This is a genomic window from Massilia sp. LMS1-1-1.1, from assembly GCF_040815535.1.
GTDB lineage: Bacteria > Pseudomonadota > Gammaproteobacteria > Burkholderiales > Burkholderiaceae_D > Janthinobacterium > Janthinobacterium aestuarii.
Map to the genome: position 1 here is coordinate 167,809 of NZ_JBFPNG010000065.1, position 54,473 is coordinate 222,281.

The 54,473-nt window shown below is 61.8% G+C and carries 59 protein-coding genes and 1 other RNA gene (2 of these 60 only partly in view); 40 read left to right on the top strand and 20 right to left on the bottom strand.

The features are described 5' to 3' along the window. The 3 genes in view from MRBLMS1_RS27730 to MRBLMS1_RS27740 are tightly spaced (at most 33 nt apart) and all read left to right on the top strand, a layout consistent with a single transcriptional unit that may run on beyond the window. Positions 1-116 carry the end of a tubulin-like doman-containing protein gene (locus MRBLMS1_RS27730; RefSeq protein WP_485883540.1) on the top strand. Its footprint begins 3,583 nt before the window's first position, so only the last 116 of its 3,699 coding nucleotides appear in the window; its start codon lies off the left edge, out of view; its stop codon occupies positions 114-116. A gap of 33 nt (positions 117-149) precedes the next feature. Next, positions 150-1,355: a hypothetical protein gene (locus tag MRBLMS1_RS27735; RefSeq protein WP_485883542.1), complete on the top strand. Its 1,206-nt coding sequence runs from the start codon at positions 150-152 to the stop codon at positions 1,353-1,355. Between the two features lie 17 nt (positions 1,356-1,372). Next, positions 1,373-2,122, top strand: coding sequence for a hypothetical protein (locus tag MRBLMS1_RS27740; RefSeq protein WP_139091698.1), 750 nt, complete (start codon positions 1,373-1,375; stop codon positions 2,120-2,122). Positions 2,123-2,234: 112 nt separating this feature from the next. On the opposite strand, the gene trmL is transcribed toward MRBLMS1_RS27740, so the two are convergent. Both trmL and MRBLMS1_RS27750 read right to left on the bottom strand, forming a co-directional pair. Beyond that, complete coding sequence (gene trmL, locus MRBLMS1_RS27745; protein ID WP_034749018.1) at positions 2,235-2,705, bottom strand: tRNA (uridine(34)/cytosine(34)/5-carboxymethylaminomethyluridine(34)-2'-O)-methyltransferase TrmL; 471 nt, start codon at positions 2,703-2,705, stop codon at positions 2,235-2,237. A gap of 24 nt (positions 2,706-2,729) precedes the next feature. Next, positions 2,730-3,479, bottom strand: coding sequence for a phosphoribosyltransferase family protein (locus MRBLMS1_RS27750; protein ID WP_485883545.1), 750 nt, complete (start codon positions 3,477-3,479; stop codon positions 2,730-2,732). 57 nt (positions 3,480-3,536) lie between these two features. Between MRBLMS1_RS27750 and MRBLMS1_RS27755 the strand changes: the two genes are divergently transcribed. Further along, on the top strand, positions 3,537-4,460 hold the full coding sequence (locus MRBLMS1_RS27755; protein WP_254798662.1) for a methyltransferase domain-containing protein: 924 nt from the start codon (positions 3,537-3,539) through the stop codon (positions 4,458-4,460). A gap of 159 nt (positions 4,461-4,619) precedes the next feature. Here MRBLMS1_RS27755 and MRBLMS1_RS27760 read toward each other — a convergent pair whose 3' ends face one another. Then, positions 4,620-4,847, bottom strand: coding sequence for a hypothetical protein (locus MRBLMS1_RS27760; RefSeq protein ID WP_128141319.1), 228 nt, complete (start codon positions 4,845-4,847; stop codon positions 4,620-4,622). 79 nt (positions 4,848-4,926) lie between these two features. Between MRBLMS1_RS27760 and coxB the strand changes: the two genes are divergently transcribed. The 6 genes from coxB to MRBLMS1_RS27790 are packed head-to-tail and all read left to right on the top strand — an operon-like array spanning position 4,927 to position 9,597. Next, positions 4,927-6,135 carry a cytochrome c oxidase subunit II gene (coxB, locus tag MRBLMS1_RS27765; RefSeq protein ID WP_139091695.1) on the top strand — a complete coding sequence of 403 codons (1,209 nt, stop codon included), beginning with the start codon at positions 4,927-4,929 and terminating at the stop codon, positions 6,133-6,135. 13 nt (positions 6,136-6,148) lie between these two features. After that, the gene (gene ctaD / locus MRBLMS1_RS27770) at positions 6,149-7,747 is read left to right on the top strand and encodes a cytochrome c oxidase subunit I (protein ID WP_139091694.1); all 1,599 of its coding nucleotides are present in this window, start codon (positions 6,149-6,151) and stop codon (positions 7,745-7,747) included. Between the two features lie 54 nt (positions 7,748-7,801). Then, positions 7,802-7,906 carry a cytochrome oxidase small assembly protein gene (locus MRBLMS1_RS27775; protein ID WP_223278996.1) on the top strand — a complete coding sequence of 35 codons (105 nt, stop codon included), beginning with the start codon at positions 7,802-7,804 and terminating at the stop codon, positions 7,904-7,906. Position 7,907: 1 nt separating this feature from the next. Beyond that, positions 7,908-8,480 (top strand): cytochrome c oxidase assembly protein, encoded by a 573-nt coding sequence (locus MRBLMS1_RS27780; RefSeq protein ID WP_128141322.1) that lies wholly within the window; start codon positions 7,908-7,910, stop codon positions 8,478-8,480. Positions 8,481-8,489: 9 nt separating this feature from the next. Further along, positions 8,490-8,696, top strand: a complete 207-nt coding sequence (locus tag MRBLMS1_RS27785; protein WP_034749002.1) for a DUF2970 domain-containing protein — start codon at positions 8,490-8,492, stop codon at positions 8,694-8,696. A 40-nt stretch (positions 8,697-8,736) separates the two neighbouring features. Next, positions 8,737-9,597: a cytochrome c oxidase subunit 3 gene (locus MRBLMS1_RS27790; RefSeq protein WP_070305721.1), complete on the top strand. Its 861-nt coding sequence runs from the start codon at positions 8,737-8,739 to the stop codon at positions 9,595-9,597. A 199-nt stretch (positions 9,598-9,796) separates the two neighbouring features. Here the strand turns inward: MRBLMS1_RS27790 and MRBLMS1_RS27795 are convergent, their stop codons facing one another. Continuing rightward, positions 9,797-9,997: a twin transmembrane helix small protein gene (locus MRBLMS1_RS27795; protein ID WP_034748996.1), complete on the bottom strand. Its 201-nt coding sequence runs from the start codon at positions 9,995-9,997 to the stop codon at positions 9,797-9,799. Positions 9,998-10,033: 36 nt separating this feature from the next. On the opposite strand from MRBLMS1_RS27795, the gene MRBLMS1_RS27800 reads away from it, so the two are divergent. The 6 genes from MRBLMS1_RS27800 to MRBLMS1_RS27825 are packed head-to-tail and all read left to right on the top strand — an operon-like array spanning position 10,034 to position 15,190. Next, the gene (locus MRBLMS1_RS27800) at positions 10,034-10,783 is read left to right on the top strand and encodes an SURF1 family protein (protein WP_485883551.1); all 750 of its coding nucleotides are present in this window, start codon (positions 10,034-10,036) and stop codon (positions 10,781-10,783) included. After that, entirely contained in the window at positions 10,764-11,393 is a 630-nt protein-coding gene (locus MRBLMS1_RS27805; protein ID WP_485883553.1) for an SCO family protein, read from the top strand. Before MRBLMS1_RS27800 ends, MRBLMS1_RS27805 begins: the two co-directional genes overlap by 20 nt. Before the next feature lie 18 nt (positions 11,394-11,411). Further along, the gene (locus MRBLMS1_RS27810) at positions 11,412-12,581 is read left to right on the top strand and encodes a COX15/CtaA family protein (RefSeq protein WP_485883612.1); all 1,170 of its coding nucleotides are present in this window, start codon (positions 11,412-11,414) and stop codon (positions 12,579-12,581) included. After that, complete coding sequence (cyoE, locus tag MRBLMS1_RS27815; RefSeq protein WP_128141325.1) at positions 12,582-13,481, top strand: heme o synthase; 900 nt, start codon at positions 12,582-12,584, stop codon at positions 13,479-13,481. Continuing rightward, positions 13,478-14,071 carry an SCO family protein gene (locus MRBLMS1_RS27820; RefSeq protein ID WP_485883555.1) on the top strand — a complete coding sequence of 198 codons (594 nt, stop codon included), beginning with the start codon at positions 13,478-13,480 and terminating at the stop codon, positions 14,069-14,071. The genes cyoE and MRBLMS1_RS27820 overlap by 4 nt, the downstream gene beginning before the upstream one ends. A 42-nt stretch (positions 14,072-14,113) precedes the next feature. Beyond that, the gene (locus tag MRBLMS1_RS27825; RefSeq protein WP_485883557.1) at positions 14,114-15,190 is read left to right on the top strand and encodes an AI-2E family transporter; all 1,077 of its coding nucleotides are present in this window, start codon (positions 14,114-14,116) and stop codon (positions 15,188-15,190) included. Here MRBLMS1_RS27825 and MRBLMS1_RS27830 read toward each other — a convergent pair whose 3' ends face one another. From MRBLMS1_RS27830 to nhaR, 4 genes are all read right to left on the bottom strand, one after another. Next, complete coding sequence (locus tag MRBLMS1_RS27830; protein WP_331778613.1) at positions 15,191-16,531, bottom strand: hemolysin family protein; 1,341 nt, start codon at positions 16,529-16,531, stop codon at positions 15,191-15,193. Between the two features lie 87 nt (positions 16,532-16,618). Further along, positions 16,619-17,296, bottom strand: coding sequence for a suppressor of fused domain protein (locus MRBLMS1_RS27835; protein ID WP_485883559.1), 678 nt, complete (start codon positions 17,294-17,296; stop codon positions 16,619-16,621). Between the two features lie 86 nt (positions 17,297-17,382). Further along, positions 17,383-18,726, bottom strand: coding sequence for an MFS transporter (locus tag MRBLMS1_RS27840; RefSeq protein ID WP_485883560.1), 1,344 nt, complete (start codon positions 18,724-18,726; stop codon positions 17,383-17,385). A 123-nt stretch (positions 18,727-18,849) separates the two neighbouring features. Next, positions 18,850-19,764 (bottom strand): transcriptional activator NhaR, encoded by a 915-nt coding sequence (nhaR, locus tag MRBLMS1_RS27845; RefSeq protein ID WP_128141330.1) that lies wholly within the window; start codon positions 19,762-19,764, stop codon positions 18,850-18,852. 117 nt (positions 19,765-19,881) lie between these two features. Here nhaR and MRBLMS1_RS27850 point away from each other — a divergent pair, with 117 nt between their 5' ends. The 6 genes from MRBLMS1_RS27850 (at position 19,882) to MRBLMS1_RS27875 (ending at position 24,431) form a co-directional block, all read left to right on the top strand. After that, positions 19,882-20,964, top strand: a complete 1,083-nt coding sequence (locus MRBLMS1_RS27850; RefSeq protein ID WP_034748969.1) for a DUF475 domain-containing protein — start codon at positions 19,882-19,884, stop codon at positions 20,962-20,964. 147 nt (positions 20,965-21,111) lie between these two features. Continuing rightward, on the top strand, positions 21,112-21,687 hold the full coding sequence (locus MRBLMS1_RS27855) for a TerD family protein (RefSeq protein ID WP_034748966.1): 576 nt from the start codon (positions 21,112-21,114) through the stop codon (positions 21,685-21,687). 72 nt (positions 21,688-21,759) lie between these two features. After that, positions 21,760-22,455, top strand: a complete 696-nt coding sequence (locus tag MRBLMS1_RS27860; RefSeq protein ID WP_070305705.1) for a TIGR00266 family protein — start codon at positions 21,760-21,762, stop codon at positions 22,453-22,455. A 34-nt stretch (positions 22,456-22,489) separates the two neighbouring features. Further along, on the top strand, positions 22,490-23,071 hold the full coding sequence (locus tag MRBLMS1_RS27865; protein WP_034748960.1) for a TerD family protein: 582 nt from the start codon (positions 22,490-22,492) through the stop codon (positions 23,069-23,071). Positions 23,072-23,150: 79 nt separating this feature from the next. After that, entirely contained in the window at positions 23,151-23,369 is a 219-nt protein-coding gene (locus MRBLMS1_RS27870; RefSeq protein WP_034748958.1) for a hypothetical protein, read from the top strand. Positions 23,370-23,543: 174 nt separating this feature from the next. Further along, complete coding sequence (locus tag MRBLMS1_RS27875; RefSeq protein ID WP_485883564.1) at positions 23,544-24,431, top strand: hypothetical protein; 888 nt, start codon at positions 23,544-23,546, stop codon at positions 24,429-24,431. A gap of 39 nt (positions 24,432-24,470) precedes the next feature. Here MRBLMS1_RS27875 and MRBLMS1_RS27880 read toward each other — a convergent pair whose 3' ends face one another. The 4 genes from MRBLMS1_RS27880 to MRBLMS1_RS27895 form a co-directional block, all read right to left on the bottom strand. Then, positions 24,471-26,123 carry a patatin-like phospholipase family protein gene (locus MRBLMS1_RS27880; protein WP_181877969.1) on the bottom strand — a complete coding sequence of 551 codons (1,653 nt, stop codon included), beginning with the start codon at positions 26,121-26,123 and terminating at the stop codon, positions 24,471-24,473. Positions 26,124-26,202: 79 nt separating this feature from the next. Then, positions 26,203-28,479: a CPBP family intramembrane glutamic endopeptidase gene (locus MRBLMS1_RS27885; protein ID WP_485883566.1), complete on the bottom strand. Its 2,277-nt coding sequence runs from the start codon at positions 28,477-28,479 to the stop codon at positions 26,203-26,205. Further along, positions 28,476-29,207: an ABC transporter ATP-binding protein gene (locus MRBLMS1_RS27890; RefSeq protein ID WP_485883568.1), complete on the bottom strand. Its 732-nt coding sequence runs from the start codon at positions 29,205-29,207 to the stop codon at positions 28,476-28,478. Before MRBLMS1_RS27890 ends, MRBLMS1_RS27885 begins: the two co-directional genes overlap by 4 nt. 10 nt (positions 29,208-29,217) lie before the next feature. Beyond that, on the bottom strand, positions 29,218-29,907 hold the full coding sequence (locus tag MRBLMS1_RS27895) for an ArsR/SmtB family transcription factor (protein ID WP_485883570.1): 690 nt from the start codon (positions 29,905-29,907) through the stop codon (positions 29,218-29,220). Positions 29,908-29,983: 76 nt separating this feature from the next. Between MRBLMS1_RS27895 and MRBLMS1_RS27900 the strand changes: the two genes are divergently transcribed. Together MRBLMS1_RS27900 and MRBLMS1_RS27905 are read left to right on the top strand one after the other, a co-directional pair. Further along, a complete protein-coding gene (locus MRBLMS1_RS27900) occupies positions 29,984-31,087 on the top strand; it encodes a cytochrome P450 (RefSeq protein ID WP_485883572.1) in 1,104 nt (367 codons plus the stop codon). Then, on the top strand, positions 31,084-31,431 hold the full coding sequence (locus MRBLMS1_RS27905) for an antibiotic biosynthesis monooxygenase family protein (protein ID WP_485883574.1): 348 nt from the start codon (positions 31,084-31,086) through the stop codon (positions 31,429-31,431). Before MRBLMS1_RS27900 ends, MRBLMS1_RS27905 begins: the two co-directional genes overlap by 4 nt. Before the next feature lie 3 nt (positions 31,432-31,434). On the opposite strand, the gene MRBLMS1_RS27910 is transcribed toward MRBLMS1_RS27905, so the two are convergent. Continuing rightward, a complete protein-coding gene (locus tag MRBLMS1_RS27910; protein WP_485883576.1) occupies positions 31,435-31,887 on the bottom strand; it encodes a hypothetical protein in 453 nt (150 codons plus the stop codon). Between the two features lie 177 nt (positions 31,888-32,064). Here MRBLMS1_RS27910 and MRBLMS1_RS27915 point away from each other — a divergent pair, with 177 nt between their 5' ends. Continuing rightward, entirely contained in the window at positions 32,065-32,331 is a 267-nt protein-coding gene (locus MRBLMS1_RS27915; RefSeq protein WP_034748940.1) for a hypothetical protein, read from the top strand. A 90-nt stretch (positions 32,332-32,421) separates the two neighbouring features. Here the strand turns inward: MRBLMS1_RS27915 and rpoH are convergent, their stop codons facing one another. The 5 genes from rpoH to MRBLMS1_RS27940 all read right to left on the bottom strand — a co-directional run bounded on the left by rpoH (position 32,422) and on the right by MRBLMS1_RS27940 (position 37,542). Further along, the gene (gene rpoH / locus MRBLMS1_RS27920; protein WP_034748938.1) at positions 32,422-33,315 is read right to left on the bottom strand and encodes an RNA polymerase sigma factor RpoH; all 894 of its coding nucleotides are present in this window, start codon (positions 33,313-33,315) and stop codon (positions 32,422-32,424) included. A gap of 391 nt (positions 33,316-33,706) precedes the next feature. Then, positions 33,707-34,627, bottom strand: a complete 921-nt coding sequence (gene ftsX, locus MRBLMS1_RS27925; protein ID WP_070222518.1) for a permease-like cell division protein FtsX — start codon at positions 34,625-34,627, stop codon at positions 33,707-33,709. Continuing rightward, positions 34,624-35,367 carry a cell division ATP-binding protein FtsE gene (locus MRBLMS1_RS27930; RefSeq protein WP_139091682.1) on the bottom strand — a complete coding sequence of 248 codons (744 nt, stop codon included), beginning with the start codon at positions 35,365-35,367 and terminating at the stop codon, positions 34,624-34,626. Before MRBLMS1_RS27930 ends, ftsX begins: the two co-directional genes overlap by 4 nt. Before the next feature lie 10 nt (positions 35,368-35,377). Further along, positions 35,378-36,436, bottom strand: a complete 1,059-nt coding sequence (ftsY, locus tag MRBLMS1_RS27935) for a signal recognition particle-docking protein FtsY (protein WP_251351064.1) — start codon at positions 36,434-36,436, stop codon at positions 35,378-35,380. 164 nt (positions 36,437-36,600) lie between these two features. Beyond that, positions 36,601-37,542, bottom strand: a complete 942-nt coding sequence (locus MRBLMS1_RS27940; RefSeq protein ID WP_485883580.1) for a MerR family transcriptional regulator — start codon at positions 37,540-37,542, stop codon at positions 36,601-36,603. A 203-nt stretch (positions 37,543-37,745) separates the two neighbouring features. On the opposite strand from MRBLMS1_RS27940, the gene MRBLMS1_RS27945 reads away from it, so the two are divergent. The 10 genes from MRBLMS1_RS27945 (at position 37,746) to MRBLMS1_RS27990 (ending at position 47,448) form a co-directional block, all read left to right on the top strand. Continuing rightward, entirely contained in the window at positions 37,746-39,056 is a 1,311-nt protein-coding gene (locus MRBLMS1_RS27945) for an NAD(P)/FAD-dependent oxidoreductase (protein ID WP_485883582.1), read from the top strand. Further along, positions 39,046-39,843 carry a DUF1365 domain-containing protein gene (locus MRBLMS1_RS27950; RefSeq protein WP_485883584.1) on the top strand — a complete coding sequence of 266 codons (798 nt, stop codon included), beginning with the start codon at positions 39,046-39,048 and terminating at the stop codon, positions 39,841-39,843. Before MRBLMS1_RS27945 ends, MRBLMS1_RS27950 begins: the two co-directional genes overlap by 11 nt. Further along, positions 39,840-41,087: a class I SAM-dependent methyltransferase gene (locus tag MRBLMS1_RS27955; protein ID WP_485883586.1), complete on the top strand. Its 1,248-nt coding sequence runs from the start codon at positions 39,840-39,842 to the stop codon at positions 41,085-41,087. Before MRBLMS1_RS27950 ends, MRBLMS1_RS27955 begins: the two co-directional genes overlap by 4 nt. Before the next feature lie 2 nt (positions 41,088-41,089). Beyond that, positions 41,090-41,638: a chalcone isomerase family protein gene (locus tag MRBLMS1_RS27960; RefSeq protein WP_128141344.1), complete on the top strand. Its 549-nt coding sequence runs from the start codon at positions 41,090-41,092 to the stop codon at positions 41,636-41,638. Further along, positions 41,635-42,915, top strand: a complete 1,281-nt coding sequence (locus tag MRBLMS1_RS27965; protein WP_485883588.1) for an MFS transporter — start codon at positions 41,635-41,637, stop codon at positions 42,913-42,915. The genes MRBLMS1_RS27960 and MRBLMS1_RS27965 overlap by 4 nt, the downstream gene beginning before the upstream one ends. Continuing rightward, complete coding sequence (locus MRBLMS1_RS27970; RefSeq protein ID WP_485883590.1) at positions 42,906-43,466, top strand: DUF3833 domain-containing protein; 561 nt, start codon at positions 42,906-42,908, stop codon at positions 43,464-43,466. Before MRBLMS1_RS27965 ends, MRBLMS1_RS27970 begins: the two co-directional genes overlap by 10 nt. Continuing rightward, positions 43,463-44,230, top strand: a complete 768-nt coding sequence (locus MRBLMS1_RS27975; protein ID WP_139091675.1) for an SDR family NAD(P)-dependent oxidoreductase — start codon at positions 43,463-43,465, stop codon at positions 44,228-44,230. Before MRBLMS1_RS27970 ends, MRBLMS1_RS27975 begins: the two co-directional genes overlap by 4 nt. Further along, complete coding sequence (locus tag MRBLMS1_RS27980) at positions 44,227-44,682, top strand: nuclear transport factor 2 family protein (RefSeq protein ID WP_456148530.1); 456 nt, start codon at positions 44,227-44,229, stop codon at positions 44,680-44,682. The genes MRBLMS1_RS27975 and MRBLMS1_RS27980 overlap by 4 nt, the downstream gene beginning before the upstream one ends. A gap of 974 nt (positions 44,683-45,656) precedes the next feature. Beyond that, on the top strand, positions 45,657-46,754 hold the full coding sequence (locus MRBLMS1_RS27985; protein WP_485883592.1) for a porin: 1,098 nt from the start codon (positions 45,657-45,659) through the stop codon (positions 46,752-46,754). Positions 46,755-46,905: 151 nt separating this feature from the next. Further along, on the top strand, positions 46,906-47,448 hold the full coding sequence (locus MRBLMS1_RS27990) for a hypothetical protein (RefSeq protein ID WP_485883594.1): 543 nt from the start codon (positions 46,906-46,908) through the stop codon (positions 47,446-47,448). Positions 47,449-47,475: 27 nt separating this feature from the next. On the opposite strand, the gene MRBLMS1_RS27995 is transcribed toward MRBLMS1_RS27990, so the two are convergent. Continuing rightward, complete coding sequence (locus MRBLMS1_RS27995) at positions 47,476-48,444, bottom strand: IS1595 family transposase (RefSeq protein ID WP_485883596.1); 969 nt, start codon at positions 48,442-48,444, stop codon at positions 47,476-47,478. A gap of 145 nt (positions 48,445-48,589) precedes the next feature. Continuing rightward, the gene (locus MRBLMS1_RS28000; RefSeq protein WP_485883598.1) at positions 48,590-50,293 is read right to left on the bottom strand and encodes a thiamine pyrophosphate-binding protein; all 1,704 of its coding nucleotides are present in this window, start codon (positions 50,291-50,293) and stop codon (positions 48,590-48,592) included. A gap of 198 nt (positions 50,294-50,491) precedes the next feature. On the opposite strand from MRBLMS1_RS28000, the gene rnpB reads away from it, so the two are divergent. The 5 genes from rnpB to MRBLMS1_RS28025 form a co-directional block, all read left to right on the top strand. Further along, an RNA gene (gene rnpB, locus MRBLMS1_RS28005) (RNase P RNA component class A) lies at positions 50,492-50,846 on the top strand. Between the two features lie 661 nt (positions 50,847-51,507). After that, positions 51,508-51,936 (top strand): division/cell wall cluster transcriptional repressor MraZ, encoded by a 429-nt coding sequence (gene mraZ / locus MRBLMS1_RS28010; protein WP_034748899.1) that lies wholly within the window; start codon positions 51,508-51,510, stop codon positions 51,934-51,936. Positions 51,937-51,945: 9 nt separating this feature from the next. Then, on the top strand, positions 51,946-52,917 hold the full coding sequence (gene rsmH / locus MRBLMS1_RS28015) for a 16S rRNA (cytosine(1402)-N(4))-methyltransferase RsmH (protein ID WP_485883600.1): 972 nt from the start codon (positions 51,946-51,948) through the stop codon (positions 52,915-52,917). Further along, entirely contained in the window at positions 52,914-53,183 is a 270-nt protein-coding gene (gene ftsL / locus MRBLMS1_RS28020) for a cell division protein FtsL (RefSeq protein WP_034748894.1), read from the top strand. The genes rsmH and ftsL overlap by 4 nt, the downstream gene beginning before the upstream one ends. Next, a protein-coding gene (locus MRBLMS1_RS28025; protein WP_034748891.1) for a peptidoglycan D,D-transpeptidase FtsI family protein crosses the window boundary here: on the top strand, positions 53,183-54,473 show its 5' portion. The gene runs 488 nt beyond the window's last position; the window shows 1,291 of its 1,779 coding nt (coding positions 1-1,291); its start codon is at positions 53,183-53,185; the stop codon falls past the right edge of the window. Before ftsL ends, MRBLMS1_RS28025 begins: the two co-directional genes overlap by 1 nt.

Below are 54,473 nucleotides of genomic sequence, written 5' to 3' on the forward strand. Positions count from 1 at the left end.
GCACCACCAAGGTGTGGCGCGCGGGCTTGCCGGCCTGGGCCGACCTGGCCCAGTTCCCCGAACTGGCGCCCTTGTTCCTCAGCGCGCCGCCACCGTTGATGCCGCCGCCACTGTGAACGCTGGAATGACGTTGGAATGAAGGATTAGTTTTGGATATCTGTAACAAATGCAAGACGGGTCTGTGGACCGTTGTCAGCCATTGCCCGTACTGCGGTCATGCGGTGGCGGGCGCGGCCAAGCCAGCCGCGGCCGTGCCGCCGCCGCAGCCAGTAGCGCCCAAGCCACCGCCTGTGCCGGTGGCGCCTGCGCCCGCACCGAAAGCGCCACCGAAACCGGCTGTCGTTCCACCGCCAGCGCCAGCGAAACAGGCCCAGCCGGCCCAGCCGAAAGCCGTGCCCAAGCCCGCGCCGGCAGCGCCGCCCGCATCAACCGAACGGTCATCACCGCCACGCAAGTGGCTGCGCTGGCTGGGCGGCATCGCCGTGCTGGCGGCCGTCATCGTCTACATGAATGGCAAGCCGGGCGGCAAGAATGAATCGGCCTGCAATGACGCCATCGACAGCGGCTTGAAACTGGTAGCGAATGGCAGCCTGGACGGTGCCCGCCAGAAGCTGGCGACGGCGAAGAATGTATGCACAGGCAAGTCCAGCGCCAAGGCCGACGATTTGCAGGCAGCCATCGGCAAGGCTGGGGCTGCATCCAGCAGTTGCCAGCGCAGCGTGCGCGCCATCGAGCGCGCGATCGATGGCCATCAATTACAAAGCGCCGCCAAGGGCATTGCCGGGCTCGACATTGATTGCGCGGGCGCGTCGAGCGTCGATTCCTTGCGCAAGCAGCTGGCGCGCCAGCAGGCGGCAGCCGCGTCCGTACTGGTGGGCGTGCGCCAGGCGCTCGATGGCAAGGATGCGGTGGCGGCAGGTAATGGCATCGCCAGGCTGGAAGCGATCGACCGCGAAGCGGTGGAATTGCCGCAGTTGAAGGCTGACGTGCAGGCGCTGTCGGCGGCTGCGGCGCCGGCGCCCGTTGCAGCTCCGGCTGCAGTCCTGGCACCCGTGCCGACGCCGGCACAGCAGGAACCGGCGCCCGCGCGCGCGGTCGAACGTTCAGCGGTGGCCGAACGCCGTCCGCTGGAAACGTCGCCCGTCGATAGCGGCGCGGCCATGCGCAACGAAATGGCGCAATCGTTTCTGCGCGACGCCGAGCGTTCTTTGCTGGAAGGCAAGTTCGATGCGGCCAAGACGTATCTGGAAAGCGCGCGCCGCGTCGATCCGGGCAATGCGCGCATCGACAATCTGTCGCGCCGCATCCGCGAGCGCGAACGGCAAGTGCTGCAGACGGAAACAACGATCAATTAGCTATCTGGGGAGTCACCATGCTGAACCACACCACCTTGCGCGCGGCCGCTGCGCTGACCATCGCGGCCATGCTGGCCGGCTGCGCCACGGCGCCGATGAATCCGAACGGCGTGCGCCAGGATAGTTCCTATCCGCAAGGTGGCGCCCAGGCGGCCACGGATGAGGACCCGTGCAGCGTGGGCACGTCGGCCGCTGCCGGCGCGGCCGTGGGCGCGCTGCTGGGTGCGCTGGCGGGCGGCAAGAATGGCGCGCTGAAAGGTGCTGCCATCGGCGGCGGCCTGGCGGCAGCCGGTTGCCTGGCCATCAATGTCAATTCGCGCCAGACCAAGACGGCGGCGCAGGCGGACCGCGACTACATCCGCACACGCGGCGCGCTGCCGCGCGAGCCGCAAGTGGTGTCGTACACGCCGCAGCTGAGTGCGTCGACCGTCAAGCGCGGCCAGCCGTTCAAGGTCAATTCCGTGGTCGAGCTGGTCAATGGCAGCGCGCAAAGCGTCAACGACGTGCGCGAAGAGCTGGTCGTGCTCGACCCGCAAGGCCAGCCATTCAAGTCCGGCTCGAAAGCCCTGGCCAGCAACAACAAGTCGGGCGGGCGCTTTGAAAATTCGTTCGAGCTGACCTTGCCGGCCGGCGTGTCGCAAGGCGTGTATGGCGTCAAGACGAATCTGTACGTGAACGGCAAGCTGGCCGCCACGCGCGACCTGCGCACGCAGCTGGTGATGCTGGATGTGGATACCCGCGTTGACGCGCAGCTGGCGCTGCGCTGATCGCCGTATGCAAACGGGTAGGTCGGATTAGCGGGGTAAAGCCCCGCGTAATCCGACAACACCACTAACGCCAACAATGTTGTCGGATTACGGCCCCTTGGGCCTAATCCGACTACGCGCCGCCCTGATATCCGTGCTGGCGCCAGGCTTCATACACGACGACGGCCACCGTATTCGACAGATTCAAACTGCGGTTGTCCGGTCGCATCGGCAGGCGGATACGTTGCTCGGCCGGAAAGCCGTCACGCAGGGCCGGGTCCAGGCCTTTTGTTTCGGAACCGAACACGAACACGTCGCCCGGCAGGAAGGCCACGTCGCCGAACGGGCGCGAGCCGCGCGTCGTCATGGCGAACATGCGGGATGGGTCGGGCTGGGTGTCGGCCAGGAACGCTTCCCAATTCTTGTGCACCTTCATGTTGGCGTAATCGTGATAATCGAGGCCGGCGCGCTTCATCTTGGCATCGTCGAGCGGAAAGCCCAGCGGTTCGACCAGGTGCAGCTGCGCACCCGTATTCGCGCACAGGCGGATGACGTTGCCCGTATTGGGCGGGATTTCAGGTTCTACCAAAACAACGTGAAACAAAATGCTCTCCTTATATAAGTGATGCTAGCGTGGCGGCGTGCGCGCCACCACCAGAATGCTGACCCTGGCCGCGCCCGCGCTCTTGCAGGCGGCGGCCAGCGCGTTGACGGTATGGCCGCTGCTCATCACGTCGTCGACGATGCCCACATGACACCCTTGCAATAACGGCGCGTATTCGGGCGCGATGGCGAACGCGTGCGCCAGGTTGGCTTGCCGTTCCTGCGGCGACACGCCGCTTTGCGCCCGGGTGTCGCGCACGCGCAGCGCCAGACGGGGCTGCAAAGCTACGTCCAGCAGGCGCGCCAGCGGACGGGCAATTTCCAGGGCCTGGTTAAAACCCCGCTCGGCCAGCCGGGCCGGCCCCAGCGGCACGGGGCACAGTAGCTGCGGCGCTTCCCACTCTGGTTGTTGCTGAATGGCAACGTGCAGCAGTTCTGCCAACAGGGGCGCCAGCGCCAGGCGCGCGCCGAATTTCAGCTGCAGCAGCAACTGGTCGACGGGCGCCGCATAATCAAACGCCGTGATCGTGGCGTCATACGCGGGCCTGTGGCGCAAACAGCGCCCGCACAGCAGCGCCACATCGTCGAGCGGATTGGCGCACTGGCGGCAGCGGTGGCGCAGTTGCCCCAGGTACTGCGCGCGGCAGGGCGGGCACAGCACTTGTGGGCAGCCGATGCCGCACAGCGCGCACTGGGCCGGCAGCACCGTGGCGCCCAGCCACTGGCGCAGCGCCTGCCACGCGGCATCAAGGCGGTGCCGGGTGGCGGTTCGCATCGCGATGGCGTCGTTCCATGTACACTGCCGACATTATCTCACCTCACCGGTTTCAACATGCCAGTTCCCACCAGTCCGCCCAAAATGAGTGCGCCCATCGATGCGGTGCAAGTACGCGATTTCTTTTCCCGTCCGGCGCGCGTCGCGCCATCGGACTTCCTGCGCCGCGAAGTGTCGGCACGCATGCACGAGCGCCTCGAGCTGGTGAAAATCACGCCGCACCGTGTGCTTGACGCCGGCTGCGGTCCGGGTGCGGACCTGGCGCAGCTGCACAAGGATTATCCCGCCGCGCAGATTATCGGTCTCGATGCAGCGCAAGCGATGATGCAGGCGGCGCGCGCGCCCGCGTCGAAACTGGCCAGTTTGAACCAGTTCCTCAGCAAACTCTTGCCAGCCAAGGCGGGCGTGGATTTGCTGTGCGGCGACCTCGGCGACTTGCCGCTGGCGCAGGGCAGCATCGACCTCGTGTGGTCCAACCTGGCGCTGCACTGGCATGCCCAGCCCGACCGCGTGTTTGCCGAATGGCGGCGCGCGCTGCGCCTCGATGGTTTGCTGATGTTTTCCTGTTTCGGTCCCGACACTTTCCGCGAAGTGCGCGACGCCTTTGCCGAGGCGGACTTGTATCCGCATGCCTTGCCCTTTGTCGACATGCACGACTTTGGCGACATGCTCGTCGAAACGGGTTTTTCCACGCCCGTGCTGGATATGGAGATCATCACGGTGACCTACGACACGGCGGAAAAACTGCTGGCGGACGTGCGCGCCTTTGGCGGCAACCCGCTGACCACGCGCCGGCGCGGCCTGATGGGCAAGGCGGCCTGGCAGCGCATGCTGGCCGCGCTGGAAAAAACGCGCCGCCCCGATGGCAAGCTGGGCCTGAGTTTCGAGGTGATCTATGGCCACGCTTTCCGTCCCGCGCCGCGCGTGACGCGCAACGGGGAAGCCATCATCCGATTCGACTTGCCGCGCAAACCCAAATAAAAGGGCAAAGAAACCGACACTTGGTCGGCATCCGCGCGTTAATGTTGCAGCAAGCGTTGCAAAGCGCGCGGCTGCCGGGAGAAGGGCGCGCACAAAGCCGATTATTGCTTGATGGATTCAAGTTTACTTGATTATAATCGTTGATTGTTTGTCAGCTTGTTAAGTAGAAAAAACAAGGGCTGCATACAAAATAAAAAAAACAAAGCGAGACGAATTCGAAGTTACTGCATTAGTATAGTAACCATCTTCCACACGAGGCCATTTCGATGTGGGGAAGAAAAACAGGGTTCCAGCATGGTTGCGCGCCGCCGTTTTTGCTGCGGCAGCCAGCATGGAATTCGCTGGTGCTTGACGCACATGGCCGCATTCTGGCCGTGTTGCTTTCATGGAGGAGCGGCAGCGGTCCAGTACGGAGAAGTCCGCAGCCGTTTAAAATATCATTATTTTTTGGGTGGTTGGGGAAAACATGACACATGCAAAGCGACTTCAATCGTTGCTGCTCGGGCTGTCTTTGACAGCGTTTGGCATCGGGCGATGGGCCACGGCGGCACCGGCTGCCAGCACCTATCCCGGCACCGGCGGTCCCGTGCCGTTCGAAATGAATCTGCAACCGCCGGCGACACAGATCGCCCATGAAATCTACGATTTGCACACCCTGATGATGATCATCTGCCTGGTGATCTTCGTGGCCGTGTTCGGCGTCATGTTTTATTCCATCTTCAAGCACCGCAAGTCCCTGGGCCACAAACCGGCCACTTTCCACGAAAGCACCACCGTCGAGATCGCCTGGACCGTCGTGCCTTTCCTGATCGTCATCGGCATGGCCCTGCCTGCCACGCGCACCGTCGTCGGCATGAAGGATACCTCGAACGCCGACATCACCATCAAGGCCACCGGCATGCAGTGGAAATGGGGCTATGACTACCTGAAAGGCGAGGGCGAAGGCATTTCCTTCCTCTCCAACCTGGCCACGCCGCGCTCGCAAGTGGGTGCGCCAGGTGCGCCGCCGACGGAAAAACGCGGTGAGAACTACCTGATCGAAGTCGATAACGAAGTCGTCGTGCCGGTCAACAAGAAGATCCGCGTGGTGCTGACGGCCAACGACGTCATCCACGCTTGGTCTGTGCCAGCCTTTGGCGTCAAGCAGGATGCGATTCCCGGTTTCGTGCGCGACACCTGGTTCAAGTCCGATCATATCGGCACCTTCCGCGGCAATTGCGCCGAGCTGTGCGGCAAGGAACACGCGTTCATGCCCATCGTCGTCAAGGTCGTATCAGCCGATGACTACAAGGCCTGGGTTGATGTAAAACAAAAGGAAATGGCGGCATTGGCTGATGATCCAAGCAAGGTGTGGACCATCGACGAATTGAAGGTCAAGGGCGAGAAAGTGTATGCGGCCAACTGCGTGGTCTGCCACCAGGCGACAGGCAAGGGCGTGCCCGGTGCGTTTGCGCCGCTGGACGGCTCGGCGGTGGTGAACGGTCCGAAAGCGGATCAGATCCACATCTTGCTGAACGGGCAAAAGAGCGGCAAGTATCCCGCTGAAATGCCAGCCTGGAAACAGCTGTCCGACACGGAAATTGCCGCAGTGATCACTTACACGCGCAATACCTGGTCGAACAAGGCCGCAGAGAACATCGTTCAACCAGCCGAAATCGTGGCTGCACGCAAGTAATTAGGAGCCGCATATGAGTACTAGCACGAGCACTAGCACCTTGGACCACGCCGGTCACGACCATGCCCACGATCACCCCACGGGCTACCGCCGCTGGCTGTTTGCCACCAACCACAAGGATATCGGTACCCTGTACCTGTGGTTCTCGTTCATCATGCTGCTGTCGGGCGGCGTGCTGGCCCTGATGATCCGTACGGAACTGTTTCATCCAGGCCTGCAATTCTTCCACCCTGAATTCTTCAACCAGCTGACCACCATGCACGGCCTGGTGATGGTGTTTGGCGCCATCATGCCCGCCTTCGTCGGCTACGCCAACTGGATGATCCCGCTGCAAGTTGGCGCGTCCGACATGGCGTTTGCCCGCATGAACAACTTCTCGTTCTGGCTGCTGCCGCCGGCCGCGCTGCTGCTGGCCACGTCCTTCCTCGTGCCGGGCGGCGCCACGGCTGCCGGCTGGACCCTGTATGCGCCGCTGTCGACGCAGATGGGCCCTGGCATGGATATGGCGATTTTCGCCATGCACCTGATGGGGGCCTCGTCCATCATGGGTTCGATCAACATCATCGTGACCATCCTGAACATGCGCGCACCGGGCATGACCCTGATGAAAATGCCGATGTTCTGCTGGACCTGGCTCATTACCGCCTATCTGCTGATCGCCGTCATGCCCGTGCTGGCCGGCGCCATCACCATGACGCTGACGGACCGCCATTTCGGCACCTCGTTCTTTAATGCGGCAGGCGGCGGCGACCCCGTCATGTACCAGCACATCTTCTGGTTCTTCGGCCATCCCGAGGTCTACATCATGATTCTGCCGGCCTTCGGCATCGTCTCGCAGATCCTGCCCGCGTTTGCCCGCAAGCCCTTGTTCGGCTACGCGTCGATGGTCTACGCCACGGCTTCGATCGCGATTCTGTCCTTCATCGTATGGGCGCACCACATGTTTACCACCGGCATGCCGGTGACGAGCCAGCTGTTCTTCATGTACGCGACCATGCTGATCGCCGTGCCGACGGGCGTGAAAGTGTTCAACTGGATCGCCACGATGTGGAAGGGCTCGATGACGTTCGAGACGCCGATGCTGTTCTCGGTCGGCTTCATCTTCGTGTTTACCATGGGCGGCTTCACGGGCCTGATCCTGGCCGTCACGCCGATCGACATCCAGCTGCAGGATACCTATTATGTGGTGGCGCATTTCCACTATGTGCTGGTGGCCGGTTCGCTGTTTGCCCTGTTCGCCGGCTTCTACTACTGGTCGCCGAAATGGACTGGCTATATGTACAACGAAACGCGCGGCAAGATCCACTTCTGGCTGTCCCTGATCACGTTCAACGTGACCTTCTTCCCGATGCACTTCCTGGGCCTGGCCGGCATGCCGCGCCGCTACGCCGACTATCCGGCGCAGTTCACGGACTTCAACATGATCGCCTCGATCGGCGGCTTCGGTTTCGGCCTGATGCAGGTGTACTTCCTGTTCTTCGTGGTCTTGCCGACCATCCGCGGCGGCAAGGCTGCGCCAGCGAAACCATGGGAAGGCGCGGAAGGCCTGGAATGGACCGTGCCGAGCCCGGCGCCTTTCCACACGTTTGAAACGCCGCCGACCGTGAAATAAATAGGTATCCCGGGCCGGCGTGTTGCGCGGCCCGTCTTGAATAAAGTGCCTGTCATGACCGAACGTAAAAAACCGAACAACCTGCGTACCGGGCTGATACTGGGGGGCCTGGCGGCCTTCTTCTTCCTGTCCGTGTTCGTCAAGCGCATGTGGCTCTGACGTGACGACGCCAATCCAACAGGAAACACGCGGCCTGAACCGCAAGATGCTGGGCAAGCTGCTCGTCATTGCCGTGCTGATGTTCGGCTTCGGCTATGCCCTGATTCCCGTCTACAAGCAGATTTGCGAAGTGATGGGCATTAACGTGCTGACGCAAAAAGATGGCACGGTGGCCTACGACAACAATACGCAGGTCGACACGACGCGCAGCATCACCGTCGAATTCGACGGCAATGCGCAGGGGCCATGGCGCTTCCGCCCGACGGTGTCGAGCATGCAGGTGCATCCGGGCGAACTGGTGACCGTCATGTATGAAGTGGTCAACACGCAAAACCGCGTCGTCAACGCGCAAGCCATCCCCAGCTACGCGCCGCAGAGCGCCACGCCGCATTTCAAGAAGGTCGAATGCTTCTGCTTCAAGCAGCAGACCCTGAAGGCCAAGGAAGCGCGGCAGATGCCGGTGGTGTTCTTCCTCGATCCGGCCCTGCCGAAAGAGGTCAAAACCATCACGCTGTCGTACACGTTTTTCGAGATTGCCGGTCTGAGCCAGGCTCAGACGCCGGCCGTCCAATAGGAGAGTGGCATGGGCGAATCCAAGCAGCCTGAAAAAGCGTCGTTCCTGTATTCGCTGCGGGCCGTCGTGTGGTCGTTCACGGGCTTGCGCCGCAAGAGCGATTTCGACACGGATTCGGCCAAGCTCAATCCCGTGCACATCGTCATCGCCGGCTTCCTGGTGGTGGCTTGCCTGATCGGCATCCTGATTTCAATTGTTAAATTCGTCGTTTTATAAATTATAAAAAACCACCCTATAAGTTTTTGAGGAGATGATGATGAGTTCCAACCACGCCGCCGTACCCTATTATTTCGTGCCCGGCCCGTCGCGCTGGCCCATGCTGGGCGGCGCCAGCCTGCTGCTGACCATGATCGGCGCATCGGCCTGGGTCAACGACGTCTCCTGGGGCCCGTACGTCAATTACCTGGGCCTGGCCGGCATCCTGCTGGTGCTGTATTTCTGGTTCGGCGACGCCATCAGCGAGTCCGAGCAGGGTCTGTACAGCGAGCGCATCGACCACTCGTTCCGCTGGAGCATGAGCTGGTTCATCTTTTCGGAAGTCATGTTCTTCGCCGCCTTCTTCGGCGCCCTGTTCTATGCGCGCAGCATCTCGATGCCATGGCTGGCCGATCTCGATCACAAGGTGATCTGGCCCGATTTCGCCGCTCAGTGGGGCAATACGGGCCCGGCCGGCACGGTGCAGGAATTCACCACCATGACGCCGTTCTGGATTCCAACCATCAACACGGCCTTGCTGCTGCTGTCGGGCGTCACCCTGACCATTTCGCACCACGCGCTGCGCGCCGGCCACCGCGGCATGACGGCCTTGTTCCTGTTCGCCACGATCTTGCTGGGCGCTATCTTCATGGGCTTCCAGGTCTACGAATACATGCACGCGTACAGCGAACTGAACTTGAAATTGACGTCCGGCATCTACGGCGCCACCTTCTTCATGCTGACAGGCTTCCACGGCTTCCACGTGACCTTGGGCGCCATCATGCTGTCCGTCATCCTGTACCGCGTGCTGAAAGGCCACTTCACGCCGGAACACCACTTCGGCTTCGAAGGCGCCGCCTGGTACTGGCACTTTGTCGACGTCGTCTGGCTGGGCCTGTATGTGGTCGTGTATTGGTTATAATGGCGGGGCAGGGCGCGCGCGGTTAGCGCTTGCGCCTGCACCATAAAAAAAGCCGTACCGGGACATCCTGGGTACGGCTTTTTTCTTAGTCTAAGAATTTTGCTAACCAAGCAACGTCGTTAGCACCGGGGTCAGTCCCTGCCGGGGGAATTCGCCCCAATGGGGCGGATTCCGATCCCGCAGGGACAGACCCCAGCATTTAATGTATGCCCGTGGGCTGGATATAGCCGAGCTTGTGCGCCAGCAGGATCAGCAGGAACAGGGTGATCGACAAGCCCACGCGCAGGGCCAGCGCCTGCACGGTGCGGTTGCTCTTGCCCTTGTCGCGCATGAGGAAGAACAGGGCCGAGCCCAGGCTGCCCAGGATCAGGATGAAGGCAATGGCAACGAGGATTTTCATGGATGGTAGCGCCAGGCTTGAGGAGGTTTCATTGTAATGCGTATCCGCTTCCATTTTAGATGGATTCCATTTGTTGTAATGCTGCTACTGGTGGCGCTGGGCGTGTCGCTGGCGCAATGGCAGCAGCGCCGTGGCGACGAGAAAGTCGCGCGCGCCGCCCGGCTGGAAGCGGGCAACCAGGCCGCGCCCCTGGCATTGACGGCCGCGCCGATGCTGCCGGCCGATGCGCAAGCGATCGAATACCGCAGGGTCACCGTCACGGGCCATTTTGCGCCCGCCTGGACGGTCTACCTGGACAACCGCCCTTACAAGGGCCAGGCCGGCTTTCATGTGCTCACGCCATTCCAGATCGACGGTTCAGCCACGCACGTTCTCGTGGCGCAAGGCTGGCTGCCGCGCAACAATGCCGAGCGCACGCGCATTCCCGACTACACGACACCGGCCGGCACCGTCACCATTAGCGGCATCGCGCGCCTGAACGCGGGCCATGTGATGGAGCTGGGCACGGCGCCGGCCCTGGCGCCGCACGCCATCGTGCAAAATGCCGATATCGGCCAGCTGGCCCAGGCCAGTGGCCTGGCCTTGCAACCATTCATTCTTGAACAAACAGTTGATTCGACAGCAACGGTGCCAGCGTCCGGCCAGCTTCCCGTGCGCGACTGGCCGGCGCCGGACCTGGGCGCCGACAAGCACCGCGGCTATGCATTCCAGTGGTACGCACTGGCACTGATGGCTTTTCTATTTTTTGTCTTTACAGGATTTCGACGTGCAAACAAACAACCCTGAAGCAACGCAAGACAGCAGCAATAAACAGGCACAGAATACGGGACGCTGGAAACTGCTGGCCGTCGTGGCCGTATGCGCGTTTCCCATCATCGCCTCGTATTTCACGTATTACATCATCAAGCCCACTGGCCGCAACAATTACGGCGCCCTGATCGACCCGCGTTTGTACCCGATACCCGAGGCAGCGCTGCAGGTGACGGAACTCGATGGCAAGGCGTCGCCGCTGGCGCAATTCAAGGGCAAGTGGGTGCTGCTGCAGACAGGGCCGTCCGACTGCCAGGAAGCATGCAAGAAGCAATTGTTTGACATGCAACAACTGCGCCTCATGCAGGGCAAGGAACGCGAACGCCTGGAACGGGTCTGGCTGGTGACGGATGCCCAGCCGCTCGACACGCTCGTGATGCGCGAATTCGACGGCACCAGCATGCTGCGCGTCAATAACGACGCCTTGAAAGCGTGGCTGCCCGTGGAGCCGGGCGGCAAGACCAGCGACCATTTCTATTTGATCGATCCGCTGGGCAATCTGATGATGCGCTTCCCGAAAGACGCGGACCCGAACAAGATCAAGAAAGACATCGCCAAGCTGCTCAAAGCTTCGGCGATCGGTTGAGGGGGCTGCATGCCGACGATGCATCTCTCCGCGCTGGCCCAGCTGGGCTTGACGGGTCTGCTGGTGGCGCTGCTGCCACTGACCATGGTCTGGGTGTCCGCGGACGCCAATAAATACCGCAAGCTCGTGTGGATCGCTGTTTTTTTGACGGTCGACCTGATCATGTTTGGCGGCTTCACGCGCCTGTCCGACTCGGGCCTCGGTTGCCCCGACTGGCCCGGCTGCTATGGTTCGGCCAATCCTTTCCTCGCGCACGAGCACATCGTGGCGGCGGAAACCCTGATGCCGACGGGGCCCGTGACGGTGGTGAAAGCGTGGATCGAAATGACGCACCGCTACCTGGCCATGGCCATAGGCGTCTTGATCGTGGCGATGATGGTGCAGGCGTGGCGCCAGTGGAGAAAGAGCAAACGTGCCGAGTTCGCGCCTGGACTGCCCACGGCGCTGTTCCTGTTCGTCTGCCTGCAGGGCGCGTTCGGCGCCTGGACCGTCACCCTGAAGCTGCAGCCCGTGATCGTCACCATCCACTTGCTGCTGGGCATGGGCTTGCTGGCCATGCTCACATGGCTGGGCGGGCGCCAGGACCATGCCGTCAAGCCCTTGCTGCGCGCCGATGCGGACGCTGCCGTGCTGCGCCCCGTGCGCGCGCTGGCGATCTTTTCGCTGGTGCTGTTAACCGTGCAGATCGCGCTGGGCGGCTGGGTGAGCACCAACTACGCCACTCTGGCCTGCACGGACTTCCCCCTGTGCGGCGGCAAGGTCATTCCGGAAATGGATTTCGAGCATGGCTTCCATCTGTGGCGCGAACTGGGCAAGACGGCCGCTGGCCATTACTTGCCGTTTTCCGCGCTGACGGCCATCCACTGGGTGCACCGCAATTTCGCCTTCATCGTGCTGGCCGGCATCGGCTATACCGTGTTTCGCGCGTGGAAACTGCCGTCCTTGCGCGGCACGGCACGCTGGGTTGCGCTGGTGCTGGTTCTGCAGGCGGCCACGGGCCTGGCGACGATTTACCTGAGCTGGCCATTGTCGATTGCCGTCCTGCATAACGGCGGGGCGGCGCTGCTCGTGTTATTGCTGACCATGTTAAACTACAAGGCTAAATTCCAACTCGATGTAGCGCGGAAATCTGCTTCCGCCTCCGCGCCAGTGCCCTCGGCACCAGCCAGTCCTTCCCGTATCGCATAAATGACTACTCAGACCATCAGCCGTAAACCATCCCCCCGCATCGCCCAGTATTGGGCGCTGACCAAGCCCCGCGTGACGCAACTGGCCGTGTTTTGCGCCGTCATCGGCATGTTCCTGGCCAGCGAGGAGTTGCCCGACTGGCGCGCGGTGGTGTTCGGCACCATCGGTATCTGGCTGCTGGCCGGCGCCGCGTTTGCCGTCAATTGCCTGGCCGAGCGCGAGATCGATGCGCGCATGGCCCGCACGGCGCGCCGCCCGATGGCCATGGGCGACATCACGGTGAAACAGACGGTGGTGTTCGCGCTGGTGATCGGCGGCCTGGGCATGGCGATTTTGTATCACCTCGTCAATCCGCTGACCATGTGGCTGACCTTTGTCACCTTTGTCGGCTATGCCTTGATCTACACCATGGTGCTGAAACCCGCTACACCACAGAACATCGTCATCGGCGGCCTGTCCGGCGCCATGCCGCCCGCGCTGGGCTGGGCCGCCGTCGCCAACGACGTGCCGATGCAGGCCTGGCTGCTGGTCCTGATCATTTTCGTGTGGACGCCGCCGCACTTCTGGGCCCTGGCCATGTACCGCCGCGACGATTACGCGCGCTCGGGCCTGCCCATGCTGCCCGTCACGCACGGCTTGAAGTTCACGCAATTCCACGTCTGGCTGTATTCGATCGCGCTGGCCGCCACCACCTTGCTGCCGTACGCCGTGCGCATGAGCGGCCTGATCTACCTGGCTTCGGCCGTGGTGCTCAACGCCGGCTTCCTGTATTACGCGTGGAAGATGTACCGCCACTACACGGACTTGATCGCGCGCAAGGCGTTTACGTTTTCCATCATCTACCTGGCCTTGCTGTTCGCGGCCTTGCTGGTCGACCACTACATTCCTATCGGCACATGAAAAAAACCCTGACACTGTTGTTGGCGGCCGCGCTGGTCGCCGTCCTGGCCGGCTGCGGCAAGCCAGCGGCGACCAAGCTGGCATTCAAGAACACGGATGTGACGGGCCTCGGCTACGCGCGCGAGTTTGCGCTGACGGACCACACTGGCCACCCGCGCACCCTGGCCGACTACAAGGGTAAGCTGGTGCTGGTGTTCTTCGGCTATACGCAATGCCCGGACGTGTGCCCCACCACCATGGCCGACATGGCCCAGGTGATGCGGGAAATGGGGCCGCAGGCGGACCAGGTGCAAGTGCTGTTCGTCACGGTCGACCCCGAGCGCGACACGCAAACCTTGCTGGCCGAATATGTGCCGGCCTTCGACAAGCGTTTCGTCGGCCTGTATGGCGACGCGGCCGCGACGGCCAAGGTGGCCAAGGAATTCAAGGTGTATTACGCCAAGGTCGAGGGCGAGACGGACAGCAGCTACACGGTCGACCACACGGCCGGCACCTATGTGTTCGACCGCGAAGGCAAGATCCGCCTGTTCGTGCGCCACGGCGAAAAGCCGGCCGCCATCGCGCACGATCTTAAACTTCTGCTATCCTGATCCGGTCGCGCCGCTAGGCGCCATCTTCAGGACATGCAGTACATGGACAAACGTTTCGAGCCCCACGCCCGCCTGGCAGCCATCATCTTCCTGTTGATCGGCTGCTTTTTCGTCTTGCGGCCCTTCCTCGCCGCCATGCTGTTTGCCGCCTGCGTGGGCATTTCCAGCTGGCCTTTGTACCTGCTGCTGCTCGACCGCCTGAAAGGCCGGCGCAACTGGGCGGCCGCCATCATGACCTTGTCGCTGCTGCTCGTCATCGTGCTGCCGCTGGCCCTCGTCACCTACAACCTGGCCGATAACGTGTCGCGCATCTATGAACAGTTGCGCGCCGCGCTGGAAACGGGCAGCGTGCATCCGCCGGCCTGGCTAGCCAGCATTCCCGTGGTGGGCGAAACCATCGCCGGCTACGTGGATCGCCTGCTCGCTGACCGCGAGGAATTACTCAATTTAGGCAAAACGATGCTGGAACCGGCGCGCCATTTCCTCGCTTCCGGCGGCATCCTGCTGGGCACGGGTCTGGCGCAGACCAGCCTGGCCGTGTTCGTCAGCTTCTTCCTCTACCGCGACGGAGAGCAGCTGAGCCGCGCCCTGATGACGGGCGCCGGCCGCATCATCGGCGACAGCGCGCCCGGTGTGGGCCTGACCATCAGCCGCACCGTGCGCGGCGTCATGTATGGCTTGTTGGGCACGGCGCTGGCGCAGGCGCTGGTGGCCGTGGTGGGTTTTTTGATCGCCGGCGTGCCGGCCGTGGCCCTCTTGGGCGTGGCCACCTTCATCTTTTCGCTGATCCCCGTGGGACCGCCCTTGATCTGGGGCGGCGCCGCCATCTGGCTGTTCAATGACGGCCAGACGGGCTGGGGCATCTTCATGCTGGTGTGGGGCGGTTTGCTGATCAGCGGCGTGGATAACGTGGTGAAACCCATGCTGATCAGCCGCGGCAGCAGCCTGCCATTTTTGCTCGTGCTGCTCGGCGTGCTGGGCGGCGTGCTGGCCTTCGGCTTCGTCGGCATCTTTATTGGCCCGACCCTGCTGGCCGTGCTGTACAGCTTGCTGCAAACGTGGACGGTAGGCGAGACCACCGTGCCGCAGGGCAAAGATACCCTGACGAGCAAGAAGTAGTTAATCTCTTAAATCCGCATCCAGATCGCGCTCCTGCTTCGGGATCACTTTAATGAGCACGATGCGGGGCCCGTTCATCTTCTTGACGACGATATCGAAGTCGACAAAGGTGATGCGCTGGCCCTGCTTCGGGATGTCACCGAGCTTGACCATGATCAAGCCGCCCACCGATTCCACGTCATCCAGTCCCAGTTCCTCGTTTTCGATATCGATGCCGAGGATGCGTTCGAGCGAGAAGATGGGCAGGCTGGCCTTGCCGATCAGGGTGCCGTCGCTCTGCTTGAGCCAGTCGTTTTCATTGCGGCGGAATTCATCGCGGATTTCGCCGACCATGGCGCCGAGCAAGTTATCCAGGGTGATGAAACCCAGCGGGCGCTTACCTTTTTCGCCGATCAGGGCGAAGTGCGGGGCGCCGTCGCGGAAGCGGCGGAACAGTTCCAGTGCCGGCGTGCGCGCGGAAATGATGTCCACGGGACGCAGGAACGGCGTGAGCGAGGTGATCGGCTTGCCCGCCTGCTGGGCAAAGAACAGATCCTTGAGGTGCACGACACCGAGCACGTCGTCTTCATTCATGTCGAAATACGGGTAGCGGCTGAAGCGGTTGCGGAGCACCGTGTCGAGGTTTTCTTCCAGGGTATTCGACGCGTGCAGGGCGATCACTTCATTGATCGGGCGCATCAGGTCCGACACCGTCATCTGTTCGAAATCGAGCGACTGCGCCAGGATGTTGCGCTCGTCGCGCGTAAACTTTTCGCCGGGCTGGCTGGTGCGCAGGATCAGCTTCAATTCTTCGGACGAGTAATGGGCGTCGTGGCCGCCCTTGCCGGACAGGCCCGCCAGGCGCAGCACCCAGTTGGCGCTGGCGTTGAGCAGGTAGATGGCCGGATACATGGTCCAGTAAAAGCCGTACAGGGGAATCGCGCTCCACAGGCCGACGGCTTCCGGGTTGCGGATGGCCATCGATTTGGGCGCCAGTTCGCCCACGACGATGTGCAGGAAGGAAATCACGCTGAAAGCGACGACGAAGGAGACGCCATGGATCAGCTCTTGCGACGTGACGCCGATGGCGCCGAACAGCGGCTCGAGCAGGCCGGCGAACGCCGGTTCGCCGACCCAGCCCAGGCCCAGCGACGCCAGGGTGATGCCCAGCTGGCAGGCGGACAGGTAGGCGTCCAGCTGGCCATGCACCTTGGCCAGGATGCGGCCCCGCAGTCCCTGCGTCTTGGCGATGGCGCGGATGCGCGTGCGCCGCAATGTGACGATGCCAAACTCGGCGGCAACAAAAAAACCGTTCAGCGCGACCAGGAAGAGGGCGAGCAGGACTAGCAAGACATTGTGCATGGGGGTGCTGAAGATGGGCTGGTAAAACGTCATCTTAAACGACGAAGGGCGCAGTATCCTAATTTCCGGCGAATCGGCCCTGCGGTTTTACACGATGCTGCGGCGTGCGGCGTCGACCAGCGGTGCGGCGCCCTGGTCGCCCAGCGTCTGCAGCAAGTCCTCGAAGTCGTGCGCGCGGCCATGCGCCAGCTCGGCAGCGCTGAGACCGATAATCTGCAGGAAGGCAAATTTTCCCGAGACCAGTGCATATTCTTCCGGGTAATGTTCGCTGGGCACCATGATGATGGCGCTCAATACGGACTGCTGGCCATCGATGGGGCCGCCAACTGACATGCGGTCCCAGGAGTCCAGCGGTTCCTGGTCGCCGAAGCGGCCAGCCGCCAGCAGCATCTGGTACGCGGCGAACCTGCGTACCAGCGCCAGCGCCCATGGCGACTGCTGCGGGCATTCCAGCAGTAGTTCGCGGCCCAGTCCCGTCCACTCTTCCTCCGCATCGGGTTCGTCGTCCCATGGATTGGACAGGCCCGACGACACGTAGACCCAGTGCGGCCGCGCGGGTGTCGGCGGGCATTCGAACACGCCGATATGCAGCCAGCGCGGGTCGACTTGCGTATAGTTGAACATCTGTTCGAACAGGGACAGGTCGAGCGGGTAGATGCCCGGTCCCAGGTCCCCGAACAGGGCTGTGTAGAGCGTTTCTTCGCGCTGGGTCCAGGCTGCTTCCAGAAGGCTGGTTGCGGCGCCGTCATTGCTAATGTTGGTCATGTCGGTTTACTGAAATGGATGAGCATTTGAGTATAAAACATGCAACTTTATGACGGCGTACGGTTCAATCGGCTGATGCGCGTGCCTCAGGCGGTTACCTTGGCGGGGGCCGCTTGCGGCCCGCCGCGCATGGCAAAGACCATGACGGCAGAGACGATGGCCGGGATGGCGACGACGAGGAAAATCGTGCTGTTGGGCCAGTTCAGGCGGATCAGCTCGCCACCGAGCACGGGGCCGATGATGGAGCCGATGCGCCCGATGCCCAGGCTCCAGCCGATGCCCGTCGAGCGCAGGGTGGTCGGATAGTAGCTGGCCGCCAGGGCATTGACGGCAGGTTGGCCGCCCACCACGCAAAAGCCGGCAATGAAAATCGTGATGAACAGGAAGGCCAGCGACACGTCCGGACGGCCGATCAGGGCGATGGCCACGGCGGCGACCAGGAAGCACGGCAGCAGGATGCGGCGGAAGCTCGAGCGGTCGATCAGCTGGCCCATGACGAGGGTGCCGATGGTGCCGCCCACTTGCAGGGCAGTGCCGGCCAGCACGGCGTTGGCCGTCGACAGGCCCGCTTCCTTGGCGATGGTCGGCAGCCAGTTCGACAGGAAATACAGGTTCAGCAAGTTCATGAAGTTGATGACCCACAGCAATATCGTCATCTTGGCGCGGCCGCCCGTAAACAATTGCAGCACGGGCGCGCCCTTGTGTTCCTTCTCATGCACGAGGTATTGCGTGTCGGCCGTGATGGTCACCGTCGGGTCGATGCGTTTGAGCCACTTGGCGACCTTGTCCAGCTTGCGTTTCTTGAGCACAAGGAATTGCATCGATTCCGGCAGCAGGAAGAACATCAGCACGCCGATGACGAGCGGCACCACGCCGCCCACGTAAAACACGGATTGCCAGCCGAAGGCGGGAATCAGCGCGGCGGACAATAGCCCGCCCAGCACGGCGCCCAGGGTAAAGCCGCACGAGACCAGCATCATCAGCGTGACTTTCTTGCGCAGGGGGCTGTATTCGCCGGCCAGCGCCATGGCGTTCGGCATCACGGCGCCCAGGCCCAGTCCCGTGATGAAGCGGATCAGCTGCAATTGCTCGATGGTCGTTGCCAGCGGCGTGACCAGCATGCACAGCGAAAAGAAGATGGTCGAGCCGATCAGCACCGGGCGGCGGCCGAATTTGTCGGCCGTGATGCTGAAGACGAGCGAGCCGACCAGCATGCCCAGCAGGCCCGCGCCAAACACGGGGCCCAGGTTGGCCTTGCTGACATGCCAGTCGGCAATGATGGCCGGGGCCACATAGCCCATCGCCTGCACGTCGAAGCCATCCATGATGACGCATAGCCCGCACAGGATCAGCATGCCGATCTGGAAGGAGCCGATCTTGTTGTTATTGATGAGATCGGGAATATCGATCGTCTTGCCTGCCGTGGACATGGTGCCGCTCCTGTTTTTTATGGTGATCGCGCCCTTCCGGCGAGGGCTGGGCGCGTGTTTGTCTCAGGCTTTATTACAATCGCTTTTGATTGATTATTCAAACGTTATTTTCGAATGGATTTATCAGGTTTCCTTGTGAATCTTCGGGTGGCCCTGGATGGCCGCCAGGATCACGTCGAGCGCCGGGTGCATGATCTTGCGCTCGTTCGAGATGACGTAAAACTGTTCGCGCAGGGATGAGGCGTCGCCGACCAGCACGGCGCCGAATTGCTCTTCGATATCGGCCGCCAGGCTGGCGGACGCGAAGAACAGGCCCAGGCCCTTGCGGCCGAACGCGTTGAGCATGGCGTTGTCCTCGAATTCGCCGACCACGTCGGGGCGCACGCCCTGCTGCACCATCCATTCGTCGATGCGCCCGCGCAAGGCGTTATTGCGCGCCGGTAGCAGGAATGGCGCGCCGTGCAGGCTGTGCGGGAAATTGTCGCGGTATTGTTCGGCCAGCGCGGGGATGCCGAACAGCTTCATGGCGCTCTCGCCCCACAGGTGGCTGGACACGCGCAGGCTGGCGCCGGCCGGTACGGCGCGGTCCGTCAGCACCAGGTCCAGCTTGTGCAGGGCCAAGTCGGCCAGCAGGGATTCGAATTCGTCTTCCAGGCACACGAGTTTGATGGGCTGGTCCAGGCTGCGCGTGGCGTCGAGCATGCGGTACGCCATCAGTTTCGGCAGCGAATCGGAAATGCCCACCGTCAGGCGCATCTTTTCCGCGTCCGCGTCGGCCAGCGCGTCCTGCATCTGTTCGCCCAGCAAAAAAATCTGGTCCGCATAGCCGAGCGCCAGGCGGCCCGCTTCCGTCGGCACCAAGCGTCGTCCCTGCGGTTGCAGCAAGGATTTGCCCAGCTCCTTTTCCAGCAGGGCCAGCTGCGTGCTGATGGTTTGCACGGCCAGTCCCAGCCGTTCAGCCGCGCGCGTCACGCCGCCTTCCTTGGCAACCACCCAAAAGAAATACAAATGGCGGTAATTGAAGCCCGTGGTTTTCATCGCTGCACCCTCTATCTTCTGTTTTTACGAAGTAATACTTCCATTATCTTCTATTTTTAAATGTGTCACACGTCCCTATACTACGTTCCATTGAATTTGGATAAAGGGGAACTATCGATGAAACATTTCAGAGTGTCATTTCTAGTGACATTTATCTGCCTGGGCATTTCCGCCTGGTGGGGTTACACGCACGGTGGCGTGCAGACGATGCTGGCGGCGCTCGGTATCGCGGTGATCCTGGGCGTGATGGAAGTCTCGCTGTCGTTCGACAACGCGGTGGTCAACGCTTCGGTGCTGAAGAACTGGGACAAGTTCTGGCAGGGCCTGTTCCTGGGCGTCGGCATCATCATCGCCGTCTTCGGCATGCGTTTGCTGTTCCCGCTGGTCATCGTGGCGCAAGCGGCGGACCTGGGCTTGATGGAAGTCTGGAATCTGGCACTGAGCAATCCTGAACAGTACTCGATGCACCTGACGAATCACCATGCGGAAGTGGCGGCTTTCGGCGGCATCTTCCTGCTGCTGGTCTTCCTGAACTTCCTGCTGGACGACGAAAAAGAAACGCACTGGCTGGGCCGTATTGAAGAAAAACTGGGCGCGCTGGGCAAGGTATCGTCGATTTCCGTGATGATCGCGCTGGGCACCCTGATGGCCAGCCTGTCGATGATCGAAGAAGGCCAGAAACTGGTGGTCCTGACGGCCGGCCTGTGGGGTATCCTGACCTACGTGGGTGTCGACGTGATCAGCGGCTTGCTGGAAGGCGATAACGGCGACGGCAACATGGGCGACATCGTCAAGCGCGGCGGTATTGGCGGCTTCCTGTATCTGGAAGTGCTCGACGCTTCGTTCAGCTTTGACGGCGTGATCGGCGCGTTTGCCATCACCAAGGATGTCGTGATCATCATGCTGGGCCTGGCTATCGGCGCGATGTTCGTGCGTTCGATGACGGTGTTCCTGGTGCGCAAGGGTACGCTCGACGAGTTTGTTTATCTGGAGCACGGCGCGCACTATGCGATCGGTATCCTGGCCGTGATCATGTTGGTCAGCATGAAGTTCCACATTCCCGAGATCTTCACGGGTCTGATCGGCGTGGCTTTCATTCTCGCCTCGCTGTGGTCGTCGATCCGTTACAAGCGACGCATGGCCTTGCTGGAAGGCACGGAAGATAAACAGCCTGAGCTGGAAGCAGCAGCCAAGGCGTAAGAGATACGCGGCAAACGCCACACCCGTTTGCCAGCGTGATGCAGCAAGCGCCGCCGCCGGCCTGGGGAGTCGGGCCGGTGGAGGGCGCCAGGTGTTTTATAAGTTAATTATTCGCTGGACTTTTATTTCACATAGGAGAAATACATCATGGCAATCAGTCTGCAAAAAGGCGGCAACGTCAACCTGAGCAAAGAAGCTCCTGGCATCTCGAAGATGATCATCGGCCTGGGCTGGGATGCCCGCGCCACCGATGGCGCCGCGTTCGACATCGACGGTTCCGTGTTCCTGTTGAAGGCGGACGGCAAGGTACGCGCCGACGTCGACATGATTTTCTACAACAACCTGAAATCGAGCGACGGTTCCGTCACCCACTCGGGCGACAACACCACGGGCGCCGGCGATGGCGATGATGAAACCGTCATGGTCGACCTGGCCACAGTGCCAGCCGAGATCGACAAGATCGCCGTCTGCGTCACGATTCACGATGCCGAAGCGCGCAAGCAAAACTTTGGTATGGTATCGAAAGCGTACGTGCGCTGCGTGAACGCCAACGGCAACACGGAAATCGCCCGCTTCGACCTGTCGGAAGACGGCTCTGCCGAAACGGCCATGGTCTTCGGCGAAATCTACCGCAATGGCGCCGATTGGAAATTCAAGGCCATCGGCCAAGGCTACAAAGGCGGTCTGGGCCCACTGGCGGCCTCCTTTGGTGTCGGTGTTTAAGTTGTAAGCAGTCAAGGCGGTCCGCTGTGTGGACCGCCCCCATCATTACTGAGTTGAGGAAGGAACAGTCAGATGCCAGTTTTTACTATTACCGGGGACGTCGACCCGTTCCTGCATGTGTCGCTTGCCAAGGGCGAGAAGATTTATTGCGAATCCAATGCGATGGTGATGATGGAAACCAATCTTGAGCTGAAAGGCAAGATGACTGGCGGCATAGGCGCCGCGCTGATGCGCACCTTTGCCAACGGGGAATCGTTCTTTCAGCAGCATATCGAAGCCATGCGGGGCGACGGCGACTGTCTGTTGTCGCCGACTCTGCCAGGCGCGATGCGGGTGCTCGAGGTGGGCGCCCAGCAATACATGATCAGCGACGGCGCCTTCGTGGCGGCCAGTTCTGGCGTGGAATTGAAGGTGCGCACGCAGAGCCTTGGCAACGCGCTGTTTGCCCAGAGCGGTGGTTTTTTCATTACCGAGACGGCAGGCAGCGGCCAGTTGGCGGTGTCCGGTTTTGGCGCGATGTCGATACTGGAAGTGACGCCTGGCAAGGACGTGGTGATCGATAACTCGCACGTCGTGTGCTGGGACAACCGCCTGCAATACGAAATTTCCATGACGACCGGCAGCAGCGGCGGCTTTCTGGGCAATTTGATCAACAGCCAGACCAGCGGCGAGGGCATGGTATTGAAGTTTTCAGGCACGGGAAAAATCCTCGTGTGCTCGCGCAACCGCGCGGCCTTCCTCGCCTGGACCCAAAGCAAGCCGGCGTAATCAAGCAGTAACCAACCTAACAGGAGCTATGCGTATGTCTGTCAATTTGAGCAAAGGCCAGAAGATTTCTCTGGACAAAGAAGCTGGTACCACCCTGACCCGTATCACCATGGGCCTGGGCTGGGATGCGGCCAAGACCAAGGGTTTCCTCGGTTTCGGTTCGAAGACGGAAGCCGTCGACCTGGACGCGTCGTGCGTCATGTTCGATGAAAACAAGAGCACGTCCGACATCGTCTGGTTCCGCCAGCTGAAAAGCAAGGACGGCAGCATTGTCCACACGGGCGACAACCGTACGGGCGCGGGCGATGGCGACGACGAACAGATCAATGTCGATCTGTCAAAAGTGCCGGCACACGTGAAAAGCCTGGTTTTCACCGTCAACAGCTTTACTGGCCAGAACTTCTCGCAGGTGGAAAACGCCTATTGCCGCATCTTGAATGCCAGCAATAACCAGGAAGTCGCGCGTTTCAACCTGTCTGTGCAAGGTACCCACACGGCACAGATCATGGCCAAGCTGTACCGCCATAACGGCGAATGGAAGATGCACGCCATCGGCGAAAACGGCAACGGTCGCACGTTTGACGACTTGATGCCGCAAATTGCCGTGCATCTATAAGGAGCAGTACGCAGCGGGCGGGGGACGGACCGGATACCGGCCCTTGTCCGCTGCTCTATATTTAGGAGAGTATGTCGTGATGCGATTGCTGATAGCCTTGCTACTTCCGTGTCTCACGTTTTTCATGCTGGGGCGCCCGCTGGCCGGTGCCGCCGCCTTGATTCTGCAGTGCACTGTGATCGGCTGGGTGCCGGCGGCCCTGTGGGCCCTGTACACGGTGAACCAGCATAAATCGGAGCAGGAACTGGAAGGTGCGTTAAGCCGCAGCTACATGCGCAGGCGTAGTCGGTTGATTTAAGGTCGATTGATCTAAATCAACCGGGCGCCAGGAATCCTTGCGCTAATGACACTCACGAGTAATCGTGCGTGTCATTTTTTTTGGCTGGACAGATATTGACGCTTTGGGAAAATTTCCATCAGTTAATTTTGCTTGATATACTCGCTATTTTATTTCCCAATAATCGAGTAATTTATGCTGTTATCTAAAGTAATTTCTTGCGTGATGGCTGGTGCGCTGGTGTTGGCCAGTAGTTTATCGCAAGCCCAGGAAAACTTTCTTAAAGAAACGCACGAGCGGCAGTTGAAACTGGCGCAGATTTTGGGGAAAAAGGAGCTTAGTGATAAAAGCAAGGCGGACATGCTGATAATGCAAGCAGCCGCGCTGGACTCCCTGGACCGTTCGCAAGAAGCTTTGCCCTTGGTCGAGCAAGCGTTGCGGATTGCCACGCCGGAACAGCAAGCGTCTTTCACTGTTACCAAAGCAACGATTTTTTTTACCCAAGGACATGCAGCCGATGCATTGGCCCTGCTGGCGCCGCTACTTGACAGTGAACGCCAGGCGGCGGCTGCCGCCAAACCGGATGAGCGGGCCGGCAGGCTGGCAGTGCATCAATCCGGCTTCATACTCGCCGCTTTTTCCAGCGTTGAATTGGGTGACTGGAAAAACGCGTTGGCCTATCTGGCGGATACGGAATTTACGTCCGATGAACCTGAATTCGCGGAATATCGGGCAGTGGTCTATCGCTATATCATGGCGCGTGCAAACGATGCTTCGCTTGCCAATGCAAATCTTGAAAAGCAGGCTGTCCATATTGAAAAGAATAGCAAATCGCATTATGGCGCGCTGTTAAGAATGTGGCAGGGCGCGGATAATCTGACGGAGTTATCCCGCTTAATTGCGCGCAAGGACGCTGAAGAACAGCAGGATGCCTTTGCCGAAAGCTTGTTTTATATCGGTGCCTATACAAAATATGTCAAACGCGATCCTGCCTTGGCACTCAATTCCTTGCAGCAACTGAACCGGATATCGCCTTATGGCAGCTTGGAATGGGTGCACGGCAAGCGCGTGCTGGCGTTGTAGCCGCCTTTGCCAACTGCCGGGCAGGCCGTGCCAAGGCGCTCACTTCTTGCAGCGTATCGGCACGTTCACGGAATTGCCGTCCGAACTCAGGTTGCGGTACTGCAAATCTTCGCTTTCGATGGCAAAGCGGGGCACGGCGTGCACATAGCGCTGCTTGCAGACGGTGTCGTCATTGATCAGCTGGCCCGCCAGCATGTAGTCGCACAGGGCGAAGCGCGATTCCTCGTCGTCGAGGATCAGCACGCGTGCGGCGCTGTACAGGGCCGATTGCAGCACTTCCGGGCTGCAATTTTCCGGGCCCGTCAGCTTCAGATGGGTTTTCGTTTGCGTAGCCAGGCGTTGCAGCTTGACGAGGGCGGCGCGCTCTTCCTTGCGGGCACCGTCGACTTGCGCATCGCCGCTGGCCAGGCGCAGCGCCAGCGAGGCGATCTGGTCGATGGAAATATGCCAGGCAAAGCCTTCGAGCCGCGTGCGGATCTGGCCCGGCAAGGGATCGGCCGCGTCGACTTCGCAGCGGTACTGGCCCAGGTGGGGACGGCACAGCACGGGGATGGCAAAGGCCGAGGTACGCTTGCCCTTGACGAATTTCTGGCTCAGGTCGCCAAAGTTTTCATGCGTGATGGTATCGAAGCGGGCTTGCCCAAAACCCATCTTGACGAGGTTTTCCTTGCGCTGGCGCGAAAACAGGGCGTCGACGGCGTCGTAGATATTCTTGTTGAAGATGCGGTCCAGCGGCTGGCGCTCGTCCGACATTTTTTCGAAGACGGCGCTGGAATTGGGCGCGTTGGCATCGATGGAAATGAGGATGAAGGGCTTGCTGTTCAGGCGCGGCGGCACGACGGCCATGTCGTTGCCGTACAGCTGCGTCAGTGCCACATCCCACAGGGTTTCCACGCCCAGGTTGTCGGCCGCGCCGCCGTCGAACAGGTGCACGTACGACGGTGATTCGCGCGACTCGGAACCGAGTTCCGGCACGAAGGTGTTTTTCGGGCGGAAACGCTCGAAGGTGACGGAATCGAACACGCCGGGAAAGGCGGCCGAGGTGGCCACGGCCGTGGCCAGGCGGATATCCTGGATCGGCGAATGCAGGGTGCCGTAAAAATACTCATAAGAAAACACCACGCGCTTGCCACCATCGGTGGCGTCCGTCGCGTTGGCCAGGAAGATGGGGCCGTCGTGCGGCAAGTCCTGATAGGTTTTCTTGTCGTACAGCACATCGTCCAACACGTCGGACAGGAACGAGGTACGCGTCTTGTTCGTCAACAACATCGTCGTCAGGTTGGCCGGTTTCAAAATGGTCTGGCCGAAGAAATCCGTTTTCAGTTTGCTGCGCAGCAAAGGCCAATCCGTCTGCTTGCCATGCAGTGCATAGTAGCCGCCCGCGATGGCGCCGCCCGACACGCCGGAGATGGCCGAAGCACCACTGACGAGGCCGAACTGTTCCAGCTGCTCCAGCGAGGCGGCCGAGAAATTGGCTGCGCGGCTGCCCCCGCCGGACAGCGCGATGCCGATGAAGTGGTCGTTGGGCATGGGATTCTGGATGCGCGCCTTGGGCGCGTCGATGCGCAGGCGCGGAGCTTCCTGCACGGTGAACATGCGGTTTTCGACGCCGCTGTTGGGGCGCAGGGCGAGTACCGTGCAGCCGCTCAGCAGCGCAACGAGGATACATGGTGCAAACAAGCGTGGATTCATGCGTGATCTGTGCGTAGTCATTGGTTGGGATACGGACGGAAATCGTGTGCGATTCTAGCAAACTTGTCTGTGCCTGTATCTATCCTTGCAACTGGTACGCGAGGAGGGCCGCGTTGTAGCCGGCATGCACCAGCATGGGCGCCAGCAGCGCGCCGCTGCGCTCATAGGCATAGCCCGTGCACAGGCCCAGCGCGAAGGCGGGCAGCATGGCGGCGGGTGGATGCATGACGGCAAACAGCGCGGCGGCGACAGTGACCGCCTGCCAGGCCGGCAGCGAGCGGCGCAAGCCGCCCTGCAGCAAGCCGCGGAAGATGAATTCCTTGCACAGGGGCGCGGCCAGCACGCCCAGGGCCAGCAGCCACAGCCAGTGTCCACCGGCCGGTGGAAACGTACCAGGCGGCAACAGGGCCGCGTAGCCGATGCCGAACAGCGCCGCGGCACAGGCGCCGACGACTCCCCAGCGCCACGGCTGGCGGCCCTGTGCTATGCGCGGCACGCCGGCCGTCCCGGCGCGCCAATACACGAGGCGCAGCAGCACATACGTGAGCGGCGCGGCCACCTGGTCCTTGAGCAGGATCAACAGCAAGGTTTGCAGAATGAAAAACAGCATGACGGCGATCAGGCCGTCGGCCGCCGTGATTCTCGCTGGCGGCGAGGCGGCGGGATCAAGCAGGTAGGGCAGCGCATCGCGCGCCTTTTGCCACAGGGCCACGGCCAGCGCGCCCGTGAGCACGGCAAACACCAGTTGCTGCGCAGGGTTGCCGGCGGCCAGCGCGGCAATGTACAGGCCGGTGAGCAGCAAATACAGGTACGTGTAAGCGGGGCGCACCTTGGCCGTGGTTTCCGTGGCCAGCGGATCGCTGGCAAACACGCCCAGCGCCACGGCGATCATCGAGTACAAAGGGATGCCGGCCAGGGCCAGTAGCATCAGGCCCGCCGTCTGCCATGACCAGGCGGGCAGCCAGGCCAGCGCCGCGCCGAACAGGATCAATGGATACAGCAAGGCCAGCGCGGCCCACAGCTGGGCCTTTTGCCGCAGCGCCTGCTCGATGGGGACGGGAAACGTGTACAGCAGCCACAGCGCGCCGCCTTCCTTGTTCAGGGTCTGGAAGGCCGACATCAGCAGCACATAGGTGCCTAGAAAAAAGCCCGTCGAGGCCAGCAGGACCGGATTGTCCAGCAGCGCATGCAGGTCGCGCGCCTGGCCCGTAAACAGGGCCTGGCCGCTGAGGATCAGCAAGGGCATCAGCAGGGTCTGCACGAGAAAATTACGGTCGCGCAAAAGCAACGTCAGTTCGCGCCGCTGGATCGCCGTGCCGATGCGCAGGCGCCACCGGCGTGTGGGCAATGGCGCCGCTGCCGGCTTGCGCGTGCCTTCGCGTTGCCCCTCGCCCACGACGCCATGGCGCAACTGGCGGCGCAGGAGGGCCATGCCCAGCAGCATCAACAGCAGCGTTTGCGCCAGCAGCAGAGCGGCGGGCAGCAAGGCGGCCATGCCATCGGCATTGAGCAGGCGCAACAGCAGGCCCGGCGGCGTCCAGCTGCTCCAGGCAGGCATGGCGGCCGCCCACGCATAGGCGAAGCCGCCCGTGCCCATGCCGAACGACATGCCCATATACATGGGCAACAGGCCTGCCAGAGAAATTACCGCCTGCAGATTGCCCAGCCGGGATGGCGTGAGCGACAGGCGCAAACCCGTGTCGACCAGGGTGCGCAGCATGGCGGCCAGGGCCAGCAGGACGAGGCTGGCGAGCAGGCCGGACAAAGGGGACATCCAGCCCTGGCCCGAATACCAGGCGATCACGGTCGTGCTGGGCCACAGGGCCAGCAAGCCCGTCGGATTGACGAGCGTGCGTTCGAGCACGCGCGCCCACAGCAAGGTGCTTTTCTCGACGGGCAGGGTGATCAGCCATTCCAGATCCCAGTCCGGCTTCGACAGTTCGCCCATGCCCAGCGGCAGCAGGACGCTGACCAGCCACAGCAGCGCCAACTGCAGGGTCAGCCCGCCGATCAGCGCCGCGCTGAAGGGCGTGGCCATCAATTGCGCAATGACGGGATCGAGCAGGTGGCTGCCCGTGTACAGGCTGCCGCGTGCCTGGCAGGCGGCGACCTGGTCCAGCAGGCAATGCATGTTCAGTACGCTATGGCGGGCGATGCTGCCGAAGGAAAACAGCATGGGCACGAGCAGCAATGCGCCGAGCAGCCAGCGTCCGCCACGCTTGCCCGGTGTGGCGGGACGGCTTTTATTATTTTTCTTGAAGGAAAAGCCCCGGCCGCTGACGTTGAGCAGGCGCTGCAGGCGCAAGCGGGTCAGCAGCCAGACGGCGCGCCAGGCGGTGGGCGGCAGCGGCGTCACGCAGAGGCCGCTTCGTCGGTCAGTTGCAGGAAGAGCTCTTCCAGGCTGCCATCTCTGGACAGCTGCTGGCGGATATCGTCGAGGCTACCCGTGGCGACCAGGGCGCCCCTGTGAATGATGGCAACGCGGCTGCACAGCTTTTGCGCCATATCGAGCAAATGCGTGGACACAAAGATGGTGGTGCCGGCGGCGGCGCGGCGCAGCAAGCGTTCCTGCACGTCGCGCGAAGCACGCGGGTCGAGGCCGTTGATCGGTTCATCGAGGATCAGCACGGCCGGATCGTGGATCAGCGCGCAGGCCAGGCCCAGTTTCTTTTTCATGCCCAGCGAGTAATTGACGGCGAAATCCTCGCTCGCTTCATCGAGCCCGAATTCCGTCAGCAGGCGCGCGGCGCGGGCGGCCGCTTCCGTGCGCGAAAAACCATGCATTTCGGCTACGAATTGCAGGATTTCACGGCCCCGCAAATAGTCGTAAAAGATGGGATTGTCGGGCAAATAGCCCACCTTGCGCTTGACGGCGGCGCCGTCGCGGTGGCAATCGAGGCCATCGACCAGCACGCGCCCGCTGCTGGGCACGAGGATGCCCATCAGCATGCGGATGGTGGTGGTCTTTCCCGCCCCGTTCGGGCCCAAGAAACCGAAGACTTCTCCTTTGCCCACTTGCAAGGTCAGCGGCTTGACGGCCTCGAAGCTGCCGTACTGTTTGGTCAGGCCCTGGAAGGCGATCATCGTGTGCCCTTCAACCGCCGAAGGCGGCCAGTAAACGACGCTCGCCAGCTGGCGTGATGCGCAGGGCGCGGCTGTCGAGTTCGCGCTCGGCCCAGCGCTGGCGCAGGGCCAGTTGCAGCAGGGCGACTCCCAGCGCGCCGCCCAGGTGGGCGCGCCGTTCGCTCCAGTCCAGGCAGGCACAGGCGAAGCGGCGGCGCTGGCGCTGCAATTGCGGCACGTCGATGCCCAGGGCCGCCATGCCGGCCGCCCCCGCTTCCGACAGACGATATTCGCCGCCGTCGTCCAGCAGCCAGCCTTGCGCGTGCAGCTGGTCGTGCATGGCGACGGCGACGGTGCCGGCCATGTGGTCGTAGCAGGTGCGCGCATGGCGCAGGCGGTCCGGCGTGGATGGGGTAAACGGCGTTGCCGGCACGCCGGCCACCACCAGCAGCGCTTCGAGCGCCCGCGCCACCTCCGTGCTGGCCAGCCGGTAATAGCGGTGCTTGCCCTGCGCCACCATCGACAGCAAGCCATCGTCGCGCAGCCTGCTTAAATGGGCGCTGGCCGTCGAGGCGCCCACTTCGGCCAGCGTCGACAATTCCGTGGCCGTGCGCGCATGGCCATCGAGCAGGCTGCACAGCATGCGCGCGCGGGCCGGTTCGGCGATGGCGCCGGCCAGTTGCGCCAGGCCCATGTCGGCCGAGGGAAGTTTGTCATCCATGATTCGTTCGCTGGCGAAGTGTTGTGGTGGAAGGACCAGCATACTCGTGTCCCCACTTCACTGCAATGGAATGCGCATGCATCTCGCCGACCCCGCCGACCCTTTTTCCGCCGTCACCCACGCGGCGCCGTATGACTACTATCGCCGCCTGGCGGACGGCCCGCCGCTGCGTTTCGATGCCTCACTCGATTGCTGGCTGGCGACGGGCGCGGCCGGCGTGCGCGCCGTGCTCGAGCATCCCGCTTGCCGCGTGCGCCCGCCGGGACTGGTCGTGCCGGAGTCTCTGGCAGGCACGCCGTGCGGCGCGATTTTTGCGGAGCTCGTGCGCATGAATGATGGAGAGCGGCATACGGTGCCGAAACAGGTACTGGCGCGCGCGCTGGGCCAGGTGGACGTGGTTCGCCTGCAGGCGCAGACATTGTGCATGGCCAGCGACCGCGTGCCCGCCAGCGCCATCCAGCTCAACGAGGCGATTTTTCAACTGCCCTTGTTTGCGACGGCCCAATTGCTGGGCTTTGCGCCAGCGCAATGGCCGGCGCTGGCCGCCTGGACGCGCGATTTCGTCGCCTGCCTGTCGCCGCTGAGCAATGGTGAACAACTGGCTGGCGCGCAGGAGGCGGCCGACTCCCTGCTGCAAGGTTTTGGCCACTTGCTGCGCGAGGGCAACGCGAGGCCGGACAGCCTGCTGGCCAGTATCGTGACAGAGAGCGATGCCATGGGGAGCGGTCTGCTGGCCAACCTCGTGGGCTTGCTGTCGCAGACGTGTGACGCGACCGCCGGCTTGCTGGGCAATGCCATAGTGGCTTTGCGCGCGCAGCCGGAGTTGCTGCCGCAACTGCGCGCGTCGCCTGAGCGGTGGCCGGCCATGCTGCGCGAAGTCAGCCGGCATGATCCCCCGATCCACAACACGCGCCGCTACACGGCGGACGTTGTGGCATTCGATGGCGTGCGGGTGCCGGCCGGGCAGATGATCGTCGTCGTGCTGGCCAGCGCCGGCCATGCGGAGTCGGGCTTTGGCCACGGCCGCCACATCTGCCCGGGCCAGTCCATCGCGCACGCCATTGCCATGGCTTGTTTGCAGGCGTGGGCCGACAGGCTGGAAGACTTGCCACTGGCGTGGCGTTATCAAGCATCGCTGAACGCCCGCATCCCCGTGTTTACGCAAGGAGCGAGCGCATGATCGCCGTGATTTTTGAAGTGTGGCCCAGTGCAGAAGGGCGCCAGCAGTATCTGGATCTGGCCGCCGCGCTGCGGCCCTTGCTTGACGAAGTCGATGGTTTCATTTCCATCGAGCGCTTCAGCAGCCTCAGCGAGCCGGGCAAATTGCTGTCGCTGTCGTTCTTTCGCGACGAGGCGGCGCTGGCGCAGTGGCGGCAGCTGGAAGCGCACCGGGCGGCGCAATCGGCTGGCCGGCAGGGCATATTTGATGATTACCGGCTGCGCATCGCCGCCGTCGTGCGCGATTACGGCATGCTGGAGCGGCAACAGGCGCCGACCGACAGCCGCCAGCGCCACGATGCCTAGCGCTTAGCGGGGCAGCGCGCCCTGTGTGATCTTGACCTTGACCCGGTAGGTGGGCTCGGCTGTGTTGAGTGCGGGCGGCGTGGCCGGATCGACGTCGAGCAAAGTGAACGTCAGGTGGTTGACGGTGACGGAACTGGAAGCGCCCGGCATGGAATCGGACAGCACGATGTCGGTGGCGCCTGCGCTGTTGAGCAAACTGAAACTGTAGCTGACGTAGCCTTTCCATACGCATACGGCGCCTTTGCGGCAGCGGCTGTCGTTGACGCGTTCGAGTTTCAGGGTATCGGTGGCCGTGATGGCGACCTGTTCGCCCGGCGACAGCACGTGGGTGACGCTGCGCGGGGTGTTTTCCGCGTCGCCGGCGCTGCCGGCCGCGCCGCAGCCGGCCAGCACGGCCAGACAGACGATGAGCAGGGGAAGCAGCACGGTACGATAAGAGCGGGTCAGGTAATGCATGTTTTTCCTTTCAGGTAGAGCGTCCCGGGCGTGCCTGTGCATGCGTGGGATAAATGATAATAACAAAATGATATTTTTCTGGCGCACTATTGGCGTGCTGCCGATGAATTGACGCGCCGGCCACGCGGCGCGCCGATTACTGCGTAAAATGGCTGTTTTGAAAATCAGGAAACAACCATGAAAAAAACCGACCTGGCCAAAAGCGATGCCAAGAAACTGATGGGAAAGATGAATGTTCCCGGCGCCGGTGCATTCGGTAAGGAAGCGGTGGTCGTCGACCGCCGCGAGCAGCGCAAGCGCGATCAGGCCCTGGGCCTGGTGCCATTCGCCGTCAAGCTGAACAGCGATCTGGTCTTGCAATTGCAGACCCTGGCCAAGGAGCGCGGCGCGGATCTGAATGAATTGGTCGCCGAAGTCCTCGTCAAGGGCTTGGCTGCAGCGTAAGGGCTGACAATATTTATCTGTTGATAAACATCAACTTGTAAAACTAAAAGGCGCCTTGCGGCGCCTTTTGCATTGCGGCATTGCTTGCGATTACACCCAGGCGGCCAGGGCGCCCTTCATTTTTTTCAGCGCCGCCACTTCAATCTGGCGGATGCGTTCGGCCGATACGCCGAACTCTTCTGCCAGCGCGTGCAGGGTAGCGCCGGAACCGTCGTCGTTGGCCAGCCAGCGCGCTTCGATGATGCGGCGCGAACGGGCGTCGAGCTTGCTCAAGGCCGTTTCCAGGCCTTCCGATTGCAGGCGCGTCACTTGTTCCGCTTCCAGCACCTTGGTCGGCTCGCTTTGCTCCGACGACAGGTAGGCGATCGGCGAAAACTTGTCGTCTTCATCGTCGGTCGGCGATTCCAGCGCGATGTCGCGGCCGCTCAAGCGCGTTTCCATCTCGATCACTTCTTCGCGCTTCACGTCGAGCAGCTTGGCCAGCGCATCGATCTGCTTCGGCGTCATCGCGTCCAGGCCCGTCTTGTGGCTGCGCAGGTTGAAGAACAGCTTGCGCTGTGCCTTCGTCGTCGCGACCTTGACCAGGCGCCAGTTTTTCAGGATGTACTCATGCATCTCGGCTTTCACCCAGTGCATGGCGTACGACACCAGGCGCACGCCCTGGTCCGGATCGAAACGTTTCACCGCTTTCATCAAGCCGATATTGCCTTCCTGAATCAGGTCGGCATGCGGCAAGCCATAGCCCAGATAGCCGCGGGCAATCGAGACCACCAGGCGCAGGTGCGACAGCACCAGTTCTTGCGCGGCGGCCAGGTCATTTTTTTCGCGCAGGCGTTTCGCCAGCGAAATTTCTTCGTCGTGGGTCAACATGGGCAGGCGGTTCACGGCCGAAATATAGGCGTCGATATTGCCCAGATTGCCAGTGAAACCGAGGCCCAGCGCATTACTTTTGGTCGGAACCAATGCGGACGTTGCGGACATCATAGTCATGTTTTCTCCCTCGTAGTCTTGCTTTGTTCCAGTTGGCCACGTCACGCGACGTGGTCCTCTTGTCTGTTCGTTTTTGCGTATTCGGTCTTGCACTTTGCAGAGCGCGGCACCATCTTCATCTGGCGTCCATGGCGCTTCTGCCTTTGGTATGTCCCTATATTAGCACTCTCTGCGTGAGAGTGCCAATCAGCACATTTAATCGTCCTGATAGCCTAAATGCTATGATGATTTAATGCTTGATATATATCCAGATAGCGCTTCAGGACAACGTAGTTAGTCTACGGCCTTTGGCTGAAGCGAGCCTTAAGAATACTTGCTTAATATCAAGATAACAGCAGGATGGGGACGCATGGCGGCAGCGAAGGCGCCGCCATGGAAGTGACAATCAGTTCAGGCGCGCCAGGTGGCGCTGTACGCAGAGGAAGGCGCCGATCAGGCCCAGGCCGGCGCTGACGGCCAGCAGGCCGGCCATCGGCAGCGGCGCCAGCGGCACCAGCTGGAATTCGGACGCATACAGGCGGGCAAACTCGGCAATCGCAGTATTCAGCGGTTGCAAGGCCAGCGCCACGGCGCCCAGGGCCAACGCGCCGGCGCACAGGCCCAGCAGGGCGCCCGTGTAATAGAAGGGGCGGTGGATGAAGGTGTCCGTCGCGCCGATCAGTTTCGAGATGCTGATTTCATCGCGCTGCTGCATCACCTGCAGGCGGATGGTATTGAAGACCACGGCGATCACGGCCACGCCCAGGGTAATGGCCAGCAGCAGCAGCACCAGGCGCAGCACGCCCAGCAGGGCAGCCAGGCGCTTGACCCAGGCCGAATCGACTTGCGCCGATTCCACGCCGGGCAAATGGCGCAGCTGTTCCGCCACGGCATCGACATCTTGCGCTTCGCTGGCGCTGCTGAAAGCGTCGAGCTTCAGCACATAGCTGTCGGGCAAGGGATTGTCGCCCAGAGTGCTCAGTACGTCGGCCAGGCCATTCTTGTTTTTCAGGGTGTCGAGCGCCTGTTCGCGCGGGATGAAGACGATCTTCGCCTTTTGCTCGCCCACGATCTTGCGCATGGCGCTGGCCAGAGCCACGGCTTGCTCGCGCGGCGTGTCGATCTTCAGGAAGACGCTGATTTCCGGATCGACCGACATCTGTTCCGACATCGGGCGCACATTGTCGAGCATGGTCAAGCCGGCGAACGGCAGCGACAGGGCGATGGCGACGACGAGCACGTTCAACAGGAAGCCGCCCGGCGACTTGCGCAAGTGAATCAGCGCCGAGCCCAGCGCGAAGCGGTGTTGACGGAACCAGCCTCTCATGGCTGTTCTCCCTGCGCGTCGTCCTGGTTGGGGGAAGGTGCAAAATCGGGATCGGGCGGGGCGAAGACGGGCGCTTGCGTGGCCTTGTCGATGGCGACCAGCTGGCCATTCTTCAGGTGGATCACGCGGGCGGCGGCGTCGAGCATCTGTTCGTCATGGCTGGAAATGAGGCAGGTCACGCCCACGGAATGGAAGGCTTTCAGGGCGTCGAGCACCTTGTTGGCGCTGGCGCGGTCCAGGTTGGCCGTCGGTTCGTCGGCCAGGATGATCTGCGGCCGGTTGACGATGGCGCGCGCGATCGACACGCGCTGCTGCTCGCCGCCCGACAGCGACAGCGGACGCGCCATGGCGCGGTCCAGCAATCCCACCTTGTCGAGCGCGGCGCGCGCGCGCTGCTCGGCGGCCGCCTTGTGCGCGCCGACGACGAGCAGTGGCAGCATGACGTTGGCCAGGATGGAGCGGTCGTTCAATAACTTTTGCTGCTGGAAGATCAGGCCCATGTTGCGGCGCAGGAAGGGCACGCCGGCCGGCTTGATCTTTGCCATGTCCTGGCCATTGACGATCAGCTTGCCCGACGTGGGGCGTTCCATGGCAGCGATCATTTTCAGCAGGGTGGATTTGCCGGCGCCGGACGGGCCGGCCAGAAACACCAGCTCGCCCTTGGCAATACTGAGCGAAATGTCGCTGAGCGCCACGGCATCGGGGGAGTATTGCTTGGAGACGTGCTGAAATTCAATCATGTAGGTAGGCTTATCCGAGCAGCGCTTCGACAAATTCGGCAGCCACGAAAGGCTGCAAGTCTTCAATTTTCTCACCGATGCCGATGAAATACACAGGCACGGGGCGCACGCGGGCAATCGCCGCCAGCACGCCGCCCTTGGCGGTACCGTCCAGCTTGGTGATCACCAGGCCGCTCAACTGCAGGGCATCGTCAAACGCTTTCACTTGCGTGAGGGCATTCTGGCCCGTATTGCCGTCGATAACGAGCAGGGTTTCATGCGGCGCGCCATCCATGCCCTTGCCGATCACGCGCTTGATTTTCTTCAATTCCTCCATCAGGTGCAACTGCGTTGGCAAGCGTCCCGCCGTATCGACCATGACCACGTCGATGCCGCGCGCTTTCGCCGATTGCACGGAGTCGTAGGCCACGGCGGCCGGGTCGCCCGATTCCTGCGAAATCACGGTAACGTTGTTGCGCTCGCCCCAGACCATCAACTGTTCGCGCGCGGCGGCGCGGAAGGTGTCGCCCGCGGCCAGCAGCACGGACTGGTTGTTCGACTGCATGTGCTTGGCCAGCTTGCCGATGGTGGTGGTCTTGCCGGCGCCATTCACGCCGGAAATCATCATCACGAGCGGCTTGTGGCGGCCCAGCTCGAAGCGCTTTTCCAGCGGCGAGAGCAGGTCGATCAGCAACACTTTCAGCGCGGCCTTGACGGCGGCGGCGTCGAGCAGCTTGTCTTCCTTGACCTTTTTCTTCAATTCTGTGAGCAGGAATTCCGTGGCGTCGATGCCGGCGTCCGACATCAGCAGCGCCGCTTCCAGCTCTTCGTACAGGGCGTCGTCGATCTTCGCGCCGACGAACAGCACGGACAAGGTGTTCGAAGTTTTCGACAGGCCGGCCTTCAGGCGCGTCATCCACGATTTTTTCTCGGGTTCGGCGGCCACGATCACGGGCACGAGCTCGGCCGGCGCGCCGCTCAGGGGCGTAGCGGCAGGCTGCGGTGCAGGCGGCGTGGCGGCGGGAAGGACGAGGGGCTCGGCTGGCGCAGCCTCGGGAGCGATAGGTTTTTTCTTGAAGAAACTAAACATGGATGTGTGGTGGCGGGTGCTGACCTAAGGCCCGGCGGCGCCGGACACTGTGTTACGGGCTATTCTACCAGAGCGCGCCCGGCCCTTCATGCTTTACTGTTCGATTGGCAACATTGCGCGGCTATCCACGGAGATCGCCGCAGTTGCCGCGCTTTCCAGCCGGTTCAGTGGGTTTGCAGGGCCAGTGCCTGATGGCGGCGGCGCCAGTCGGCGATGCTTTCCTCGACTTGCCGCAAGTCCAGCACGTGCAAAAAGGCTGGCGGCTGCTTGTACAGCACGGGACTGCGTCCGCCGGCCCACAATTCCATCTCTGGCGGCAAGCTTGCATGCAGCTGATGCAGGCTGTCGCGCGTCTGCCGTTGCTTGCTGGCGCTGGAAAACGACAGCGCCACGATGTCGGCCCGCTGCGCGCGGGCGGCCGCGACGATGTCCGTCAGCGGCGTTTCCACGCCGAGCGACATGCAGTGGGCGCCGGCCGCGGCGCACAAGGCCTCGGCCATCAGCAGCCCCAGGCCATGACGCTCCTGCGGCAAGGTGCTGAGGACGATGCGCGGCGTGCGCGTGGACGGGCTGCTTGCTTGCGGCAGGGAAAAGATGGCGTGGCGCATCACCGTTTGCAAGGTTTCGCTATACAGATGCTCTTCATACACGGCCAGGTCGCCGCAAGCCCACGCTTCGCCCACCATGCCCGTGAGGGGGGCGATCACGTCGATGGTGAACGCTTTCAAGCCCAGCACGGCCAGCGCCTGGCGCAGGGCATCGCCCAGTTCCGTCATCTGGTGGCCACGGCACAGCGACAGGTAGTGTTCAAGCTGGGGGGCCGGCGCTGGCGGCGCCGCGCTGCCGGCGCTGGCCAGCTGCTGCAGTTGCACGGTGCTGTGCTGCATGATTTTGCCCGGACGAAATCCGAGGTCCAGCAGGCGCTTGACCATGCGCAACTTCTGCACTTGCTCGGCCGGATAGCTGCGCTCGCCAAAGGCGTCGCGCTGGGGCTGGGGAAAGGCGTAGCGTCGCTCCCATACACGCAAGGTTTCCTTGGCCAGCCCGGTATCGCGCTCGACATCGCTGATGCTGAAGGCGGAAGTAGGTTGCAGGTCAGTATCCATACCAGGGGGCTTGCTCGCATGCAAAAAGAACGTGGAGTGTATTTTACGCCTTCCGCCACCCCGGACCAAATAGCTGAATCCGATTGAAAATTGCCGACGTATAAGTTTCTGAACGGCTGAGAGCGCTCATTGACATAAATCAATATTTCATCGATTATCCATGAGGCTTATTTGTCCAGGACAAACTTAACACAGGTGCACTCATGAAAATTGCCGTCGTCGGAGCAGGAATCGCAGGATTGTCGTGTGCCTATCGCCTGGCGCAGGCGGGCCAGGACGTCACCTTGTACGAGGCGGGTGACTATTTTGGCGGCCACAGCCATACGGTCGACGTCACGCTCGACGGCGTCACGCACGGCGTCGACACGGGTTTTCTCGTGTTTAACCACGCCACCTACCCGAACTTGGTGCAACTGTTCGACGAACTCGGTGTCGAGGCGGCCGACAGCGACATGTCGTTCTCCGTCAAAATGCCGCTGGGCACGGCATCCGATGCGCGCGTGCTGGAATGGGCGGGCGCCAGTCTCGATACCGTGTTTACCCAGCGCAGCAACCTGCTGCGGCCCGCCTTCCTGCGCATGCTGCGCGACATTGTGCGCTTCAACCGCCAGGCCAGCGCCCTGGCCACGGCCAGCGTGCCGGCGCCGGCCATGTCGCTGGGCGAATACCTTGACCTGCACAACTATGGCGACGAGTTCCGCCACTGGTATCTGCTGCCGATGGCCGCCTGCATCTGGTCGTGCCCGGCGCGCCAGATGCTGGCCTTTCCTTTGGCCACGTTCATCCGTTTCTGCCACAACCATGGCTTGCTGCAAGTGAGCGACCGTCCGCAATGGCGCACGGTGCGCGGTGGTTCGCGCGTGTACGTGGAAAAACTGCTGGCGGGCATTCCGCAGCAGCGCCTCGCTTGCCCCGTGCTGGCCGTGCGCCGCCAGCCGCACGATGGCGCGCGCATGGTCGAGCTGCACACGGCCGCCGGCGTCGAGCATGTCGATCACGTCGTGCTCGCTTGCCACAGCGACCAGTCGCTGGCCCTGTTGGCGGACATCCGCGACGACGAGCGCTCCGTGCTCGAAGCCGTGCGCTACCAGCCCAACCGCGCCGTGCTGCATACGGATGCGTCCTGCCTGCCGCAGCGCCGCAAGGCCTGGTCGGCCTGGAATTACCAGGGCAGGCCGGCCGCGCACGGCGATGCGCCGCAAGTGTGCGTGCATTATCTGTTGAACCAGTTGCAACCCTTGCCCTTCACCACGCCCGTCATCGTGTCGCTCAATCCGCTCGACGAGCCCGCTCCGGCGAGCATCATCGACGAATTTTCGTATGCCCACCCCGTGTTCGATGGCGCAGCCATTGCCGCCCAGGCGCGCCTGGCCGGTTTCCAGGGCGCGCAGCACACGTGGTTCGCGGGCGCATGGACGGGCTATGGTTTCCACGAGGACGGCTTGAAGTCGGGCCTGGCCGTGGCGCAAATACTCAATGGCATGGCGGCGGCGGAGCTCGGCCATGCCGCGTGATCCATCGCAGCCGCTCCAGCCGCAGCCCCAGCTGTGCCTGGGACAGGTGCGCCATGCGCGGCTGCGCCCACGCGCCCATGCTTTTGCTTACGGCATGTTTTATCTGCGCCTGCCCTTGCGCAGCATGGGCGCGCGCGACTTTCCTGCCCGGCTGATGTCGCGCAACGGCGCCAATGTGCTGTCCTTCCGCGACAGCGACCATGGCGATGGCGCGACGCCGCTGCTGGACTGGATCGATGGCTTGCTGCGTGAACATGGCGTGACGGATGCGGGTGGTGAAATCTGGCTGCAAACCATGCCGCGCATGTTCGGCTATGTCTTCAATCCCGTCAGCTTCTGGTTTTGCCACCGCCCGGATGGCGCGCTGCGCGCCGTGGTCTGCGATGTGCGCAATACCTTCGGCGAGCGCCACCTGTACCTGCTCGAGCAGGGCGGCGCCATCGCATATGGCAGCGAGTTGCGCGCCAATAAAATTTTCCATGTCTCGCCATTTTGCAAGGTGGAAGGAAATTATCGTTTCCATTTCCTGCGCAACGGCGAGCAGGGACGTGAGCGCCACCTGGCCCGGGTCGACTATGACGACCTCGACGGTCCGCTGCTGCAGACGAGCTTGTCCGGCACGGCGCAGCCGCTGCGCGATGGCGCCATCGCCTGGGCGCTGCTGCGTTACCCCCTGATGACGTTAGGCGTGATGGCGCGCATCCATTGGCAAGCCTTGCGCCTGTGGCTGCGCCGCGTGCCGTTTTTCAGCAAACCCCTTCCACCACAAGAAAAGGTGTCCCGATGAGCTCCGATTCCCTGCCGACCGGTCTGCAGGCGCGCGCCTGCGTCCGTCCCGACCACACGGCCGATCACACGCACCTAGATGTGCCCGCCTCCGGGCGCGTGATCTTGCGCCTGTTGCAAAAATTGCAGCATGGCGCCCTGCGCCTGCGCACGCCTGACGGCAGTATCTTGCTGTACGGCGACGGCAGCCACCCTGTCACCCTGGATCTGCACAACTGGCGCTTGTGCTCGGCCGTGCTGCGCTCGGGCGACATCGGCTTTGCGGAAACGTTTATTGCCGGCGACTGGCGCACGGACAATCTGCCGGGCTTGATCGAGCTGATGATACGCAACCGCGCGCAGATCGAATCGCTGATCTACGGCAACTGGTGGGGCAACCTCGTCTACAAGCTGCGGCATTTGCTCAACCGCAATTCGCGGGCAGGCAGCAAAAAGAATATCCACGCCCATTACGACATCGGCAACGCCTTTTACCAGTTGTGGCTGGACCCGTCGATGACGTATTCGAGCGCGCTGTTCACCGAAGGCGCCAGCCTGGAGCAGGCGCAGGGAGCCAAATACCGGCGCATCGCCGATCAGCTGCAACTGCGGCCGGGCGCCAGGGTGCTGGAAATCGGTTGCGGCTGGGGCGGCTTTGCGGAAACGGCCGCGCGCAGCTACGGCGCCCACGTGACGGGCTTGACCTTGTCGACCGAACAGCTCGCTTATGCGCGCCAGCGCCTGCAGGATGCGGGGCTGGCGCAGCAGGCCGATTTGCAACTGTGCGATTACCGCGACAGCGCCGGCCAGTACGACGCCATCGCCTCGATCGAAATGTTCGAAGCCGTGGGGCAAAGCTACTGGCCCGGCTATTTCGAATGCGTGGCACGCAACCTGAAGCAGGGCGGACGCGCCTGTATCCAGACCATCGTCATTGCCGATGAACTGTTCGAGCGCTACAGCAAGAGCACGGATTTTATTCAACAGTACATTTTCCCGGGCGGCATGCTGCCTTCGCCGGCCGAGTTTCGCCGCGCCGCCGAGGCACAGGGCTTGCGCGTGGAAGACGCCTTCAGCTTTGGCCTCGATTACGCGGAAACCTTGCGCCAGTGGCGCGCCAGCTTCCTGGCCCAGCGCACGGCGCTGGAAAAGCAGGGTTTCGATGGCCGTTTCCTGCTGACCTGGGAGTTTTACCTCGCGTATTGCGAGGCCGCCTTCCAGGCGCACAACACGGATGTGATGCAATTTACCCTGATCAAGGACTGACCATGCGCCGCCTGCTTGCCACTATTGTGCTGTCATTGACCGTGTTGGGTGCCGCGGCTGCGCCGCCGGCCTTTATCGCTGCCGACGTGCCTGAAGCCCGGCTGGCGGGCGAGGGCGAATACACGTGGTTCGGCATGCGTATTTATCGGGCGCAACTGTGGGTGGGCCCGCAAGGCTACCAGGGCGCGGCGTCCGAAACGGCGCCGTTTGTGCTGGAATTGCGCTATGCGCGTGCGCTCGATGGCAAGAAGATCGCCGAAGCCAGTCATGAACAGATGCAAAAGTTGGGCGTGGGCACGGAAGCGCAGCGCCTGGCCTGGCTGTCCACCATGCAGCGAATCTTTCCTGACGTTAAGGAAGACCAGCGCATCGCGGGCGTCTACCGGGCCGGCATCGCGCCTGGCGTACGCTTTTATCTCGACGGCAAGGTGCTGGCTGACGTGACGGATGGCGATTTCGCGCGCGCCTTCTTTGCCATCTGGCTGTCGCCATCGACAACGGCACCGAAGCTGCGCGCGGCCTTGCTGCAGAGTGCGGCGCCGCTGCCATGAATGCCGTGGGCAGCGCCTTGAACTTGCCGGCCTTGTTCAGTTATGGCCTGTTCGGCTTGCCGCTGGCCATGCTGGCGCTACCCATCTATATATATGTCGCGCCGTTTTATGCGCAGCGCAGCAGCCTGGACCTGGCGCAGATCGGCGCCGTGCTGCTGGCGGCCCGCATCGCCGCCGCCTTCATCGATCCGGCCCTCGGTGCCTGGATGGCGCGTGGCGGGCGCAGCTATGCCGTATATGTCGGCGCCTCGCTGCCTTTGCTGCTGCTGGGCTTTGGCGCCCTGTTCCATCCACCGGCCATGCGGGAAACGGCGACCCTGGCCTGGTTCCTGGCTGCCTTGCTGCTCGTCTACACTGCCTATGGCCTGGCCGGCATCGCGCACCAGAGCTGGGGCGCGGCTCTGAGCCAGCTGCGCGCGCAGCGGGCGCGCGTGACGGCCGTGCGCGAAGGCTGCGGCTTGCTCGGCGTGATCCTGGCGGCGGGCCTCACTTCCTTGTTCGGCTATGACGGCTTGTCGCTGGCCTTTGCCGCCTGCCTGCTGGCCGCGGGCGCGCTGCTGCTGGCGCGCGCGCCGCGTCCCGCCTTGCGCAGTGCGGCAGAAGCGGTTTCCGGCAAGGGCTGGAAGCTGCCGTTTCGCCAGCGCGCGTTTCGCTGGCTGTTTGCCGTTTTGCTCGTCAATGGCGTGGCGGCCGCCATCCCCGCCACGCTGTTCCTGTTCTTTGCCACCGACTACCTGCGCCTGGGCCATTACGCTGGGCCGTTTCTGATCGTCTACTTTTGCGCGGCGGCCGCCTCGATGCCCGCGTGGGTGGCATTGGCGCGCCGCTTTGGCGAGGCGCGCGCCTGGGGCGGCGCCATGTTGCTGGCCGCGGCCGTGTTTGTCTGGGCGTATGGCCTGGGTGCGGGCGCCGCATGGGGCTTTGCCACGATCTGCCTGCTGTCGGGCCTGGCGCTGGGCGCCGACCTGGCCCTGCCGCCGGCCCTGCTGGCAGGGTTGATCGGCGCGGCTGGCCATGCCGGGCGGCACGAAGCCGCGTATTTCGGCTGGTGGAACTGGGGCGTGCAGATGAGCCTGGCGCTGGCGGCCGGCATCGCCTTGCCCCTGCTGGCCTGGCTCGGCTATGTGCCTGGCAACAGCGGCGACGGCTTGCCGGCCCTGGCTGCCGCCTATGCCTTGCTGCCCTGCGCCCTGAAACTGCTGGCGGCGCTGCTGCTGTGGCGCGCGCCTCTACAACATATATATAGTGAAACCGGGGAGTATCGACCATGCATCTGATGAAATATTGCCGGCGCGGCATGACGGCGGCCGCCTTGCTGCTGGCGCTGACCGCCTGTTCCACGCCGCCCACGCCGGCCATGTACGCGCAGGAAACACCCAAGCTCGATTTGCAGCAGTACTTCAACGGCACGCTCGACGCCCATGGCATCTTCCAGGACCGCTCCGGCAAGGTGGTCAAGCGCTTCACCGTCGTGATGCGGGCCAGCTGGGTGGGCGAGATTGGCACCCTGGACGAGGATTTCACGTATTCGGACGGCAGCAAACAACGGCGCGTGTGGACTTTGCGCAAGACGGCGCCCGGGCGCTTCATCGGCACAGCGCCCGACGTGATCGGAGAAGCCGTCGGCGAAGTGGCCGGCAATGCGCTGCGCTGGCAATACGTGCTGGCGCTGCCCGTCGACGGCACGGTCTACCACGTCGACTTCGAGGACTGGATGTTCCTGATGGATGACAAGGTCATGCTGAACCGCGCCGCCATGAGCAAGTTCGGCTTCAGCCTGGGCGCCGTCACTTTGTCGTTCAGCAAGCGTCCGCAGGCGGCCCCATGAATCGCAAGATCACGAGCTGGGCAGGCAAGCATGTGTGGATCATCGGCGCTTCCAGCGGCATCGGCGCCGCGTGCGCCACCTTGCTGCTGGAACAGGGCGCGAGCGTAGCCTTGTCAGCGCGCCATCGCGCCAGTCTCGAGCGGCTGTGCGAGGGGCAGCCTCTGGCGCAGGCATTGCCGCTCGATATCACCGAGCACGCGCAGCTGCGCGCCGTCAGCGCGCAATTGCAGCAGCAGTGGACGCATATCGACTTGATACTGGTGGTCGCTGGCGGCTATCAGGCCATGCGCGCCGATAGCTTCGACCTCGAGGCGGCCCAGGATTTGCTGGCCCTGAATGTGGGCGGCGTCTTCAATTGCCTGGAGCAAGCCTTGCCGTGGTTGTTGCGCCAGGGCAGCGGCGGCATCGGCATCGTCGCCTCGGTGGCCGGTTATGGCGGTTTGCCCAAGGCGCTCGCGTATGGCGCCAGCAAGGCGGCGCTGATCAACCTGACGGAGTCGTTGTATCTGGACCTGCATCCACGCGGGATTGATGTGTATCAAATCAACCCCGGTTTTGTCGCCACGCCCTTGACGGCGGACAACGATTTCACGATGCCGGCCCTGATGACGGCGCAGGACGCGGCCGCCGCCATGCTCGACGGCATCGAGCGGGGCCAGTTCCACATCCACTTTCCCAAACGCTTTACCAACACTATGCGGCTGGCGCGGCTGTTGCCGTACCGCGCCTATTTCTGGTTGATTCGCAAGGTGACGGGCGTATGAGCGCAAGTATGCCGGACACGGAACGCGTGGCAGCGGCGCTGGCGCGCCTGGTGGCGTTTTACGAGCACCTGAGCCTGGAAAGCCTGGCCCAGCTGGGTGCCGTGTATGCGCCAGACGCCCACTTCAAGGACCCGTTCAACGAGGTGGTGGGGCATGCCGCCATCCTGGCCATCTTCGAGCACATGTTCGTGCAAGTCGATGCGCCCCGGTTTGTCGTGCTGGAAAGCGTGGGGCAGGGGCAGCAAGCGTTCCTGACGTGGGAGTTTCGCTTCCGCATGAAACGGTTGGTATCTGGCGAACAGTGCATTCGTGGCGCAACCCATGTGCGCTTTGATGCGCAGGGAAGGGTGGTCGTGCACCGCGACTATTGGGATGCAGCGGAAGAATTGTATGAAAAACTGCCCTTGCTGGGCGGTTTCATGCGCCTGCTGCGGCGCGCAAGCCAGCGCTAAGGTGGTTTCTTGATACTTTTAAGAAAAAAATGCAAAAAAGAAGAAGTAAATAGCGTGGAATCGGGCCGCTAAAAACTTGATTTCGGTCAAAGTGTCGTTTTTTAGACACAAATATGCCAAAATATTGAGAAGGCAACATTGTAAGAAATTGTTTCAAGTGATGTGCAATTTACAAGCAAGAGTCGACCTCATCCGTTCCAATCGACGTATGGAAGCATTATCTGAAAAACATGGAAAACATTTCTATGTGAGCAATTTAAATTACCGGAAAGTCAGTAATTGTGTTGATACTCTGCCTATTTTTTTGACGCGCGCGCCGACGTCGAAAATGGTGCCTACGCCCCTGAATAATGCGGCAACGCACCAAAAACGGGCGCATCAATTCCCATTTTTGTGCGTTCGGCAGCAAAGATTGGCGATGCCGTGTATGCTTCGTTCCGTTTATCCATTATCACCTGACAAATTGTGCGCTTTGTCGCGTAAATCTTGGACGGCAAATGACGGGTAAAGCACGTTGACGTTTTAATCACTCGCCTGATACTGTTGCACTAATACAACGGGTGTCGACAAGGCATGCGCTATGATGGAATGGTCAATCAGGCCAATGCATTGGTTGGCAAGGGGCACTGGCTCTGTCGCGTAGTACGGTTGGCGATGGTCGGGATGCCTGAAAAAGCCCTCGGCCTGGTACCGGAAGTAACATGTTGGAACTTGATGGAATGTGAAACGGTCGTTATAGTGCCGCTTCCGGTGCCGTTTGAGCACCGAACCGGCGCACGAATGACGGTCGTTATGCAGCCTTCAAGCTTATCGGTGCAATAGCGTGCCGATACCGATATGAATGTTCCCCTGACCGGAACAGCAATGTGGCAGGTGGAGACCTTGCCCTCACTCATAAAAAGCGCTCTGCTAGAGCGCAGCTCGAGATGCATAGGCTGTATTACTTTTTGCTTCAAAAATTAAAGGAAATCGCAATGAAAAAAACTCTGATCACCCTGGCAGTTCTGGCAGCAGCCACTGGCGTAGCCCAAGCTCAATCGAGCGTTGTCATCTACGGTACCGTTGACGCTGGTTTCGTCAGCGAGCGCGGCGGTGTTAACGGCAACGTTAACAAACTGGACAGCGGCATTGCTTCGGCTTCCCGTCTGGGCTTCAAAGGCACCGAAGATCTGGGCAGCGGCCTGTCGGCACTGTTCGTTCTGGAATCGGGTTTCAACGTTGACAGCGGTACGCAAGACGTTGGCGGCTCCCTGTTCAATCGCCAAGCTTACGTTGGCCTGAGCAGCAAAACGACCGGTACGCTGACCCTGGGTCGTCAATACAGCCCTTGGTACAACACCCTGTCGAAAGTTGCTGATCCATTCGCAGCTGGCTACGCTGGTTCCGCTAAGAACTTGTTCCCAGCAAAAACGCTGACCCGCACCAGCAACACCGTGCTGTACTCGTCGCCAAACTTCAACGGCTTTGACGCTGACGTGGCTTACACCTTCGGCGAAAACGCTGATTCGAACAAAATCGGCCGTCAAATTGGCGCGTCGGCTGGCTACTCGAACGGTCCTTTGAACGCTCGTATCGCTTACAACACCACCAGCAACGACACCGCAACGACCGAAACCGGCAGCGCTCGTAACTGGTTGCTGGCAGCTAACTACGACTTCGCAGTTGCTAAAGCTTACGTCGCATACGGCGTGAACAAAGGTAACAACAGCGGTATTGCAAACAACGCGTCGCAAAATCCAAACGGCACGTTTACGACCCGTAACTCGTTCAACTACAACACCGCTGCTTACAGCAACGACAGCAACAACATCCTGGTTGGCGCTACTGTACCTGTTGGCCCAGCTGGCACCGTAATGGCTTCGTTCATCCGCACGAACGACAAAGCTGCTACGAACGCTGATGCTGATCAATGGGCACTGGGTTACTCGTACGCTCTGTCGAAGCGTACCAGCACCTACGCTTCGTACGCTAAAATCAAGAACAAAAACAACGCTGGTTACACTGTTGGCAACAACAGCAACATCGGTACGGGCGACAAAGCCTTCAACGTTGGCGTTCGCCACTCGTTCTAATATTCGCGCAAGCGAAGCTTAGTACCGCTGCCAGCATCCCTTCGGGGATGCTGATAAGCAAGGAAACGCGTCTCCAGGCTAGTCCTGGCGGCGCGTTTTTGCATTGGCGGCGCCAGTTATAATGGCGCCGTTACTCAAGTAAAGGAATGCCATGTATTCATACACATCGCCGCGCCTGGCCGCCATGTTGGCCGCGCTGCTGCTCGCTGGCGCCACGGGTGCCGCTGTCGCTGCCGTCAAGGGCAAGAAGCCGGCCGGACTGGAGCGCTACGGCGTGGCCGTCTACTCCGACCTGTGCCTGCAAAAGGATAGCGGCGAAATCGGCGGCCAGCGCGTCACCCTGCACCGCTTTGCCGAGGCTGATTCCGTCATCTATGAATTCACGGCAGGCGCGCTGAGCTGGCCCATCGTGGCCAACGACGTCAACCTGGATGCCGCCACAGGCGTTTTCGACTTCACCATCGCCGGTGCCGACAGCGAAGAGCGCACCATCGTCGGCAAGTTTTCCAAGGATGGGCAGACCCTGACCCTGGAAGGCGATTATTGCGGCGGCAACGTGCGCATGCCGATGAAACTGAGCCGCGTGCGTGATTTTGGCCGTCCCCTGAAGCATTGCACGCCATGCCCGCCGATGCCGGAAGCGCCGGCCGAGCCAGTGCCTGCCGAGGAAAGCGCGCCAGCGCCCGCCGCCTGAGCGATTGCTGCTGTCAAAAAGAAAAGGCTATGTCACCATTAGATGTGGGAATGCGCCCAAAGTTGCTTTCAATAATGTTTCCGGTGAGCGGATGCGCCTGGCGTCGAGTATCCAGCGCCATCCCAGATAGTTCGGCAGGTAGCGCGTCGCCACGCCGTGAAACGGCCCCATCCATTGTCGCAAACGGCTGTGATAGGCGTTGACGTTCTGCACGTGGGCGGCGCCCTGCACGCGGATGCCGGCGCGCAAATTGACGGCCTGGTGGCTGATCCCCGCTTCCCTGGCAAAAGCCCGATAGGCGGCATGGCCGTCGGTGACCAGCAGCACATCCTTGTCGATCATGGGCAACAAACAGTGGTGCAACTGCGCTTTGGTTAGCGCTCCTTTTCCCGTGACGAAATCGAGGGTCTGTCCCGTGCGGTCGCGCGCCACCAGGATGCAGACCTGTTCGTTCGATATGCCGCGTTTATGGGCATGGCCGCCCCGGCGCCGGGGCGGACGCGTCATCTGCCGCGCTCCCTTTTCCGATTCCAGCAGATATAACTCGTCTGCCTCGGCGATGCCGTGCAGGCCATGCGGCCGGTCCGTCTTGGCCAGCGATAAAAACCGGTGGCGCCAGCGAAACGTGGTGTTGCGATGCACTCCTAATTGACTGGCCGCCTTGCGCACGGAATCCGATGCCAGCAGGCAATCGGCATAGGCGAGCCACAACGATTTATGGCGCAAGCGGGCCAGCGGCGTGCCGGTGAGCGCATTGAAGGTGCGTCCGCATGGCACGCAGCGGTAGCGCTGCAAGCCGTGCGCATGGCCATGTCGGTGCAAGTGAGGCGAGTGGCAGGCGGGACAGGCCAATCGCGGCTGCGCCACATTTTCCAGCAGCGCGACGGTCGCGTCGTGTGGCGCGCTGCCACGCAGCAGGGCAATGCCTGCTTGCCGCTGGCGCTGGCTCAACTGAGCAAACTGCGCAATCAAGGTGATCCATTCGGCTGGCCGCATGATCTACTCCCTGTGTGATTGATATGCAGAGTCAGACAGCACGGCCAAGGGAAAATTCCGGCATTCCCCTACTTGCCGATGACAGAGCCAAAGAAAAAGGCCCGGTATCGACCGGGCCTTTGTTATTTGCAGCGTTGCAAGGAGCTTATTTGGCCGCCTGCGCTTTTTCCGCCGTGGCGCGGATGGTGGCCAAGGTCGCGTTCGGCGTGATCAGGTTGCCGTCGTAGCGCAGCTCGATCAGGGCCGGCAAGTTGTGCGCTTTGGCGTGCGCCAGCGCCCGTTGCAGGGCAGGGGCGAACTCTTCTGTCGTATTTACCACTTCGCCATGCGCGCCATACGCTTGCGCCAGCGCCGCGAAATCCGGGTTGTGCAGGGTCGTGCCCGACACGCGGCCCGGGTAGTCGCGCTCCTGGTGCATGCGGATGGTGCCGAACATCTGGTTATTGAAGACGATGATGACCACGCCCGCCTGGTATTGCACGGCGGTGGCCAGTTCCTGGCCATTCATCATGTATTCGCCGTCGCCGGCAAAGGTGATCACGGTGCGCTCCGGATGCACGATCTTGGCCGCCACGCCCGACGGCACGCCGTAGCCCATGGCGCCGTTGGTTGGCGCCAGCTGCGTGCGCATGCCGCCGTAGCGGTAGAAACGGTGGGCCCACGAAGCGTAGTTGCCGGCACCATTCGTCAGGATGGTGTCGGCCGGCACTTGCGCCATGATCTCCTGTGTCACTTGCCACAGGTCCAGCGGCGCCTGGCCATCCTGGAAGATGGGCGGCTGTTCCTGGTAGGCGGCCAGCTCGGCCTTGGCTTCGGCCGCAGTATGTTTCCATGCGGAAGCATCGACGGGGGCCATGGCGGCCAGCATGGCGCACACTTGCGGCATGCCGCTGTTAATCATCAGCTCGGCCTGGTAGACGCTGCCCAGTTCTTCGGCATCCGTATGGATGTGCACGAGGCGCTGGCGCGGCACGGGCGAGTCGAACAGGGTGTAGCCGCCCGTCGTCATTTCACCCAGGCGCGGGCCGATGGCGATCACCAGGTCGGCATTTTTCACGCGCGCGGCCAGTTTCGGATTGATGCCGATGCCGACGTCGCCGATGTAGTTTGGGTGTGCATTGTCGAGCAAGTCCTGGAAACGGAAGGCGCAGGCGACGGGCAGGTGGTTGCTTTCCGCGAACTGCTGCAGGTCGGCGCATGCTTGCGGCGTCCAGGTAGTGCCACCCAGCAAGACCAGCGGCTGCTTCGCGGTGGCCAGCATGTCGCGCAGCTGCTGCAATTGGGCGTCGGACGGCGCCGCTTGTACCGGTTGATAGGCGCGCGTGTCGGCGACGGTTGCCAGCGAGATCAGCATGTCTTCCGGCAGGGCCAGCACGACGGGGCCGGGGCGCCCGCTGGTGGCCACCTGGAAGGCGCGCGCCAGGTATTCGGGAATGCGTTCGGCGCGGTCGATCTGGGCCACCCATTTGGCCATCTGGCCGTACATGCGGCGGTAGTCGATTTCCTGGAACGCTTCGCGATCGACGAAATCGTTGCCCACCTGGCCGATGAACAGGATCATCGGGGTGGAATCCTGGTAGGCCGTGTGCACGCCGATCGAGGCGTTGGTGGCGCCCGGTCCGCGTGTGACGAAGCAGATGCCCGGCTTGCCCGTCAGCTTGCCGTAGGCTTCGGCCATGAAGGCGGCGCCGCCTTCCTGGCGGTTGATGATGAAGCGGATGCCCGAGTCGTGCAGGGCGTCGAGCACGTCCAGGTAGCTTTCGCCAGGCACGCCAAAAGCGGTGTCGACACCGTGGATCTGCAGGGCATCGACCAGGATCTGGCCGCCGGTACGGGGTTGTTGCGTCATGTTCGGCTCTTTATATTCTAGTGGGTGGCAAAGTAGTGGGACAAGCGGTGCGCATGCGCCTGCATGCAAGCAGCTTGCCTCATTCTATGTGAGCCGATTTGGCCCGGCTTTTGAAATGGCGACACCGAATTACACAATCCCCCGGCTGGTGCGGCGCGCTTTTGCAGAAATCTGCTGCGGCGCGGTACAATGGCGGGTGAAGCAGGCCAGACAGTCGCTGGCCGGCGCAGCAATGCGCTGGCGGGAGGAAGGTCCGGACTCCATAGAGCGGGGTGACGGTTAACGGCCGTCCGCTGAAAGCCGCAAGCGCAGTTAGCCCATGGTATAAGGCGAGGAATAGGGCCACAGAGACGAGCGTATTAAGTTACGGTGAAACGCGGTAACCTCCACCTGGTGCAATTTCAAATAGGCACGCGATGATGCTGCTCGCGGAGCGTGCGGGTAGAAAGCTTGAGCGCCCGAGTAATCTGGCGCCTAGAGGAATGACTGTCATAGCGCCGACCTGCAAGGGAAGGCGCCGTAACAAAATCCGGCCTATCGGCCTGCTTCACTTGAATTTCCGCTCTCTGGCTTGCCAGGGAGCATCTCGGCCGCAGCGCTTTGATCGCTGCGCGCCGCTCAAAAGCCCCCGCAACGGGGCTTTTTTTGTTTCTAAAAATAGAGTGGCGGAGATAAAGTTGTATAGACAACTTAAAGTGAGCAATTGGTTAAAGTTTCTTGGTTTTAATTAATTGCTGCATTGCAAAAATAGTTTTCCCACGTCAGGCCAGCCCCGGAAAACTGGGCCGGTACGCGCCACGGACGATTATTTTTTCTTTAAACCAAGTCTTTCGCGGTGCTTGATTGCTGTTGTGCCTGGATGACGAAACTATTGTCATGTGTCAACTAACTGTAAAAAATTCAATTTTTCGATTTCGTTTTTTTCGATGTTTACGGTAGGAAAACACATGTGTGCAGATGAGGTACCACATTCACTATCTTTCATAAGTATCTAATTTATCGATATATTTTTATTTGAGACTCCTTCAACGATATGCGCTAAGTCCTTAATTTCATTAATAAAATTCCTGTTTTGCCAATCGGAAACCGCTTGACCACTATCTTTGCTTCCTCTAAAGTGGGCAACTGTGTGAAAAAGTGTGTTTTTGTGGGAAATTTTCCCTTTTCATCGCGATGCGCAAGCGTCGCAACCCAAGCTCAAAAAAAGGTCTTTCGTGTTTCAAGGCGCGTCCGCAATCAATCTCGATGCCAAAGGCAGGATGTCTATCCCTGCCAAGCACCGTGACGCGCTGGCGATTCAATGCGAAGGCCGTTTGACCCTGACCAAACACCCCGATGGCTGCCTGCTGTTTTTCCCCCGTCCCGTGTGGGAAAGCCACCGCCAGCAAATCGCCGCCTGGCCCATGTCGGCGCGCGCCTGGCAGCGCATCTTCCTCGGCAACGCCGTCGACGTCGAGCTGGACTCGGCCGGCCGCGTGCTGATCTCGCCCGAATTGCGCAACGCCGTCGGGCTGGCGCGCGAAGTCATGATGATCGGCATGGGCAGCCACTTTGAAATATGGGATGCCGCCAAATTGGCCGACAAAGAACAGCAGGCGATCGATGCCGGCACCCCCGATGTACTTTCCAATTTTTCTTTCTAAGGCTCCGTAATGACACAACTCACGGTGCCGGAATTTCAGCATCGCACGGTGCTGCTCGATGAAGCGGTCGATGCCCTCGACCTGACGGGCGACCGCGCGCACGGCGTTTACGTCGATGGCACGTTTGGCCGCGGCGGCCATAGCCGCCTGATTTTGTCGCACCTGGCCGATGATGCGCGCCTGATCGGCTTCGACAAGGATTTGCAAGCTATTGCCACGGCCGAACAGATCGCCGACCCCCGTTTCCAGATCGTCCATGACAGCTTTGCCACCATGACGGCCAGTCTGGCCGAGCGCGGCGTGCAGCAGGTGGACGGCATTTTGCTCGACCTGGGCATCTCGTCGCCGCAGGTCGACGACGCGGCGCGCGGTTTCAGCTTCCGCAACGACGGACCGCTGGACATGCGCATGGATACCACGCGCGGCATCTCGGCGGCCGAATGGCTGGCCGTGGAAACCGAGCAGAATTTAGAGAAAGTGATACGCGATTATGGGGAAGAACGGTTTGCTTTTCAGATTGCAAAGGCGATTGTTGCTGGCCGGGCAGTCCAGCCAATTTCAAGCACACGACAGCTTGCCAGCATCGTGGCAGGCGCCGTCAAGACCCGCGAGAAGGGTAAGGACCCCGCTACCCGCACCTTTCAGGCCATACGCATTTTCATTAACAAAGAGCTCGAGGATCTCGAGATCGGTCTGAACCAGGCGTATGCCTGCCTGGCGCCTGGCGCGCGCATGGCCGTGATCAGTTTTCATTCGCTGGAAGACCGCATGGTCAAGCGCTTCTTCGCCTCGAAGGCGAACGTGGAGCAGCCTGACCGCCGCCTGCCGATCCGCGCGGTCGACTTGCCGCAGCCGGAAATGAAGCTGATTTCGAAAATGAAGCCGTCCGACGCCGAGATCGAGGGCAACCCCCGTTCGCGTTCGGCAGTGATGCGCGTGGCGCAGCGTTTGCCCATTCCAGTTAGTGGCGGCGCCCGATGACTGGCAAGCTGTGTGTCGTGCTGTCGGCCCTGCTGGTGTGCTGCGGCCTGTCGCTGGTGAACGCGCAGTATCAGTCGCGCCACCTGCTGATCGACCTGGAACGCGCGCAAGCGCTGTCGCGCCAGCTCGACATCGACTGGGCGCAACTGCAGCTGGACCAGTCCACTTTGGGCAAGCATGAACGCATCGAATCGATCGCGCGACGCGACCTGAGCATGACGCCGCTGACGGCGGCGCGTACGCAATACCTGACGGAGGGCGAATAATGAAGTTGGGCGGTAATAGCAACGGCCGGGTGGCGGCATCGAAAGGCGTGCCATTCTCGAAGAACCCCGTACTGGCGGTGCGTCTGCCCGTCTGGCGTTCGCGCGTCGTGCTGTTCCTGCTGTTCTTCGCTTTCGCCGGCCTGGGCGCGCGCGCCCTGTGGCTGCAGGGCGTGTCGACGCAGTTCCTGCAAAAGCAGGGCAAGGCGCGCTATGAGCGCACGCTGGAATTGCCGGCCACGCGCGGCAAGATCACCGACCGCAATGGCCAGGTGCTCGCTTCGTCCGTCCCCGTGAAAGCCATCTGGGCCATTCCCGACGACGTGCTGCAGGCGTCACCGGAAAAAATCAATGCGCTGGCCGGTCTGCTGGAAATGAACGTCAACGAATTGCGCAAGAAGCTCGATTCGGACCGCAGCTTCGTTTACCTGAAACGCCAGGTCGAGATGGACGTGGCCGACAAGATCTCCAAGCTGGGCATCGACGGCATCGACGAACGCAAGGAATACAAGCGCTTTTATCCACAGGGCGAAGTGATGACCCACGTGGTGGGCTTTACCAACGTGGAAGACGTGGGCCAGGAAAGCATGGAACTGGCGCAGCAGAAGACCCTCGTCGGCACTACCGGCAGCCGCCGCGTGATCAAGGATCGCCTGGGCCACATCGTCGAAGACATCGGCTTCATCCACGAACCGCATGACGGCAAGGACCTGACCCTGTCCGTCGACAGCAAGATCCAGTACATCGCCTTCACGCAGTTGAAGGAAGCGGTGGAGAAATTCAACGCCAAGGCCGGCGGCGCCGTGGTGCTCGACGTGCACACGGGCGAAGTGCTGGCCCTGGCCAATTACCCGAGCTACGACCCGAACGACCGCCGCAAGCTCACGGGCCAGCAGCTGCGCAACCGCGTCATGACCGATACCTTTGAACCCGGTTCGACCCTGAAACCGATCACGGTCTCGCTGGCGCTCGACACGGGCCGGGTCAAGCCGGGCACCCTGATCGACACGGGCCCGGGCCGCTACACCATCGCCGACCGCACGATTACCGACACCAAGCCGCACGGCGTGATCAATGTCTCCGAAATCATCGAGATGTCGTCGAACATCGGCACCTCGAAGATCGCGCTGGGCATGCCGTCGCAGGAAATGTGGGAAATGTTTACCAAGGTGGGCTTCGGCCAGCAGCCGAAATGGGGCTTCCCCGGCGCCGTGGCCGGCCGTGTGCGTCCGTATAAATCGTGGCGCCCGGTGGAACAGGCGACCATGAGCTACGGTAACGGCATTTCCGTCT

Coding starts and splice junctions, on each gene's coding strand:
- MRBLMS1_RS27820 (WP_485883555.1), top strand. CDS start 13,478: ATGAAAAAAACCCTGACACTGTTGTTGGCGGCCGCGCTGGTCGCCGTC.
- MRBLMS1_RS27740 (WP_139091698.1), top strand. CDS start 1,373: ATGCTGAACCACACCACCTTGCGCGCGGCCGCTGCGCTGACCATCGCG.
- coxB (WP_139091695.1), top strand. CDS start 4,927: ATGACACATGCAAAGCGACTTCAATCGTTGCTGCTCGGGCTGTCTTTG.
- MRBLMS1_RS27970 (WP_485883590.1), top strand. CDS start 42,906: ATGCATCTGATGAAATATTGCCGGCGCGGCATGACGGCGGCCGCCTTG.
- MRBLMS1_RS27945 (WP_485883582.1), top strand. CDS start 37,746: ATGAAAATTGCCGTCGTCGGAGCAGGAATCGCAGGATTGTCGTGTGCC.
- MRBLMS1_RS27865 (WP_034748960.1), top strand. CDS start 22,490: ATGTCTGTCAATTTGAGCAAAGGCCAGAAGATTTCTCTGGACAAAGAA.
- MRBLMS1_RS28000 (WP_485883598.1), bottom strand. CDS start 50,293: ATGACGCAACAACCCCGTACCGGCGGCCAGATCCTGGTCGATGCCCTG.
- MRBLMS1_RS27795 (WP_034748996.1), bottom strand. CDS start 9,997: ATGAAAATCCTCGTTGCCATTGCCTTCATCCTGATCCTGGGCAGCCTG.
- MRBLMS1_RS27915 (WP_034748940.1), top strand. CDS start 32,065: ATGAAAAAAACCGACCTGGCCAAAAGCGATGCCAAGAAACTGATGGGA.
- rpoH (WP_034748938.1), bottom strand. CDS start 33,315: ATGATGTCCGCAACGTCCGCATTGGTTCCGACCAAAAGTAATGCGCTG.
- MRBLMS1_RS27850 (WP_034748969.1), top strand. CDS start 19,882: ATGAAACATTTCAGAGTGTCATTTCTAGTGACATTTATCTGCCTGGGC.
- MRBLMS1_RS27995 (WP_485883596.1), bottom strand. CDS start 48,444: ATGCGGCCAGCCGAATGGATCACCTTGATTGCGCAGTTTGCTCAGTTG.
- MRBLMS1_RS27950 (WP_485883584.1), top strand. CDS start 39,046: ATGCCGCGTGATCCATCGCAGCCGCTCCAGCCGCAGCCCCAGCTGTGC.
- MRBLMS1_RS27830 (WP_331778613.1), bottom strand. CDS start 16,531: ATGCACAATGTCTTGCTAGTCCTGCTCGCCCTCTTCCTGGTCGCGCTG.
- MRBLMS1_RS27760 (WP_128141319.1), bottom strand. CDS start 4,847: ATGAAAGCAACACGGCCAGAATGCGGCCATGTGCGTCAAGCACCAGCG.
- MRBLMS1_RS27800 (WP_485883551.1), top strand. CDS start 10,034: ATGCGTATCCGCTTCCATTTTAGATGGATTCCATTTGTTGTAATGCTG.
- MRBLMS1_RS27890 (WP_485883568.1), bottom strand. CDS start 29,207: ATGATCGCCTTCCAGGGCCTGACCAAACAGTACGGCAGCTTCGAGGCC.
- cyoE (WP_128141325.1), top strand. CDS start 12,582: ATGACTACTCAGACCATCAGCCGTAAACCATCCCCCCGCATCGCCCAG.
- ftsL (WP_034748894.1), top strand. CDS start 52,914: ATGACTGGCAAGCTGTGTGTCGTGCTGTCGGCCCTGCTGGTGTGCTGC.
- MRBLMS1_RS27910 (WP_485883576.1), bottom strand. CDS start 31,887: ATGCATTACCTGACCCGCTCTTATCGTACCGTGCTGCTTCCCCTGCTC.
- MRBLMS1_RS27755 (WP_254798662.1), top strand. CDS start 3,537: ATGCCAGTTCCCACCAGTCCGCCCAAAATGAGTGCGCCCATCGATGCG.
- MRBLMS1_RS27965 (WP_485883588.1), top strand. CDS start 41,635: ATGAATGCCGTGGGCAGCGCCTTGAACTTGCCGGCCTTGTTCAGTTAT.
- MRBLMS1_RS27785 (WP_034749002.1), top strand. CDS start 8,490: ATGGGCGAATCCAAGCAGCCTGAAAAAGCGTCGTTCCTGTATTCGCTG.
- MRBLMS1_RS27880 (WP_181877969.1), bottom strand. CDS start 26,123: ATGAATCCACGCTTGTTTGCACCATGTATCCTCGTTGCGCTGCTGAGC.
- MRBLMS1_RS27860 (WP_070305705.1), top strand. CDS start 21,760: ATGCCAGTTTTTACTATTACCGGGGACGTCGACCCGTTCCTGCATGTG.
- MRBLMS1_RS27855 (WP_034748966.1), top strand. CDS start 21,112: ATGGCAATCAGTCTGCAAAAAGGCGGCAACGTCAACCTGAGCAAAGAA.
- MRBLMS1_RS27960 (WP_128141344.1), top strand. CDS start 41,090: ATGCGCCGCCTGCTTGCCACTATTGTGCTGTCATTGACCGTGTTGGGT.
- MRBLMS1_RS27900 (WP_485883572.1), top strand. CDS start 29,984: ATGCATCTCGCCGACCCCGCCGACCCTTTTTCCGCCGTCACCCACGCG.
- MRBLMS1_RS27990 (WP_485883594.1), top strand. CDS start 46,906: ATGTATTCATACACATCGCCGCGCCTGGCCGCCATGTTGGCCGCGCTG.
- rsmH (WP_485883600.1), top strand. CDS start 51,946: ATGACACAACTCACGGTGCCGGAATTTCAGCATCGCACGGTGCTGCTC.
- MRBLMS1_RS27980 (WP_456148530.1), top strand. CDS start 44,227: ATGAGCGCAAGTATGCCGGACACGGAACGCGTGGCAGCGGCGCTGGCG.
- MRBLMS1_RS27895 (WP_485883570.1), bottom strand. CDS start 29,907: ATGGATGACAAACTTCCCTCGGCCGACATGGGCCTGGCGCAACTGGCC.
- MRBLMS1_RS27825 (WP_485883557.1), top strand. CDS start 14,114: ATGGACAAACGTTTCGAGCCCCACGCCCGCCTGGCAGCCATCATCTTC.
- MRBLMS1_RS27810 (WP_485883612.1), top strand. CDS start 11,412: ATGCATCTCTCCGCGCTGGCCCAGCTGGGCTTGACGGGTCTGCTGGTG.
- MRBLMS1_RS27750 (WP_485883545.1), bottom strand. CDS start 3,479: ATGCGAACCGCCACCCGGCACCGCCTTGATGCCGCGTGGCAGGCGCTG.
- MRBLMS1_RS27905 (WP_485883574.1), top strand. CDS start 31,084: ATGATCGCCGTGATTTTTGAAGTGTGGCCCAGTGCAGAAGGGCGCCAG.
- MRBLMS1_RS27790 (WP_070305721.1), top strand. CDS start 8,737: ATGAGTTCCAACCACGCCGCCGTACCCTATTATTTCGTGCCCGGCCCG.
- nhaR (WP_128141330.1), bottom strand. CDS start 19,764: ATGAAAACCACGGGCTTCAATTACCGCCATTTGTATTTCTTTTGGGTG.
- ftsY (WP_251351064.1), bottom strand. CDS start 36,436: ATGTTTAGTTTCTTCAAGAAAAAACCTATCGCTCCCGAGGCTGCGCCA.
- MRBLMS1_RS27930 (WP_139091682.1), bottom strand. CDS start 35,367: ATGATTGAATTTCAGCACGTCTCCAAGCAATACTCCCCCGATGCCGTG.
- MRBLMS1_RS27840 (WP_485883560.1), bottom strand. CDS start 18,726: ATGTCCACGGCAGGCAAGACGATCGATATTCCCGATCTCATCAATAAC.
- MRBLMS1_RS27985 (WP_485883592.1), top strand. CDS start 45,657: ATGAAAAAAACTCTGATCACCCTGGCAGTTCTGGCAGCAGCCACTGGC.
- MRBLMS1_RS27835 (WP_485883559.1), bottom strand. CDS start 17,296: ATGACCAACATTAGCAATGACGGCGCCGCAACCAGCCTTCTGGAAGCA.
- MRBLMS1_RS27870 (WP_034748958.1), top strand. CDS start 23,151: ATGCGATTGCTGATAGCCTTGCTACTTCCGTGTCTCACGTTTTTCATG.
- MRBLMS1_RS27875 (WP_485883564.1), top strand. CDS start 23,544: ATGCTGTTATCTAAAGTAATTTCTTGCGTGATGGCTGGTGCGCTGGTG.
- MRBLMS1_RS27975 (WP_139091675.1), top strand. CDS start 43,463: ATGAATCGCAAGATCACGAGCTGGGCAGGCAAGCATGTGTGGATCATC.
- ctaD (WP_139091694.1), top strand. CDS start 6,149: ATGAGTACTAGCACGAGCACTAGCACCTTGGACCACGCCGGTCACGAC.
- MRBLMS1_RS27775 (WP_223278996.1), top strand. CDS start 7,802: ATGACCGAACGTAAAAAACCGAACAACCTGCGTACCGGGCTGATACTG.
- MRBLMS1_RS27940 (WP_485883580.1), bottom strand. CDS start 37,542: ATGGATACTGACCTGCAACCTACTTCCGCCTTCAGCATCAGCGATGTC.
- ftsX (WP_070222518.1), bottom strand. CDS start 34,627: ATGAGAGGCTGGTTCCGTCAACACCGCTTCGCGCTGGGCTCGGCGCTG.
- MRBLMS1_RS27955 (WP_485883586.1), top strand. CDS start 39,840: ATGAGCTCCGATTCCCTGCCGACCGGTCTGCAGGCGCGCGCCTGCGTC.